The sequence below is a fragment of the Micromonospora sp. NPDC005324 genome (assembly GCF_040607155.1).
Taxonomy (GTDB): Bacteria; Actinomycetota; Actinomycetes; order Mycobacteriales; family Micromonosporaceae; genus Micromonospora; species Micromonospora trifolii.
Map to the genome: position 1 here is coordinate 109,254 of NZ_JBEXGE010000006.1, position 56,465 is coordinate 165,718.

Here is a 56,465-nt window from a genome sequence, read left to right on the forward strand (position 1 = left end):
CGCAGCGCCTGAGCGCGCTGGTGCTGCGGCGACTCTTCCCGGATGCCCCGCCCGGGGCGGCGCCCGAGGTGCTGCTCTGGATGACCGGCCGCGGTGAGCTGCCCGGCCGGGCGAGGCGCACCTCCTGGAGCTGGCAGGCCGCAGTCGACTGACTCGCACCAGCGCCGAGGGGCCGGGTGGTCGCCTGCCCCCGGGCGACCACCCGATTGGAGCGTCAGGGTCAGGTCCAGCTGATGCCGCGGTTGCGAACGCTGCGCATGCCCTTCTCCTCTCCCCTCGGTGGACGGCCCCCGTGCCCGCCAGTTGACCTCAGCGTCGGCCACGGACTGCTTCGGCGGTAGGGATGTCGGCGTTCGGAGTCGTTCGGGCTTGTTCGACAGCAGTCTCGAACGTCGCAGGTGCGGAGTCGGGTCGCCGTGGCCACAGCGGCACGAAGGCGAGAACCGCCACCGCGCCCGACAATCCACTGACCCCGATCACCGTGGTGGCCGGCCACCGGTCGGCGGCCAGACCCGCGAGGACCATCGCCGTCCCCTGTAGCCCACTGAGACCGGTGATGGCCACCCCGAACGCGCGCCCCCGGTACCGCGTCGGCACCGCCCGGCCGAACAACGCGTTCAGGGGGATGGCGAAGGCACTCGCCGCGCCGGCCAGCACCAACAGCACGAGCATCATCCACAACGGAGGGACGAGCCACGCCGCCGTCAGCACCCCGGCCGACATCGCGGCCAGCGGCAGGATGAGCCGTGGCCGGGCCGCCGGTGGACAGAAGCGGGTGAGCGCGACCCCGCCGATGGACATCCCCAACGGCGCCGCCGCCAGCAACAGTCCGACGGTGCCGGCGCCGCCGCCGTACTGCCGGGCCAGCGGCGCCATCAGCCCCTCGGCTGCGTAGGTGAAGGCGCTGGCCATCCACAGGACCAGAACGTAGGACCGCAGCCGGGAATCGGCGAAGATCACCCGTAGACCGACGGCCCGGCCCTGGCCGGTAGGGCTCGACCGCGGTCGAGGCGCGGGCGGGAACGCACGCCGATTCCGATCAGAAGAGCCGACACCAGAAACGTGCCGGCATCCACCAGCAGGGCACCGCGCAGCGACAGCAGCGCCACCAGACTCCCCCCGACCGCGAAGCCGACCACCTGCACGACCTGGGCGCAGATGTTGTCCACGCCGTTGGCCACGGCGTAGCGGTCGCCGTCGAGCACTTCCGGCATCAACGCCGCCCGCGCCGCCACGAACGGTGGTCGCATCAGGTTGACCACGAAGAGGAGCACCACCAGGGCTGGTGCGGGAAGGTCCGGCAGCGCCGCCAGCGGGATGAGCGCCGCGCGGCCAAGGTCGCAGACGATCATCACGCTTCGCCGGGGGAACCGGTCGGCCAGACCGGACAGCAGCGGTCCGCCGGTGAGCCAGGCCAGGTAGGAACTGGCGTAGGCGGCCGCCGCCAGCGCAGCCGAGCCGGTTTCGCTGAAGACGAGGTACGCCACGGTCACGGCCGTGAGCTGGTCGCCGGCCAGGGACAGCAGGTACGCCCCGAACAGGTGGCGGTACTCGCGCACCGCGAACACCTCGGCGTACGTCGCGGCGCGCTCGGTCACCTCGCCCGTCCCTCCCGCGCCGGCGGTCATCTGGGCGCTCGGCCCAGACCGTATCCGCGTTCGCGCCGTCGGGGCCGGGAGTAGGCGTTCGGACCTGTTCGGATCCGTTCGCACCAGGTTCGGGACGGCCGGCGGGAGGTGTCGAGCGTGCTGCCCGGCTAGCCGGCGTCGAGCGTGTGGCGGTGACCGTCGAGCGGGAAGGGCGGCCGGGCCGGCAGGGTCTCCTGGAACACGAAGCCGCACTTCTGCGCCACCCGGCAGGACGCCGCGTTGTCCACCTGGTGCAGCAGGTCGAGACGCGATACCTCGGGGAACCGGTCGAACGCCCAGCGGCTCAGCGCGGTGACCGCGCGCGGGGCGACGCCGCGGCCGCGTGCCCACGACGCTGTCCAGTAGCCCACCTCCGGAGCTGGGCGCTCCGGTGTGACCCCCTTGAGCACCACGTTGCCCACCAGCCGAGCGCCGTCGGCCTGCTCTTCGAGGACGGCGAAGGTGTACCGCCGGCCGTCGGCCCAGTCGCGCAGTGCGCCCTCCAACCACCGCCGGGCCTCGGCGGCGGTGGTCACGGGAGCTCTGGTCCAGCGGCGCAGGACCGGATCCCGGTAGGCATCCATCAGCTCATCCAGGTCGTCGGCGCACCACTGACGCAGGGCCACACCCGGCGTCGAGGGCGTGCCGGGCGTCCGCGATTCGATCAGCATCGGCACAGTCTGCCGTGGCCGTGCCCCGGTGGTCAGCCCCGACGGCGGCGCCACAGCGGCCACCAGCCGCGGCGGCGACGGCGCGACGGCGTCACGACGGTCGCCGGTTCGGTGACGGTCGAGGTGACCTTGGGGCGGGCATGCTCGGCGCGCCAGCGGCGGACCACGTCCTCGGTGTTCACCGGGCGCACCGCGACCCGGGGGCCGTCGTCGGGGAAGCGCAGCCACGCCACGATCTGTGCGTTCAACTGCCCCACGACGTCGCGGACGGACTGTTCGGTGGGCAGGTCGCGGACCTCGTCGGGGACCTGCTCGATGCGTCGGCGCAGTTGCAGCGACGTGGGCAGGAGCAGGTCACTGGGGAGCGCCTCGCGCTCCAGGAAGCTCTTGATCCACCACGCCTCGTCATACGGCGCCCCCCGACCGGGGATCGGCTTGCCCATGCCGGGCAGGTCGTCGAACTCGCCGCGCTGAACGGCATCCTGGATCTTCGCCTCCACTGACGCTTCCCACGCCTCGGTCACCGTGCGGCACCTCCCTGGCCACCGTAACGCGCCGCCTCCGGCCGGCGACACGCACTTGCCAGGGGTCAGCGCGCCCGCCACGGTGAGCATTCCCGCCACGGCGCTGCCGTTGCGTCGAACGCGAATGGATCACTGCGGGATCGCAGGCCACGGCTCGTCAGGTGGCCCTGGGTCGGGATGTTCATCCTGATTACGGTCGGTGTGGGGACTACGAACGGGGGAAGCGTCGTGGTGAGTACGGGCGCACTGCTGGGTATCGGGCTGGTGGCGTTGGGGCTGGTGCTCACGCCCGGCCCGAACATGGTCTATCTGGTGTCCCGCTCGGTGGCACAGGGCCGCCGAGCCGGGCTGGTCTCACTGCTCGGGGTGGCCGCCGGCTTCGGCGTCTACCTGGCGGCGGCGGTCGCCGGCCTGGCCACCGTCTTCGTCCTGGTGCCGACGCTGTACGCGGTGGTGAAGCTGGCCGGTGCCGGCTACCTGCTCTGGCTGGCCTGGCGGACGCTGCGTCCGGGTGGGCACTCGCCGTTCCGGCCCGCGCCGCTGCCGCCGGACCCGCCCCGGCGGCTGTTCACCATGGGCCTGGTCACCAACCTGCTGAACCCGAAGATCGCGATCCTCTACGTGTCGCTGCTACCGCAGTTCATCGACCCGACGCGGGGGCACCTGGCCACGCAGAGCCTGCTGCTCGGTCTGACCCAGATCGCCGTGGCGCTGAGCGTGAACGCGCTGATCGTGCTCAGCGCCGGCGCCCTCGCGGGGTTCTTCGCCCGCCGGCCGGTGTGGCTGCGGGTGCAGCGGTGGGTGACCGGCACCGCGCTCGCGGCGCTGGCCGTGCGCATCGCCGCCGACCGCTCGCGCGCGGCCGTCGCCACGCCCTGACCCGGGCGTTCAGCGTCCCCGGTGGCGGTCGAGCATCCCGGCGGCCAGCGGCGCGGCGTCCAGGTCACCGGCGGCGAGCCGGGCGGCGAGGGTACGGCGCACCAGTCGGTCGGCCAGCGCGGGCGCGTGCCGGCCGACGGCCATCTCCAACCGGCCGCGTGCCGTGGTGGCCACGTCGCGGGGCGCCCGCCGGGCGGTGGCGGTCCGCAGGATCGCCGCGACCACCCCCTCGACGGGCTCGGGGCGGGACACCCCCCGCAGGGACAGCCCCGCCTCGGCGGTGCTGTCGTGGATCGGTGAGGCGACCATGCTCGGGTAGACGACGCTCACTCCGACGTGCGTGCCCACCTCGTGGCGCAGCGCGTCGGCGTAGGCGACCAGGGCCCGTTTGCTCACCCCGTACGCGGCGGCGAGCGGAAGGGGCAGCACCGCCATCCGACTGGCCACGAAGATCACCCGTCCGCGTGCGGTGAGCAGCGGAGGCAGCGCGGCGGCGGTGGTACGCCAGGCCGCGAGCAGGTTGACCTCCAGTTGCCGGCGGACCACCTCGTCGGGCGGCAGCTCGGCCGGCGCGGGACCACCGACTCCGGCGTTGTTGATCAGCAGGTCGAGCCCGCCGAGCCGGTCGACGGCGGCCCGCACCGCCGCCGGCACGGCGTCGGGGTCGGTCAGGTCGCAGCCCAGCACCGGCACGTCGTCGTCGGGACTGGCGTGCAGGTCGAGCCCCACCACCCGGGCGCCGGCCCCGCTCAGCGCGGCGCCGAGGTGGCGGCCGAAGGTCCCGCTCGCCCCGGTGACCAGCACCCGCCGAGCGACCAGGGAGCGACCGCTCACCGGGGTGCCCCCACCGAGGACGCCGTGCCGGAGCCGGCGCGGCGCGTCCCCGCGGTCAACTCCCGGGCCAGCTCGGCCAGGTAGACGTCGAAGTCCACCCGCATCGCCGGGCGGCGCTGACCCCAGCGGGCGGTCGCGGCCCGCAGTTCGGCCCGGCAGACGGCGCGCTGCCGCTCCGGGTCCGGCAGCGCGTACCGGCCGGCGAGGTGCGCCGCGATCAGCTTGGCCTGTGCCTCGACCAGCGGAAACGCGGAACCGGTGGACTGCATCAACCCGACGAAGCTCAGCCCGGGGGCGTCGGGGTGGAAGACGTGCCGGTACAACGGCAGGGTGTCGGCGCCTCCGGCGAGCAACGCCGGGTCGAGGAACGGGACGTCCACCCGGTAGCCGGTGCACCAGATGATCAGATCGACGCTGTCGCTGCGGCCGTCGGTGAACTCCACCCGGTCGCCGTCGAGGGCGGCGACGCCGGGTCGGGCCTCGACGTCACCGTGGGTCAGCCGCGACAGCAACCCGTCGGAGAGCGTCGGGTGGTCCTGGAGGAAGCCGTGCGTCGGTGCGGGCAGCCCGTAGCGGGCGGGGTTGCCCACGGTTGCGCTGAGCATCGTCTGGCTGATGCGTTGGCGCAGACGCCACGGCAGCCGGCGGGCCAGCGCCCCGTTGAGGGTGTCCGAGGGGCGTCCCAGGAGGTACTTCGGCACCACCCAGACGCCCCGGCGCAGCGACAGCAGGGTGCGGGTGGCGGCGTACGACGCGTCGACGGCGATGTCCATCGCGGAGTTGCCGCCGCCGACGACCAGGACCCGCCGGCCGGCCAACTGCTCCGGGCCCCGGTAGTCGTGGCTGTGGATCTGCTCGGCCGTGCAGGTGCCGGGGTAGCCGGGGTCGGGCAGCCGGGGCACCCGGTTGTGCCCGTTGGCGACGACCACGGCGTCGACGGTGACCTCGACCGGGCCGCTCGGGCCGCTGGCGGCCACCGTCCAGGTGCCGTTGGGATGCTGGGTGACCCGCTCGACGGTGTGGCCCAGCCGGATGGTGTCGGCCAGCCCGAAGCGCTCGGCGTAGTCGGCGAGGTAACCGGCGACGCGACGGTGGTCGGGGTAGTCGGGCCAGTCGCTCGGCATCGGGTGGTCGGCGAACTGGGTGCGAACACGGCTGGTGTTGAGGTGCAGCGTGCGGTACGCGGGCGAGTCGGGCGCCCCGTACACCCACAGACCGCCGACCTGCTCGGCGGCTTCGAAGCCCACAGTGGGCACGTCGGCGTCGCGTAGTGCCTTGACCGCGGCGAGCCCGGCGGCGCCGGCCCCGATCACCGCCACCCGCTGTGGTACGCCCATTGCCGCCCCCATCAATCCAACGTCCGATGGATAATCATCGTGCGGCGGCGGCCCGTCAAGGGGTCGGTGATCCGTACAGCCCGTCGAGCAGGCGATGCACGAACGCCCGGAACTCGCGCCGCTCCCGAGCGCCGGGCGCGCCCGCGGCCAACGCCACCACGTGCCCGTGCGTCGCCCACACCAGACTCCGCACGGTGATGTGTGGGGTCGGCTCGGCGAGGGCGCCGGTCGCCGCGGCGGCGGTGAGCAACTCCGCGACCAGCCGGTACAACGGGTCGGCGTAGCGCTGGTCCAGCTCGGCGTGCCGCTGCGGCTCCAGCCAGCGGCGCAGCCACAGCGCTGTGGTCTCGGGGCGGTCCTCCAGGAAGTCGACGAAGACGTCGACAAGCTCGTGCAGGGCCCGTCGCGCCGCGTCCGGACCCGCGTCGAGAGCGGCGCGGGCCTGCTCGGCGGCGTCGGTCAGCACGTCCCGTTCGGCGGCGAACACCCGGGCGAAGCACGCGTCGTAGAGCGCTGCCTTCGTACCCGTGTGGTGCGCGACAGTGGCGACGTCGACCCCGGCGGCGGCGGCGACCTCCCGCAGCCCGACGGCGTCGAAGCCCCGCTCGGCGAAGAGCGCGGTCGCCGCGGTGAGCACCACCTCGCGGGTCGGCCGGGTCTCCTCGCGGCGGGGCCGACCCGGGCGGCGGCGGGGCATGGTCATGGCCGCCATTCTGCCCCTAGAATCCAGCAACCGTTGGATTGCGGAGAGGATGCGGCGATGACCGGGCTGGACCGGCGGCCCGCGGCCGCCACCGACGCGACCCTGCCGCGCGGCCCCCTGGCGGGCTTCGCGGCCGGCTCGCTCGGCATGGGTGTCTGGGTGACAGTGCCCGGCCTGCTGCTGCTCTACTTCCTCACCGACGTGCTGGCCGTCGGGCCGTGGCTGGCCGGCCTGGCGCTGCTGCTGCCGAAGATCGCCGACGTGCTGCTGCACCCCTGGATCGGGCACCGCGCCGACGTCGAGCAGACCCGACGCGGCGACCGTCGTCGCCTGCTGCTGCTCGGCTGCGCCCTGCCCGTCGCGTTCGCCGCGCTCTTCGCCGTGCCCGGCGGCCTGACCGGCCCGGCGGCGGCCGCGTGGGTGGCGGTGTTCTTCATCGCCGGCAACCTGCTCTTCGCCGCCTACCAGGTCCCCTACCTGTCCACACCGGCCGACCTGCGCATCGGCTACCACGAACGCACCCGGCTGATGGCGTTCCGGATGGTGGTGCTGACCCTGGGCATCCTGGTCTCCGGGCTGCTGGCCCCGCTGCTCACCGGCGGCGACGCCGCGACGCCGGGCGGCTACCAGCGGATGGGCGTGGTCCTGGCCGTGGGGATGCTGGTGGCCATGCTGGTCGGTGTCGCCGGCATCGCCCGGCTGCGCGGGTCCGCGCCGCCCAGCACCGCGTCCGGGCACGGCGGGTGGCGGGCGTTGCGCACCGCGCTGCGCGACAGGCAGTTCCGCTGGCTGGTCGCCGCGTACCTGGCGATGTCCACCACCACCCACCTGGTGCTCGCCGGGGTGCCCTACTACGCCGAGTACGAGCTGCGCGCCCCCGGCCTGACCACGGTGCTGGTGGCCGCGTTCGTGGCGCCGGCGCTGCTGGTCACCCCGGCCTGGCTGGTGGTGGCGCGACGCGTCGGCAAGCAGCGGGCGCTGCTCGGCGCGCAGGGCGCGTTCGCGATCGGCTCCCTGGTGCTGGCGGTGGGCAGGCCGGCCGGCCTGCCGGTGCTGGTCGCCGCGGTGGCGGTGCTCGGGGTCGCGTTCGCCGGCATGCAACTGCTGCCGTTCTCGATGCTGCCCGACGTGATCCGCGCCGCCAGCAACGCCGGCGCCACGGGGGCCGGCACCTACACCGGGGTGTGGACGGCCACCGAGGCCACCGGCGCGGCCCTGGGCCCGTACGCGTACGCGCTGTGCCTGACCGTGGGTGGTTTCGTGGCCTCGACGGCCGGTGAGTCGCCGGTGCAGCCGGACGCCGCGCTCGCGGCGGTCCGCTACGGCTTCGGGCTGCTGCCGGCGGTGGCGATGCTCGCGGCGCTGCTGCTGCAACGCCGCTACACCCTGGACGCGACGGCCCGGGCGACGAGCTGACCGGCCGGCACTAGACTTCGCCCTCGATGGACGCGCAGCCCGACACCACCGAGACCCGCCCCTGCGCCCACTGTGCAGCGCCGGTGCCGCAACGGGTCGGCGCGGGCCGACCGTTTCGCTACTGCCGCGACAACGACGGCGCCTGCCAGCGCGCCTCCCGCAACAGCCGGATGCGGCACCGCAACGCCCCCGGTCTGCCCGGGCAGGTGGCCCGCACCTGGGAGGCGGTGGACCGCCTCGACCAGATCGTCGAGACGTTGACCGAGTCGCTGCACGCCGAGTTGTCCCCGGTGGGTGTGCAGCGGCAGGTCGCGCAGGTCCGCGCGGAGGCCGCCACCGAGATCGCGGCGGCGCAGACCGAACGCGACGAGGCCCGCGACGACGCCGAGACCGCGGCGGCCGACGCGGCGCGCGCCCGCGAGCAGGCCCGCGACGCCCGCGCCGAGGCCGACGACGCCCGCCAGCGCGCCGAGCTGGCGCAGCGGCAGGCCACCGCCGCCGACGAGCGGGCGCAGCATGCCGAGGCCGCCCGCGACAAGGCGCGTCACGACGCCAGCGCCGCCGAGGCGCTGCGCACCCAGGCCGAGCGCGACCGCGACCAGGCCCGCACCGAGGCGCGGGACCTGCGCACGGAGCGCGACGCCGAACGGCAGCGGGTGGCCGACCTGAGCGTGGAACGTGACGCGCTGCGCGCCGAGTCCGAACGGACCAGCCGGGCCGCCGCCGAGGCGACCGAGCGGGCCGGGCGGTGGCAGGCCGAGGTTCAGGACGTTCGGCGCCAGATCGAGCAGTCCCGCGCCGACGCGGCGCGGACCCGCGCCGAGGCCGCCGACGCCGCCCGGGCCCGCGAGCAGGCCGACCGGGCCCGCGACCGCGCCGAGGTCGCTGCCCGGCAGGCCGACGACGCCCGGCAGGAGGCCGCGGAGCTGGCCGCGCGGCTACGCGCGGAGGTGGCGGCCCTGGCGACCCAGCGCGACACGCTCACCGCCGAGCTGAGCGTGGCCCGGCAGGCCGCGGCGACCGCCGAGGGTCACCGCACCGCAGTGACGGTACGACTCGACGCCGCCGAGACCGACCGGGACCTGGCCCAGCGGCGGGTGGCGCAGCTCGGCGACCAGGTCAGTGACCTGGCGTTGGCGCTGGCCCGCCTCGGCGCCGCCACTCCCGGCGACGTCACCTGATGATCGTGGCGCAACCTTCGGTAGGCTCGGGCGGTTAACCACCCCGGTGGCGGCGGACACACACCGTTGTCCCGACCGCCTGGGGATCACCTCACCGGGTGACCGTTCCGGCCGGTTACCCTTGGTCCCGGCCCACCCGTGGACGCCTCACGCCCTCGGGCGGGAATGGCTCGACGGGGACGCACCGTTACACCCAGAAGACCAGCACCACGAACGAGGGGAAGTCGATCATGGGCGAGCGTATGCTGCGCGGAAGCCGCCTTGGCGCGGTGAGCTATGAATCCGACCGCAACACGGAGCTCGCGCCGCGTCAGACCCGCGAGTACCTCTGCGCCAAGGGCCACCAGTTCGAGGTGCCGTTCGCCGTCGACGCCGAGGTCCCGATGACCTGGGAATGCAAGTTCGACGGCAGCGTCGCCCGACTCGTCGACGGCAACGAGCCGGAGCAGAAGAAGGCCAAGCCGCCGCGTACCCACTGGGACATGCTTCTGGAGCGGCGTTCCATCGCCGAGCTGGAGGACATCCTGGAGGAGCGCCTGCAGGAGGTTCGGACCCGCCGCGGCCGCGCCTGAGCCGCACGACGCGCACGACGACGGCGCCCCCGAGGATCTTCCTCGGGGGCGCCGTCGTCGTCTGTCTGGTGGCCTGGTCTCAGTGCCGGCCGGGTTCGACGATCTCGCCCTCGATGGCCCGACCGCCGTCGACCACCACCGGCTGTTCCGGTTGCGGGGTCGGTTGCGGGGTCGGTTGCGGCGCACCTTGGCGCACCCGCACCGTGCGGGGCCCGAACAGGTCACCGGCGACCATCGACGACACCCGCCGCTCGGTGGCGCGGCGCACCCCGGCGCGGGCCAGTCGACGCACCGGCGGCACCAGCAGCAGCAACCCGACCAGCCCGCTGACCAGGCCGGGCACCGCCAGCAACAGCGCGCCGGCCAACCCGACGAGCCCGTCGGTCACCTGCCCACCCGGGGGCTGCCCGGCCGCAGCGGCGGCGCGGAAACCACGCCAGGCGCGCATCCCCTCGCGGCGTAGCAGCACCAACCCCAGCAGGGACGCGGCGAACGCCAGCAACACCGCCGCGCCGAACCCCAGCGCCCGTCCCACACCGACGAACACCGCCAGCTCCAGCACCACCGCCAGCAACAGGGCCAACGGTACGAACCTCAGTCCTCGGCGCATCTCACCTCATCGCCATTCCTGCGGACACCACGGACGTGTTCCGCTCATCCAGCATGACACGGCCGCGCTCACGGCCACCGTGCCTGACCGGTGGCGGTGCCGTGCAGGCCCCGGCGTACCGCCTGGCGCCGGTCACGCACCCCCCAGGCGGTGATCCGCCACAGCGCCTCGGCCACGATCTTCGGGCTCATCTTGCTGTCGCCGCGTTCCCGCTCGGCGAAGGTGATCGGCACCTCCACGATCCGCACACCGGCCCGGTGCGCCAGCCGCGACAGCTCCACCTGGAACGAGTAGCCCTGCGAGGTCACCGAATCCAGGTCGATGGCGTCCAACGCGCTGATCCGGTACACCCGGTACCCGCCGGTGGCGTCCGAGACGGGCATGCCCAGCGCCAGGCGCGCGTACAGGTTGCCGCCGCGCGACAGCAACAGCCGCCGCAGCGGCCAGTTGAGCACCCGCGCGCCGCTGGTCCACCGCGACCCGATCACCACGTCGGCGTCGCGGGCGGCGTCCAGCAGCGCCGGCAGGTCCTCCGGGGCGTGTGACCCGTCCGCGTCCATCTCCACGACCGCCTGGTAGCCACGCTCGCGCGCCCACCCGAACCCGGCCAGGTACGCCGCACCGAGGCCCTGCTTGCCCTGGCGGTGCAGCACCTGCACGTGCGCGTCGCCGTCGGCGAGGGCGTCGGCGATCGCGCCGGTGCCGTCGGGGCTGTTGTCGTCGGCGATGAGGATCTGCACCGCCGGGGCGGCGCGCCGAACCCGGCCCACGATCACGGCGATGTTGTCGGCCTCGTTGTAGGTGGGGATCACCACCAGCACCCGGCCCACCCCGGGCACCTCGTCCGCGCGTCGGATCGTATCGGTCGCCTGGATCACGGTTCCTCCGCTCCCGCCGGCGTACCGGCTGTTGCTATCCGGGCCTGACCCGCTGCCGCCGGCGCAGCACCGCCGCGCCGAGCAGGGCCGCCGCGGCCAGCGCGGCGAGCGCCACCTCGGGCCACCAGCCGAGGCGGGTGGCGAGGGTGCGTCCGTCGTCGAGCCGCAACTGCCGCACCACGACCTCCCGGGTGTTGAACCCGGTGGCATCGCTTACCCGCCCGTCGGGTGCGACGAACCCGGACACCCCGACCGTGGAGGCCATCAACGCCGGCCGCCCGTGCTCCACCGCCCGCAGCCGCACCATGGCCATCTGCTGGCGGGCCTCCGCCACGTTGAAGGTGGCGTTGTTGGTCTGCACCACCAGCAGTTGCGCGCCGCCGGTGACGGTGTCGCGGACCACCTCGTCGTAGGCGACCTCGAAGCAGATCACGTCACCGAGCACGGCGGGGCCGGCGCGTACCACGCCCGGGGTGCTTCCGGGCACGAAGTCGTTGCGGATCAGGTCGACCTGCTTGCTGACCATCCGGGCCACGTCGCGCAGCGGCACGTACTCGGCGAACGGCACCGGGTGGCGTTTCGTGTACAGCTGGTCGAGGTCCGGGCCGGTGCCGGGGCGCCACAGGATGCCCGCGTTGCGGACCTGCCCGGCGCCGGGGCCCAGCAGCACCGCGCCGACCAGGATCGGCGCGCCGATGGTGTCGGCGGCCTGGGAGATTCGCGCCCCGGCGGTGGGGTTGCGCAGCGGGTCGATGTCGCTGGAGTTCTCCGGCCACACCACCAGGTCGGGTCGCGGCTGTTGCCCGGCGGCGACCCGCCCGGCCAGCTCGATGGTGGCGTCGACGTGGTTGTTGAGCACCGCCTGCCGTTGGGCGTTGAAGTCCAGGCCCAGCCGCGGCACGTTGCCCTGCACGATCGCCACGGTGACGCCTGCGCCGGACCCGGCGGTGGCGACCGGCACCAGCAGACCCCCGGCGGTCAGCGCGACGGCCACGACGGCCGGTACGGCCACCGGTGTCCACCGTCGTGCCGCCGTCGCCCCGGCGGGTGACGAGCCGTCCAGCGGGCTCTCAGCGCCCGGCACGGCGTCACTGGGCGGGGCTGCGGGGCGCTGGGCGGTGACCCAGCCCCGCCAGGCGGCGGTGACCAGCAACCCACCGATGAGGGCCACGGCGAAGGTGACCAGCGGGGCGCCGCCCAGCGCGGCCAGGCGCAGCAGCGGCGAGGTGTCCTGGCTGAACGCCAACCGCCCCCACGGGAACCCGCCGAACGGGGTGCGGTCGCGCAGCGCCTCCTGCCCGACCCAGAGCAGCCCGGTCAGCGCCGGCCACGCCCAGCGGGCGCGGTCGGCCAGCGGCGACACCCAGGCGGTGGCCGCGCCCAGCAGCGCCAGGTAGCCGGCCTGCAGCAGCGACAGCAGCACCCACGGCAGGTAGCCGGTGTGCAGGTTCGTCCAGGCCAGCAGCGGGGCGAAGAACGCCACCCCGGTCAGGAAGCCCAGGCCGGCGCCGGCGCGCAACCGCCGCCGGTGCGCGGCGGCGGCCAGCAACGCCACCCCGACCGGCGCGAGCGGCCACACCCCGTACGGGGGGAACGCCACCAGCAGGGCCAACCCGGCGGCCACGGCCAGGGGTACGGCGACCCGCAGCGGCAGCGGCCGGCCGGGAACGACCGGTCGGGGCAGCGCCGCCGGGGTGTGCGTCTCATCCCGGTCCAGGGTCGTCACCGCTTCACCTCGATCACGGGGCGAAGGTTACCTGGCTGGCGGGTGCACCGGCCGCGTCGGGCCGTCGGGGCACGAACCGCCCGTTGGACATGAAATCGGGGCGCGGCTCGCGCCGCGCCCCGATGCTCCCAGGCCCTTCCCGGCCGGTGTGGCGAGGATGGGGCACGACGACCTTCGGACCGACCGGACGTGGACTGGCTGCCCCCGCCGGGCCGTTGTCTACTGGCCGTGCACCTCACCCTGCCCGTACACCGGTAACCGCGGCCGGTTCGCGCCGCCCCGCCGACCCCCGCCCGCTGGACCTGGCCGCCGCGACGATGACGCTCGAACATGTCGCTCGGCCAGCGGACGGAGGGACGAAGCGAACAACAGCCGCTTCCCGTGGTAGGACTCAAAGACGGTACGTGCCGACCCCCGTCGGTTGTCAACCCACGGCCGGCCTGTCGTGTGTTGCGACACGGCGTGTCGGGTCGGCGAGTCTCAATGCGTACGCAGATGGTGACGCAGCAGCGCCTGCGCGGTGCCCCGGTGCTCCTCGGCGAGCAGCCCTCCGGCGGCCAACACGTAGTCGGCGTCGACCACCGCGGCGGCGGCCCGCGGCAGCGCCCACCCGCCGGCGTGGTCGGCCAGGACCGCCGTCAGCACCTGCCCGGCCATGTCGCTCGGCGCGTGCCGCAGCACCCCACCGGAGCCCACCAGCAGCCGCACGTCGCGCAGGTCCCGCCCGGAGCGCTCACCGGTGGCGGCGCCCCGGGCGTGCCGGCGCAGCGCCACCGTCGCGGCGAGGGTGGCGATGCGCCGGTCCACGGCCCGCTCGACGTCGTCGACGGCCAGGAACGCCGGGTCGGCCGCCCGTCGCGCCGCGGCGGCGGTCAGGTCGTCGGCCTCGCCGGCGGCGAGCAGCCGCTCCTCGGCGGCGGCCCGCACGACCCCCGGGGCGCTCCACCGCATGCCCAGATCGCCCTCCACGGTGCGGGCCCGCCACAGACTGCCGGCGACCTCCCGGCCCGGCCCGGTGGCCCGCTCGTCGGGGGTGAGCACCGAGTACACGTCGGTGGTGGCCCCGCCCACGTCGACCACGGCGAGGTCGCCACCGAGGGTGTCGGCGAGCACCTCCACACCGGTGAGCACCGCGTCGGGGGTGGCCGCCCGCACCAGCCGCGCGAACCGGGCGCCCCTCGACAGTCGTTTACCACCGATGACGTGGCGCAGGAACACCGCGCGGATCGCCGCCCGCGCCGACGCCGGGGCGAGCACCCCGATGCGCGGCAGGACGTTGTCGGCGTCGGTGACCGGCACCCCGGCGTCGCGCAGCAGCCCGGTCAGCGGCGCGCGCACGTCGGCGTTGCCCGCGTACACCACGGGTCGGCGCCACCGGGCCCGAGCCAGGCGGGTGGCGTTGTGGGTGATCGTGTCGGCGTCGCCGCCGTCGGTGCCGCCCACGAGCAACACCACGTCCGGGCGGGCCGCCCGCAACGCCGTCAGGTCGGCGGCGCCGAGCCGGCCGGCCGCGACGTGCACCACGTGCGCGCCGGCGGACAACCCGACCCGCCGGCCGGCCTGCGCGGTGACCAGCGCCTCGTAGCCGATCACGGCCAACCGCAGCCCACCACCGGCCGACGAGCACACGTACCAGGGCACGTCGCGGACCCCGAGCCCGGCGGTGGCCGCCGCGACCGCGGCGTCCAGGCCGTGCAGCACGTCGGTGCCCACAGTGGTGGGCGCGGCCGCCGCGCCGGCGAGGACACCGGCGGCCAGGTCCACCACCGCCACCTTCGTGTACGTGGAACCGACGTCGGCGCAGACCGCCAGGGTCACGACGCGGCGGGGACGACCACGGTGCCGGTCGCGGTGACCGCCACGATCGGCGGGTCGAGGACCTCCGCGGCGGACGCGGAGCGGTCCGGGCGGCCCCGGCACACCACAGCGCAGCTCAGCTCCAGGGTGCGGCTGCGGGTGCCCACCCGTGACACCCGCGCGGTGACCTCGATGACGTCCCCGGCGTGGACGGGCGCGTGGAACCGCACGTCGGCGTACCCGGCGAACAGGCCCTCGTCGCCGTCGGTGCGGATGCACACCTCCGTGGCGACGTCGCCGAACAACCCGAGCGCGTACGCCCCGTCGACGAGGTTGCCGGCGTAGTGGGCGTGCGAGTACGGCACATACCGCCGGTGCGTCACCGTCAACCCGAGCCGTGCGTCGGTCATGCCATCGCCTTCCGTTGCGTGATCAGCGCGTGCACGAGGTAGCTGGCCACCTCGCCGGGCGTGGTGCCCCGACCGAAGATCCGGTCCACGCCCAACTCGTCGGTCATCGTCTCGTCGAAGCGGGGACCACCGACGATCAGCAGCGGACGCCGCCCCGCCGGCATCGCCTCCCGGAACGCCGCGGACATCTCCCGGGTGTTGTGCAGGTGCGCGTCGCGTTGGGTGACCACCTGCGACACGAGCACCGCGTCGGCCTTCTCCGCCCGGGCAGTCTCCACCAACTCCGGCACGCTGACCTGCGCGCCCATGTTGGTGACCTTCAACTCCCGGTAGTACTCCAGGCCCTTCTCCCCCGCGATGCCCTTGACGTTGAGGATCGCGTCGATGCCCACCGTGTGCGCGTCGGTGCCGATGCACGCCCCGACCACTGACAGCTTGCGCCGCAACCGCTGCTTGATCACCGTGTTGACGTCCTTCGCCGACAGCAGCGCGAAGTCACGTTCCACCACCTGCACCGCGTTGAGGTCGACCAGGTGGTTGACCCGCCCGTAGACGACGAAGAACGTGAACCCGTCACCCATCGGCTTGGCGTGCACCACCATCGCCGGGTCGATGCCCATCTTGTTGGCCAACTGCACCGCGGCGCCCTCGGCGCGCTTGTCGTGGGTCACCGGCAGGGTGAACGACACCTGCACCATCCCGTCACCGGTGGTGTCCCCGTACGGCCGAACGATCTGCTTGCCGGTCTGCGCGCTGTGCTGGCTGGTTCGCTCGCTACGCTCGCTCACGCGGCGGCCTCCAGGATGTCGGTGGCCGGGTTGCAGTAGTCGGCCTCGTGCGCGGCGACCCCGGACAGGCCCTTGCCGCGGTCCGCGGGCCGCTTCATGATCCCGAAGGTGCCCTCGGCGATCGCCGTGAGCAGCGTCTGCTCCCCGATGCGTTCCAGCAGGTCCAGTGCCTCACCGAGGACCTGGTTGGCGCGGCGGCGGATGAACCCGCCCGGTGCGGGCACGAAGTCCTCGTGCAGCCCACCGGCCGCGCCGAGGACGTAACGCACGTTCTGCAGGGCGACGTCCCGGTCGGACAACCACGGCGTCACCACCGCCTCGGTCATCATCCCCACCAGCAGGATGCCCTGACCGGTCAGCGCGCCCGCCAGGTTGAAGAACCCGTCGAGCAGGTTGCCCCGGAACACGTCACCGGTCATGTGCTTCGTCGGCGGCATCCACTTCAACGGCGCGTCGGGGAACAGCTCCCGGGCCAGCAACGCGTGCGCCAACTCCAACCGGAACGACTCCGGCACCTCCGGGTTGATCTCGAACGCGTGCCCCAACCCCAACTGCCAGTCCGCCAACCCCGCCTCGTGCGCGAAGAACTCGTTGAGCAGCTGCGACACCGTCACCGTGTGCGCCTCGTCGACCGCGTCGGCGGTGGTCAGGTAGTTGTCCTCACCGGTGTTGATGATGATCCCGGCGCGGGCGTGCACCTGCCGGGAGAACCGCTGGTCGACGAACGTGCGCACCGGGTTGATGTCGCGGAACAGGATCCCGTACATCGAGTCGTTCAACATCATGTCGAGGCGTTCCAACCCGGCCAGGGTCGCCATCTCCGGCATGCACAGCCCGGACGCGTAGTTGGTCAACCGCACGTAGCGGCCCACCTCCTTCGACGACTCGTCCAACGCCGCACGCATCAGCCGGAAGTTCTCCTGCGTGGCGTACGTGCCGGCGAAGCCCTCCCGGGTCGCGCCCTCGGGAACGTAGTCCAGCAACGACTGCCCGGTGGAGCGGATCACGGCGATCACGTCCGCGCCGGCGCGCGCCGCCGCCTGCGCCTGCGGAATGTCCTCGTAGATGTCACCGGTGGCGACGATCAGGTAGATCCACGGCCGCTGCGCCGGATCGCCGTGGCGCTTCACCAGCCGGTCCCGCTCGGCGCGCCGCCGGTCGATGCGGCGGATGCCCGCGCCGACGGCCCTGCGCGCCGCCGACCGGGCGGCCGTGGCCACCCGCCCGGTGGGCTGGGTGAACCGCACCGACCCGGCCGCGGCCTTCTGCGCCAGCAACGTCACGTCGGTGCTGCCCTCACGGACCAGGGCGTCGAACACCGGCACCGCCACCCCGTGACCCAACCCCACGTCCGCGGCGACCGCGTCGACGAGCCGGTTCACCCACGGAATGCCGTCCGGGTCCGCGCCGGTCACCCCGGCCAACCGCAGAACCGCCCGCTCCACCGACACGGTGGTGTGGCTGCGTGCCAGGTCCACCACCGGCTGCCCGGCCCGACGCGCCAACTCCCGCGCCCGCGCCACCAGCACCGGATCAAGATCAAGCTTCCCGCTCATGATGACCCCTCCTCATAGATGACCTCACCGCGCAGCACCAGGCGCCGGCACACCGGCAGCGGCGTCGGGTCCTCCGGACCCCGCGCCTCCGGGTCCTCGGCCTGCAACACCGGCAGGCCCCGCTCCACGCCCGCCGGCGTCGACCACACCGCGAACGTCGCCGGCGCACCCAACGCCAGGACCCCCTCGACGTCCAGGTGCACCGCCCGCCACCCGCCCCGGGTGTGCGCCGCGAACGCCGATCGCACACCCATCCGCTGCGCCGGGTTGTGGTGCGCCACCGCCGCCCGCACCGACCCCCACGGGTCCAGCGGCGTCACCGGCGAATCCGACCCGAACGCCAACGCCACCCCCACCGAGTGCATCGCACCCATCGGGTTCGACTCCAACGACCGGTCCAACCCCAACCGCGTCTCGTACATCCGGCCCGCGCCACCCCACAACCGGTCGAACGCCGGCTGCATGCTCGCCACCACCCCGTACTCCACGAACCGCGCGATCAACGCCTTGCTCATGATCTCCGCGTGTTCGATACGGTGCCGGGCCGCCCGCAACCGCTCCACCCCCACCGTCCGCGCCGCCGCCGCGAACCCGTCGAGGACGGTGCCGATCGCCGCGTCACCGATGGCGTGGAACCCGCCCTGCATGCCGTGCGCCGCGCAGTCCAACAGGTGATCGCGCACCTGCTCCACCGACAGGTACCCGTGCCCGCAGCCGTCACCGTCGCCGTACGGCTGCGACACGTGCGCCGTGCGTGACCCCAACGCCCCGTCGGCGAACAGGTCCCCACCGGCGCCGACAGCGCCCAACTCCCGGGCCCGCGCCGCGCCACCCAACTCACCCCAGTACCCGTACACCTCCGGCAACCCCGCGCCGGAGATGCCCAGCAGACCGGTGAAGTCCTCCTCGTCGGAGATCTGCGGACCACCGCACTCGTGCACCGCCGCGATCCCCAACGACGCCGCGTGGGCGAGGGCCACCCGCTGCGCCGCGACGCGCTGCGCCCGACTCACCGACGCCTGCGCGGCCGCCCGCACCACGTGGTGCGCGTCACGCCGCAACCAGCCCGACGCGTCGTACCCGGCGGCCTGCACCGCCTGCGGGCAGGCCGTCAGCAACGCCGACGACACCAACGCCGAGTGGATCGACGCCTGCGACAGGTACACCCGCCGACCACCGGCCGCCCGGTCCAGCGCCGCCGCGTCCGGCAACGTCGGATCCGACCAACCCGACTCGTCCCAACCGTGCCCCAGCACCACCGCGTCCGCCGGCAGACCCGCCGCGAACCCCGCCACCGCGTCGAGTAGCTGCCCCGCCGAGCGCACCCCGGACAGCTCCAGCCCGGACAACGCCAACCCGGTGTCGGTGGCGTGCACGTGCGCGTCGACGAACGCCGGCGTCACCAACGCCCCGCCCAGGTCCACCACCCGGTCGGCCGGCGGCGCGTCACCGTCGGTCCCCAACCAGGCAATCCGCCCACCGGACACCAGCAGCGCGGTGGCGCTCGGGTCGGCGGGGCAGTGCAGCACGCCGCCGCGGTACAACGTCGAGGGGTTCGTCATGGCCTCAGTCTGCCGCGACCCGCGCCGCGAACAGCTGACGCACCCCCGGCTCGGCCCGCAGCAGCCCCAGCGCCAACTCCGCGTGCCCCGGCACGTACCCGTTGCCCACCAGCATCGTCACGTCCGCCGCCAACCCCTCGGCGCCCAACGCCGCCGCGGAGAAGCTCGTCGCCATCGAGAAGAAGATCACCGTGCCGCCGTCAGCGGTGGCCAGAACCGCACCGTGCTCACACCCCGGCACGTCCACGCAGACCACCGTCACGTCCGCCGGCACCCCCAGCGCGGTGGTCACCGCCGTGGACAACGCCACCGGGTCGCGCGCGTCGGCCAACGCCACCACCGACGCCAGACCGGCGGCCGTCAGCTTGTCGCGCTCCGCCGCCACCGGCACCACCCCGACGGTACGCGCGGCGCCCGCCCGTCGCGCCGCCGCGAGAGACAGCGACCCGCTCTTACCGGCCCCACCGATCACCGCGACGCGCACCGGCGTCGGATCACCGGTACGCCGACGCTCCTCGACGTAGCGCGACACCACCCGGGCGGTCAGCGCGGGCGCCCCGCACACGTCGAGCACGGCGAGGGACAACTGCGGGTCCTCGTCGTCGGGCAGCACCGCGGCGATGGAGCGCGCGAACAGGATCGCCCACCCGTCGCAGGGCACCTGCTCGCTGCGCCCGTCCCAACGGGCCAACCCATCGGTGATCACCAAGGGCGTCAACGTCAACGACACCAGGGTGGCGACCCGCTCCCCCGCCCGTAGCCCCAGCGGCGACCGCCGACCGGCCTCCTCGACAGTGCCGATCAGCATCCCGCCGGAACCGGTCACCGGGTTCTGCATCTTCCCCCGGGTCGCAATGATCTCCAGCACCTCGGCGCGGACGGCGTCACCGTCGCCGCCGTGCTTCTCCGACAACTGCCGGAAGCTCGCCGCGTCCAGGTTGAGCCGCTGCACGCGGATCCGCACCTCGTTCGGCGCGATCGCCGCCGACGTGTCCAGGCGCCAGGCCGCCTGCGGCAGCACCCCCGCCGGTTGCACGACGCGGTGCAGTCCCACCGGTGACGTCACGCCAACCTCCCCCTGCCAGCCGTCCGAAGCCCCGGTCAAGGCTCGCGTAACGGGAAAACTTACGGCAGACTAGTTTCTGTACCGAATATTTTCCAGTAGCCTTCGGGCTTCGATGATCAGCCGTAACACCGAGGAGGGGCCGTGACCCAGACCATCCCGCACCCCCGTCACGCCCCGGTCGCCGTACCGACCGCCGGGCAGCCCTACGAGTACCACCGCCGCCCCCTGGTCGAACCCGACTGGACCCGCTTCCCCGGCTGGCGCCACGTCACCCGCGACCAGTGGGAATCCGCCCAGTGGCAGCGCGTCAACTGCGTCAAGAACATCAAGCAGCTCCGCGCCGTCTTCGGTGACCTGATCGACGAGACCTTCTACGCCGACCTCGAGGCCGACCAGTTGGCCATGGCCACCATGTCGATGCTGGTGCCACCACAAATGATCAACACGATGGTGCCGTTCGCGACCCTCACCACCGAGGCGCTGCTCGCCGACCCCATCCGCCGCTACATGATCCCGGTCGCCTCCGACCGGCGCACCGACTGGCCCTCACACCCCTACGCCAGCCGCGACAGCCTCCACGAGCACGACATGTGGGTCGCCGAAGGGCTCACCCACCGCTACCCCACCAAGGTCCTCGCCGAGCTGCTCTCCACCTGCCCCCAGTACTGCGGGCACTGCACCCGCATGGACCTCGTCGGCAACTCCACCCCCGCCGTCGACAAACTCAAACTCACCCTCAAGCCCGTCGACCGCTACGACGCCCACATCGCCTACCTCAAGACCCACCCCGGCGTCCGCGACGTGGTCGTCTCCGGCGGCGACGTGGCCAACGTCCCCTGGCGCAACCTCGAGTCGTACCTCATGCGCCTGCTGGAACTGGAGACGGTCCGCGACATCCGGCTCGCCACCAAGGCCCTCATGGGCCTACCCCAACACTGGCTGCAACCCGACGTCGTCGAGGGCCTGGAACGCGTGGCCCGCACCGCCGCCCGCCGCGGCGTCAACCTCGCCATCCACACCCACGTCAACCACGCCCAGTCGCTCACCCCGCTGGTCGCCAAGGCCGCCCAGACCGCCCTCGACGTCGGCGTCCGCGACGTCCGCAACCAGGGCGTCCTCATGCGCGGCGTCAACGCCACCACCCCGGAACTGCTCGACCTCTGCTTCGCCCTCCAGGGCGAAAGCGGAATCCTGCCGTACTACTTCTACATGTGCGACATGATCCCCAACGCCGAACACTGGCGGGTCCCGGTCTGGCACGCCCAGCAACTCCAGCACGACATCATGGGCTACCTCCCCGGCTACGCCACACCCCGCATCGTCTGCGACGTCCCCTTCGTCGGTAAGCGCTGGGTGCACATGCTCACCGACTACGACCGCGAGCGCGGCATCTCCTACTGGACGAAGAACTACCGCACCTCCATCGAATCCGCCGACCTGGAGGCGCTCAACAAGCGCTACGCCTACTACGACCCGATCGACACCCTCCCCGCCGACGGCCAGCAGTGGTGGGCCGACCACCGCGACGACTGACCCACCGACGGCGGCACCCCCGGGCAATCTCCCCGGGGGTGCCGCCGTCCCCCGTCACCGGCAGCCCAGAGCCGGCACGTACCCGGCCCGCACGGTGCCCGCCGCGACCTCGTCGGCGTACTCCCAGAACACCTCCGACCAGTCACCGACCCGGTCCAGGTCCCGCAGCACCCGCCACCCGTGACTGCCGCGCAGCGCGTCTGCGGCCCGCCGCACCGCCGCCTCGTCCCCACCCGCCCGCGCCCGCTGCCACTCCGCGATCCACCCGCAACCGACCCGGGACGTCACACCCACGCCGAACTGGTACGAGTCACTCACGCCGATGTCCTCCAGCGCGGCGACATCGAACCCGGGCGGCAGCGGCACGTCAGCGAGCACCCGCACCGCCCGCTCCCGCACCGGCACCACCATCTCCGCCGGCAGCGCGGCCAGCCACGTCCGCGCGTCCACCCGGACGAAGTCCGCCAGCACCCGGTCCAGATCCTTGACCGACCAGTTGCCGGAAGTGATCATCTCCACGAACATCCCGTCGCGCGGACGCAGTAGCACCGAGAAGTCGCCGCTGAAATATTCGAACCGGTCACCCGGCCAGCCGTCGACCTGCACCGACTTCGCAGGACTGACGTTGAGCCGGTCGGCATGGCGGTCCTCGTAACCGGCAGCCGAATACCAGGTCATCTCCAGCTCGCGCCCACCTCTGCGGAACGCGATGGTGCCGTACTCGTCGTCGAACGTGGACAGGCTGATCACCTTCCAACCGGAGCGGTTGATCAGCAGCCGCGGATTTCCCTCCGCCGCCGCCATCACCTGCGGCGAATACACCAGTTGAGCGTCAGGGGTGGCGATGGGAGCCAACCCGCCGTCCTCGGCCTGCCCCCGCAACACGATCGACACCGGCACGACGCTGACGAGAACGGCTGCCGCCGCCACGGCGCTGGCGAAGCGACGCACCCGCAACCGCCGCCGCGGAACCTCGACGACACGATCGAACATCGACTCGGACATAATTCCCTCCAGCAGGTCCTGCTTCACCTCGCCGAGGTCCCCGATCACACCGAGCCGACCCGGGTCGGCATCCCGAACCAGCCGGTCGACACGCTCCTCCGTGGTCATCAGTCCTCCTTGCCGGTGGATGCGGTCAGCACGTCGAGTACATGTCCGGGCGGCCCCGGGTCGTCACCGACCAACCCCCGCAACCTCGCCCGCGCCCGCGACAACCGGGTTCGGACCACAGCAGGACCCACCCCCAGGACCGCGGCCACCTCATGCGGCCGAAGCCCTTCCCAGACGGTGAGCATCAGCACCTCCCGGTCCACCTCAGCAAGACCCGCCAAGGCCGCCCTGACGGCAAGCCGCTCCGGCACCTCACTGCCCGGATCGGCGACCGAAACGACAATCTGCTGACGCAACCGCTCACCGAGGCGCTGCCGGCGAACACCACCACGGTGCTGGTTGGCCAGCACACGCCGGGCCACCCCGTACAGCCACAGCCGGGCCTCCCCGGCGACCGGAATGTCCTGCCGGCGACGCCACGCCACCAGGAAGGTCTCGGCGACGACATCAGCCGCGTCCTCCGGGTGGGCGACACGACGCAACGCGTACGCCAACAGCGACTCGAAATCCTCGGCGTACACCCGCCGGAAGCGATCCTCGTCATGCTCTGTCCCGGAGCTCACACCCACTCCATGTCCGGTGCGACCCCGACCGTGACAGGCCAGGACGGCTGAGCCTCAGCCCTCAGCCGTCGGCCAGCACCTCGGACAACGACGCCGGCACCAGCCCTCGCTCACGCAACCCCGCCAGGATGTGCGGCAACGCCTCGTCTGTCATCGCCGCGTTCGCCTCGGTGACATGCATGATCACCACCGACCCGGGGCGAACGTGGTCCAACACCGCCCGCACCAACGGCTTCCACGCCGTCGCAAACGGATCGCCGCTGACCACGTCCCCGTCGACCACCGTCACACCCAACGGCGCCAACGCGTCCAGCGCCGCCGCGTCGTGGCACAACCCGGGAAACCGGAAGTACCGGGTCTGCCGACCCCCGTACGGCGCGATCACCTCGAACGTCTTCGCCACATCGCCGGCCAGCTCGTCGACCGGCAACCGCGGCAGGTCGTAACAGTCGGCGGTGAACGCCGCGTGCCCGTAGGTGTGGTTGGCCAACTCGAAGCGCGGGTTGCCGGCGATCCGCCGGGTCACGTCCGGATACCGCTGCACCCACTTGCCGGTCAGGAAGAACGTCGCCGGCACCTGCTCGCGCTCCAGCAGGTCGAGGATGCGCAGGTTCGCGTACGACTTCACCTTGCCGGCCCGGAGGCTGGCCAGCATCCCGTCGGTCATGTCCGCGTCGAAGGTCAGCGCGACCTTGGCACCGGTGCGCGGGCCGTGATCCACCACCGGCGCCCTGGTCCCGGTCTGCGTCGCGCCCGGCACCGGGGGCGACGAGACGCTGGCCGACGGCACCGCCGGAGAAACACCCGTCGACGGCAGCGCCGACGAGGCGCCGTCCCAGGCCGGACCGGCCGGGGGCGACGAGGCCGACGACCCGACGAAGACCGGCCGGTCCGACGTCGGCACCCGAGACGCCGTACACGCGGCACCGCCGACAACGGCCACCGCCGCGAGTACGCCACACCACAACGGACGAAGCCGAGAGCGAATCACGCCGCCGATCATCCCAAACGCGAGCCATCTTCACCGCCCCGCACCCCCGCGCCGATCTTGCACTTCCGGTCGTCGGATTGAGCGGGATGCCAAATATGCCGCGACAGAAAGTGCAAGATCGGCGCGGGAGTGGCCCGGGACGACCCTGGGTGCGTCGATCATGGGGTTGTGGTGCCTGTTCTGGAGGCGTTAAGGATGCTTCGTCCACCACCACAACTCCATGATCGACGGGGCAGGGCAGGGCAAGGCAGAGCGCCCCGCCGGCAACGTCACGGTCACCGCGCGACAGTCACCAGGGAACGCAACACGGGTCCCCGGGCGACGGTGCGCCCGGGGACCCGTGGACCGCTCAGGTCACTTCGTGAAGGAGTCCTTCACGTTGCGGCCAGCGTCCTTGACGTTCTGACCGGCCTGCTTGGCGCGCGCGTCGCTCTGCTGGCTGGCGCCCTCGCCACGCATCCGCTCGTTGTCGGTCATGTCGCCGACGCGCTCCCTCGCGGCGCCGGTCATCTGCTCAACCTTGTTCTTTGCCTTCTCGGTGAAGCTCATCGCGCCTCCTCGGTCTGGCGGTTGTCCTCGTTCGCTTGCCCGGTTCCCGGGTGCTGAAACCGGCAGTGCCGGTTGGCACACCCGCTAAAGCGTCCTAGGAAGATAGGTAGTGGGAGGGTCGCCTGTCGGCCCCGCCCCGCGATGGTTAACTGACCGCATGGGAGAGCTCCTGCTGATCCGGCACGGCGAGACCACCTGGAGCGCCAGCCTGCGGCACACCTCGTACACCGACCTGGAGCTGACCCCCGACGGCGAGCGACAGGCCCGCACCCTGGCCGCGTTCCTGGCCGGCCGGCGCTTCGTCACGGTGCTGACGAGCCCTCGCTCCCGGGCGCTGCGCACCGCGCAGCTGGCCGGGCTCACCGTCGACGCCGTCGACGAGAACCTCAGCGAGTGGAACTACGGCGAGTACGAGGGCCGCACCACCGTCGACATCCACGACGACGATCCGCACTGGAACATCTGGACCGACGGCTGCCCCGGCGGGGAGTCCCCCGAGCAGGTGGGCGAACGGCTCGACCGGGTGCTGGCCCGCGTCACACCGCTGCTCGACCGTGGCACCGTCGCGCTGGTCGGGCACGCGCACAGTCTGCGGGTGCTCGGTGCCCGCTGGATCGGCCTGCCCCCGTCCGCCGGTGGGCGGCTACGCCTGGACACCGCCACGGTCAGCGCGCTCGGTCACGAACACGGCCGGCAGGTCATCCTGCGGTGGAACCAGCCGGCTCCTCCGGCGCCCGGGTCCGCGACCGACTCGGTGCCGTAGCGCTGATCTTCGGTGGCCGGTTCTCGTACGGCGTGGACAACACCACCGTCGTCCGGGTCGTGACGTTCGCCGACGTGCGGATCTCCTGGAGCACCCGCTCCAGGTCGGTGGGGCTGGCCACCCGCACCAGCAGCAGGTAGAAGTCCTCCCCCGCCACGGAGTAGCAGGAGTCGATCTCCGGCAGGTGGGCCAGCCGCTCCGGGGCGTCGTCCGGCTGCGACGGATCGAACGGCCGGATCGCCACGAACGCGGTCAGCGGCAGCTCCAACGCCTCGAACGACACCCGGGCGGCGTACCCCTTGATCACCCCGCGCTGCTCCAGCCGGCGGACCCGCTGGTGCACGGCGGACACCGACAGCCCCACCCGCTCGGCCAGGTCGGTGTACGACAGACGGCCGTCGGCGGTCAGCGCAGCGACGATAGCGCGGTCGATCTCCTCCACGGCGTGCAACCTACCGGTAAAACCGTCGCACGGCGACGAGGTACCCGAGTGGCGGGCCGCGGTGGGCCGTGGCGCGCCCACCGCAGCCCCACCACCTGCCCCTCGTCAGTCCCTGGCCAGCGCCCGGGAGATCACCATCCGCTGGATCTGGTTGGTGCCCTCCACGATCTGCAACACCTTCGCCTCACGCATGTACCGCTCCACCGGGTGGTCGGCCACGTAACCCGCGCCGCCGAGCACCTGCACCGCGTCGGTGGTCACCCGCATCGCCATGTCGGTGGCGAAGAGCTTCGCCTTGGCCGCCTCGATCGCGTACGGGCGGCCGGCGTCGCGCAGCCGGGCCGCCGCCAGGGTCAGCGCGCGGGCGGCGGAGATCTGGGTGGCCGCGTCGGCGAGGAGGAACCCCAGCCCCTGGAAGTCGATGATGGAGCGCCCGAACTGCTGGCGCTCCCGGGCGTAGGAGACCGCGTAGTCCAGGGCAGCCTGGGCCAGCCCGACCGCGCAGGCCGCGATGCCCAGCCGGCCGGAGTCCAGCGCGGACATGGCGATGGTGAAGCCCATCCCCTCGCCGCCGATCAACCGGTCGGCCGGCACCCGCGCGTCGTCGAAGGTGATCTGCGCGACCGGGGAGGCGCGCAGCCCCATCGTCCGCTCGGCCGCCTGCGGGGTGATGCCGGCCGTTCCCGCGTCGGCGAGCAGGCAGGAGATCCCCTTCGGACCGGGCCCGCCGGTGCGGCAGAAGACGTTGTAGAAGTCGGCCGTGCGGGCGTGGGTGATCCACGCCTTCGTGCCGGAGACCAGGTACGCGTCGCCGTCGCGATCCGCCCGGGTGGTCAGCGCCGCCGCGTCCGAGCCACCCTGCGGCTCGGAGAGGCAGTACGCGCCCAACAACTCGCCACCGAGCATGTCCGGCAACAGCTTGCGCTGCTCGTCGCTGCCGAACGCCGCCACCGGGTAGCAGGACAGGGTGTGCACGCTGACCGCCTCGGCGACCGCGAGCCAGCGGCTGGCCAGGATCTCCAGCACCTGGAGGTACACCTCGTACGGCTGCGCCGCGCCGCCGTACTCCTCGGGGTAGGGCAGGCCGAGCAGGCCGGCGCGGCCCAGCGTGCGCAGCACCTCGCGGGGGAACTCGGCGCGTTCCTCGAAGGCCGCGGCCTTCGGCGCGAGCTCGCCGTCGGCGAGCTCGGTGGCGAGACCCAGCAGGTCGTGGGCCTCGTCGGTGGGGAGGATCCGGTCGACAGTCATAGCGCGATGAGCTCCGTGGGGGTGGTGTTGAGCTGTTGCACGCCGTCCGTTGTGCAGACGACGATGTCCTCGATGCGGGCGCCGTGCCGGCCCGCCAGGTAGATGCCCGGTTCGATGGAGAACGCCATGCCGGCCTCCAGGGGTCGGTCGTTGCCGGCCACCAGGTACGGCTCCTCGTGCCCGTCCAGGCCGATACCGTGGCCGGTGCGGTGCAGGAACACGGGACCGTAGCCGGCGGCGGCGATCGGCGCGCGGGCCGCGGCGTCGGCCGCCGCGGCGGTGATTCCGGGCCGCACCGCCTCGACGGCGGCGCGCTGGGCGTCGCGCAGCACCGCGTAGTAGTCCAGGAAGTCGGCCGGCGCCGACCCGCCCGCCAGGTAGGTGCGGGTGCAGTCCGAGCGGTAGCCCGACGCCATGGTGCCGCCGATGTCGACCACCACCGGCTCGCCGACGCCGATCGGCCGGTCGGAGGTGCCGTGGTGCGGGCTGGCGCCGTTGGGCCCGGCCGCCACGATGACGAAGTCGACCGTGACGTGCCCGGCGGCGCGGATCGCCGCGGCGATGTCGGTGGCGACCTCGGCCTCGGTGCGACCGGGGCGCAGCCACTCGCCCATCCGCAGGTGCACCTCGTCGATCGCCGCGCCGGCCTCGGCGAGTGCCGCGACCTCCGCCGGGGACTTGCGGATCCGCAGCTCGCGCAGCACCTCCCCGGCGAGCCGTTGCGCGGCGTCGGGCAGCGCCGCGCGCAGGCCGAGGACCTGCTCGGCCCACATCCGGTCAGCGAGCCCGACCGCCGCGACCGGGCCGTCGAGGGCGGCGACGACCAGGGGGTACGGGTCGCTGCCGTCGACGTGGTCGACGATGCGCACCCCGGTGTTCGGGGCCGCCTCCGCCGCGGGGCGTTCCAGCCTCGGCACGATCAGTGTGGGCTCGCCCTCGGCGGGCAGCACCAGGCAGGTCAGCCGCTCCCCCGCGTGGGCGTCGTACCCGGTCAGGTAGCGCAGGTCCGAGCCGGGGGTGAGCAGCAGGGCGTCCAGGCCGGCGGCGGCCGTCGCGCGCTGCGCGGCGATCAGCCGATCCGGCGGATACAGCTCGTCGATTCCCACAGCGTCAGCTTAACGGTCGTTTGGGCAAACCCCATATTCACACCGACTGGTCGGAAATCCATCGACGTTGATTGACTCGGACAGTTAACACTCTTTAAGATTTGGCTGCCTCGAGGCCCACCCGTCCCTGCGTCCCCGCACCCCCCGCCCGCGACAACCCTGCGCGGGCGGGTGTCGTCCCCCGCCCACGGGAAGGCCCCCGATGTCCTCACCACTGCGCCGCGCCCTCGCCGCCGGCCTGCTCGCGCTCGCCACGGCCGGCGCCACCCTCACCGTCACCAGCGCCCCCGCGCAGGCCGTCGTGCTGCCGAACAACTTCAAGAGCGTCGGCTACATGCCCTCCTGGGCCGGAAACATCAACACCATCCAGTACAACAAGCTCACCCACATCAACTACGCCTTCGTCCTGCCCAACAGCAACGGCACACTGCAAGGGGTGGACGGGGCCCGGCTCTCCTCGCTGGTCTCGCAGGGGCACGCCAACAACGTCAAGGTCTCCATCGCCGTCGGCGGCTGGAACGACGGCAACGACTCGGCCTTCGAAACGCTCGCCGCCAACGCCACGAGCCGCACCAACTTCGTCAACAACCTGATCAACTTCGTCAACCAGTACAACCTCGACGGCGTCGACATGGACTGGGAGTACCCCGACCCGGGCGCCTCGGCCAACAACTACACGGCGCTCATGACGCAGCTCGGCAGCGCCCTGCACAGTCGCGGCAAACTGCTCACCGCCGCCGTGGTCTCCGAGGGCGGCAGCGTCCAGGGCGTCCAGACGGCCGTGTTCAACCAGGTCGACTGGCTCAACATCATGGCGTACGACGGCGGCAGCCCACACGCCAACTACGACTGGTCGATCAACAGCATCAACCTGTGGAAGGCCCGCGGCCTGCCCGCCAGCAAGGCCGTCCTCGGCATCCCGTTCTACAGCCGCCCCGTCTACTACAACTACTCGTACCTGGTCGGACTGGACCCGGCGAACGCCAACCGGGACTGCGCCACCATCGGCGGCAGCCAGCAGTGCTGGAACGGCATCCCGACGGTCAAGCGCAAGACGCAGTGGGCCCTCGCAAACGCCGGCGGCGTGATGAACTGGGAGCTGTCGCAGGACACCAGCGGCTCGACCTCACTGCTCAGCGCCATGTACGACACCATCATGGGCGGCACCACCCCGCCGCCGACCGGTCGTACCGGCCAGATCACCGGGATCGCCGGCAAGTGCGTCGACGTGGCCTCGGCGAGCACCGCCAACGGCGCCGCCGTCCAGCTCTGGGGCTGCAACGGCACCAACGCGCAGACCTGGACCGTGGCCAGCGACAGCACGCTGCGCGCCCTCGGCAAGTGCGCCGACATCACCAGCGGCTCCACCGCCAACGGCGCGAAGGTCCAACTCTGGGACTGCAACGGCAGCGGCGCCCAGGTCTGGCAGGGGCAGTCCAACGGCACACTGCGCAACCCGCAGTCGAACAAGTGCCTCGACGCCAGCGACAACAGCTCCGCCGACGGCACCCGGTTGCAGATCTGGGACTGCTTCGCCGGCGCCAACCAGCGCTGGACGCTCCCGGCCTGACGCCACGCCCGCAGAGTCCTCGGACCAGCCGGCTCGTAGGGCCCCCGGTCGACGCGAAGGCGTCAGCCGGGGGTCTGAGCGTGCTCACCGACCACTGTGAGCATCTCCTGCACCGAGCCGGCCGGGTCGGTGACCGGGAACTGCACGGCCCGCACCACCGCCGTCGGGTCCACCAGCAGGGTCAGCCGCTTGAACCGGGTCACCCCGCCCGCGCGGAACACCGGCAGCAGCAACCCCGCCCCCAGGCGACCGTCCTCATCGGACAACAGCGGAAACGGCAGTTCGGCGTACGCGGCGAAGTCGGCGAGCTGGTCGGGTCGCTGGGTGCTGACGCCGTACACCCGGGCACCGGCGGTGACGAAGTCCGGATGACGCTTGGCGTAGGTGGTCGACTCCAGTGTGCACCCCCGGGCACCGGGAATCTCCGCCCAACCGGGCGGGTAACCGTGCGTCCCCGGCGCGTACGCCCCGGGGAACAGGTAGAGGACCGTCCACGCGTCCGTCGCTGCCACCGCCACCGGTTGCCCGTCGGCGGCCGGCAGGACGACCTCGGGCAACCGCCGACCGACCAGGTCGTGCGCGCGGCGCGCCTCGGCCGAGCCGGCGTCGGCCGTCGCGGTCACGTCGCCGTCGCCCATCAGATGCCTCGTTCCCCAGTCCTGCAGCGCGATCAGCACCGGCAACAGCCCTTCGCCCCGCGCGGTGAGCAGATAGTCGTACCGCGGTGGGTGTCGTGAGTACGGCCGGCGCTCCAGCACACCGTGCTCGACAAGGGCGGCGAGGCGCTCGGTCAGCGCCCGCCGGCTGACGCCCAGCTCGCGTTGCAGCGCGTCGAAGCGGGTCGTCCCGCCGGCGACGTCGCGGACGATGAGGAACGTCCACCAGTCCCCCAGTACGCCGAGCGCCTGCGCGATGCCGCAGTCCGCATCGGCAAGATCCTCTCGCCGCACCGGCTACCTCCACTGGTCCCGTCCGACTATAGTCCGTTCCGGATTGGAACGCTCCGCATCGGCGGCCGGCAACGGTCCGCGCGTCCGTTCTCCTGTTCGAACGCCACCGGGAGCCATACCCTGGAAGCCGGGAGCCACCCGGACTCCCCCACCGGGAGGACCGACGTGGCAGCGAACCAGGCGAGCCGGGCGGCGACCCGCCGTCGCCGCCAACTGTGGGCCGGGGTCCTCGCACTCGTCGGCCTGGTCCTGCTGATCATCGGCGTCACCGTCGCCGACGGCGTCGCGGCCTGGGTCGAGGTGGTGGTCGCCATCCTGCTGCTGGTGACCAGCTACGTCGTGCAGCACCTGGCCCGGCGGGACACCGTCTACCGGCCCGACGAGCGACGCTGACACCACCGGCGGCCGGGCGTACGCCAGAACGTCGGACGGTTGTGCCAGGCTGTCCGGCGTGGCACACCGACCCCCGATCCTGCTGATCGACGCAGCCAGCCTCTACTTCCGCGCCTACTTCGGCATCCCGGAGTCGGTCGCCAAGGCCGAGGACGGCACCCCGGTCAACGCGGTGCGCGGCTTCCTCGACATGCTCGCCACCCTGATCCGGGTGCGGGGCGCCGACCGGATGATCTGCGCACTCGACTACGACTGGCGCCCGGCGTGGCGCGTCGACCTACTGCCGTCGTACAAGGCGCACCGGGTCGCCCCACAGGGCGGCGAGATCGTCCCGGACACCCTCTCCCCCCAGGTGCCGATGATCCTGGAGGTCCTCGCGGCGGTGGGCATCACCGCGGTCGGCGCGACCGGCTACGAGGCGGACGACGTGCTCGGCACCCTCTCGGTGACCCAGCCGGGCCCGGTCGAGGTGGTCTCCGGAGACCGGGACCTGTTCCAACTCGTCGACGACGCCCGACCCGTCCGGCTGCTCTACGTCGGGCGCGGCGTCGCCAAGCTCGACGACTGCGACGACGCCGCCGTGCGGGCCCGCTACGGCGTGCCGGCCGACAGGTACGCCGACTTCGCCGCGCTGCGCGGCGACCCGAGTGACGGGTTGCCCGGGGTGGCCGGCGTCGGCGACAAGACCGCCGCCCGGCTGATCGAGCGGTACGGCAGCATCGCCGGCATCCTGGCCGCGCTCGACGACTCCGACTCGTCCTTCGCACCGGGCCTGCGCGCCAAGCTGGTCGCGGCACGCGACTACCTGGGCGTCGCGCCGACGGTCGTCCGGGTCGCCCTGGACGTGCCCCTGCCGGAGCTGCCCACCGCGCTGCCGAGCGCGCCGGTCGACCCGGACCGGCTGCTCGAGCTCGCCCAACGATGGAACCTGGCCGGCTCGGCCCGCCGCCTGGTCGACGCCCTCGCCGCCCCCCGTGGGAACGCCACGACATCCGGGTAACCGAGTCGATCAACCCGGTCGGGGGACGAGCGGGCGAACGCGGGCGCCCGCACTTCCCCGCTCGTTACCGTCGGTTGAGGTGGACCGGACAGGTCCGTCGAGTCGAGCGGTTCCGCAGGAGATCCCGTGCACCTCGCCGCGCCGGAGCCCGGATCGCCACGGGCCAGCGGTCCGCCGGTGCGCGATCCGGAGGGCCCGCGCCGGGTCACCCTCCTCGAACTCTTCTTCGACCTGGTGTACGTGGTCGCGCTGGCGCTCATCTCCCGAGGAATGGTCCAGCAGCTCGACTGGCACCGAGCCGCCGAAGCACTGATCATGCTGGCCGCCGTCTGGTGGACCTGGACGATCACCACGCTGGTCACCGACCTGTACAACCCGGAACGCACCGAGATCAAACTGCTGATCAGCGCCGTCATGTTCGGCGCGCTGCTGATGACCACGGCGATCCCGGAAGCCTTCAACGACCGAGGGCTCGTCTTCGCCGGCACCTACGTGTCGATCCACCTGGGGCGTGGACTGTTCCTGATGCCGGCGGTACGCCGCGAACCGCAGACCCAGCGTCGGGCGGCCCGCATCTTCGTCTGGTTCGCGGTGTCGGCGATCCCGTGGCTCATCGGCGCATTCGTCAGCGGAGACGCCCGGATCGCGTGCTGGGCCCTCGCGCTCGCCATCGACTACATCGGCTTCCGCCTCGCGTACCCGGTGCCCGGGCTCGGGGTGGTGCCCGAGAAGCAGCGCAACGTCACCGCGGAGCATCTCTCCGAGCGCTACCAGCAGTTCTTCATCATCGCGCTCGGCGACGCCATCCTGACGATCGGCACCATGTTCAGCCTGGAGCACAACGAGGCCGAGAACATCGGGGCCTTCGCGGTGGCGTTCCTGACCACGCTGCTGCTCTGGCGGATCTACGTGCACAAGTCCGGCGAGCTGCTGCCGACCGCCATCCAGGCCGCCCAGTCGCCCAGCAAGTTCCTGTTCAGCGCCCCGTACACCCATCTGTTGATGATCGCCGGCGTGGTCACCACAGCGGCCGGCTTCCACCTGGTGCTGCACGAGCCGACCGGGCGGACACCGCCGGCCTGGCTGGCGGTGATCCTCGGAGGCCCGGCGCTGTTCCTGGCCGGCCGGGCCTCGTTCGAGTACGAGGTGTTCAGCCGGGTGTCCTGGTCCCGACCCGGTGGGGTGCTGGCGCTGCTGACCATCGCGCCCGCCCTGCTGTACCTGCCGCCGGTCTTCGCCTCCGTCGGCGGACTGCTGGTGCTGGCCGGCGTGGCCTACGCGGACTTCCGGCGCAGCCACGGCAAGCCGCCGGAGAAGCCCTCACCGCCGCACTGAACCACCCCGCCCCCGGTCGGCCGCGCCATTCACACCCGAATCGGGCCGGCCAGCAACCGGCCGGCGTCGGGCACGTACGGTTCGACACCCAGACCCGTGAGCAGTTGGTGCACTGTCGCGGTCGCCGCGGTGAGCACCGGGCGACCGAGACGGGCCTCCACCTGCGGCACCGCCGCCAACGACGGCAGCTGCACACAGGCGGAGAGGACCACAGCGTCCACGTCGGTCACGTCCAGACGACCGGCCAGCTCGACCAGACGCTCCGCGGGGATGCGCCCGACCGCCACGTTGTCCGGCTCGCAGAGGCTCACCGCGTCGGTCACCTGCACTCCGTACGCGGCGAGGTAGGCGGCGACCGTCGCGGTCAGCGGCGGCAGGTACGGCGCGATCAGGGCGACCCGGCGGGCACCCAACGCCCGCAGCCCGGCGACCAGCGCGCCGGCACTGGTCACCACCAGCATGTCGTGCCCGGCGCGACCGGCCGCGCGGCCCAACCGCCGCTCGGCCCGCTCGTGCGCGCCGGCGCCCTCGCACATCACCGCCACCAGACAGGCGTACGCGAGCACGTCGCAGCGGGCGTCGGCCAGCTCGGCGGCACACCGCAGGGCGGAGCGGTTCATCCGGGCCAACTCGTCGGCGGTCACCTGACGCAGCCGTACCCGGCTGGCGTGGGTGGTGAAGCGGACCGTCGGGTCGACGGTCTCGCGTCGGCGCAGCATCGCCGGTATCTCGGCCTCCATTGTGGTGTTGGAACTGGGCACCACCAGGCCGATGCGGTAGCCGCTCACACCAGCGCCCCGGCGTACCCCCGGACCTGCAATCGATTTCGGGCCCCTCCGGCCAGGCGCACCTGTAGGCCGAGCGGCGCGGCGGCGCGGCGGACGTCGTCCAGGTGCAGGGACCCGTGCCGGTCCACGGTGAGCACCGGCGGTTCCTCGAGGTCACCCTCCGGCGCGTGGAACGAGAGCAGGGTGACCGAGGTGGTGAGATAGCCGGGGTACGCGGCGCGGGCCGCGGCCTCGTCCCGGTGGACCAGCACCACCAGATCGTCGAGGTGGGCGAAGTCGGCGGCGAGGGCGCCCGCCTTCCAGTGCGCCGGCTCCTCCGCCGCGCCGGTGAGATGCCGGGACCGGTTCGCCGAGGTGATGTAGAGGTGATCCGTTCCGGTCTCGGCGAGCGCCCGCTCGAAGAAGGCGTTGGACGGGCAGGTCAGCCCTGGTGCGATCACCTGGGTGGTCCGCATCCCCTGGTCGACCTGGGTGAGGTGCTCGGGGAGCCGATCCGCCGCCGGCCCACGGAAGCCGAACGGCCCGGCCCCGTAGAGGGCGTCCATCAGCGCCCGCACCCGACCGACCGGCAACCGCGGCGAGATCCGCGTCCAGTCGAACATCCCGGGAATCCGGCCGATCGCTGTGGTGATGCTGCCGACCTGGTGCACCGGCCGGCCCTTGGCCAGGTTGACCCGGCGTACGGTGGCCGCGTCGGGACGCGTCACGATGACGTAGAAGTTGGCGAACGCCGCCGCGACGATCGCGCCGCCAGCAAGCGCGCGGGCCGCGACCGCGACGTCCTCGGGGCGGTCGATGTACAAGGGCGGTGTCGGGGCGTCCATGAGTCCTCCTCGGCGGGGCCGTGAGGCAGTTCTACGTCCACTCACCCTGATGACGGCGAGGTCGGTCGTCGATCCGATAGCCGACAGGCGCTACCCGGTGCGGGCGGCGGATGCCCCGGCGGTACACAACGGCGGACGGCATCGGCCGGATGGGGGATCCGGCGGGGGTCGTAGCACGCGACCGTTAGCCGCGCGACCCGATTGGGTACAACGGCTGCACCTCAGATCCACCACATACCTCAGGAGGCAGCGATGCGCGGCACCTCGATTCTCGGAGTCATCGTCGTGATCTGGTTGGTGATCGGCGCCATCGCCGGTGGCCAGCGCGGTTACTACAGCGGCGACGACACCAACTGCGCCGAGGCAGGCACCATCCTGGTCACCATCGTGGCCGGGCCGTTGAACTACATCGGCGCCAACCCGAAGGTCGACTGCAAGCTGCCGGAGCCTTCCAAGTAGGCGACACACGTATCCCGGCCCGTGCCCCGCAGTGGGGCACGGGCCGTCGCGTTTTCGAGACGCTGGGCGTCCCGCCGGCACCACCTACGTCGGCGAGGACGCGGGCTTCGCCCTTTCTGCGTACCGCCGAGACGATTTTCGGTCGCTGGAGGCGGTCGTTCGTGTCTGTCGTCGCGCACCACACACCGGCTAGGGCATCCTAGGAGGCTGGTTTGCAGCTCGACGGCGTTTGTCAGCGCCAGGGCCGGGAACGGCCGATGCCTCCAGTCAGCGAACGGGATCGGGAGCGTGGGCATGCAGATCGGCTACAAGTTGGCCGCGGAGGGGTACGGCCCGCAGGAGATCATCCGACAGGCCGTCCAGGCCGAGCGGGCGGGCTTCGACTTCGTCGAGATGAGCGACCACTTCCACCCGTGGCTGGACGCACAGGGGCACTCCTCCTTCACCTGGAGCGTGCTCGGCGCCATCGCGGCCAAGACCAGCACCCTGCGCCTGGCCACCGGGGTCACCTGCCCGACCGTCCGCTACCACCCGGCGATCATTGCGCAGGCCGCGGCGACACTGGCGTTGATCTCCGACGGCCGGTTCACCCTCGGGGTGGGCGCCGGCGAGCGGCTCAACGAGCACGTGGTCGGGCAGGGCTTCCCCAGCGTGCGGGGCCGACACGAGCGACTACGCGAGGCGCTGGAGATCATCCGGCTGCTCTGGCAGGGCGGCTACCAGTCGTACGAGGGCCGGCACCTGCAACTGGAGGACGCCAGGGTCTTCGATCTGCCGGAGACGCTGCCCGTGATCGCGGTGGCGGCCAGCGGTGAGGCGTCCGCCCGGCTCGCCGCCGAGTTGGGCGACGGTCTGTTCGCCACCGAGCCGGACGCCTCGATCGTCGAGCACTACCGCCGCGCCCAGGGTTCGGGCCCGCGCTACGCCGAGGTGCCACTGGCCTGGGCCACCGACGAGCAACAGGCGGTGCAGGCGGTGTTGCGGACGAGCCGATGGATGGTCACCGGCTGGAAGGTGATGAGCGAACTGCCGAACCCGGTCAACTTCGACGCGGCCAGCGCATACGTCGAGGAGAAGCACATCCGGCAGCTCTTCGCCATCGGCCCGGACCCGGAACCCCACGTCGCCAAGGTCCGGTCGTACGTCGAGGCCGGCTTCGACCACATCGTCCTGCAGAACGCCGGCCCCGACCCGGACGGCTTCCTCGACTTCTTCGCCAGCGACCTCTCCGACCGGCTGCGCGCGGTGGGTTGAGCCCCTTGATCAAGTGATGAGAAGTAGGTCGACAGCGGCGCCGGAACCTACTTCTCATCACTTGATCACGGCAGCGCCGGCAGCGCGTGGCGGGCGGCGGGCGGCGGGCGGCGGTGCACCGCCCGTCTGGACGATTGTCCGGACGGGCGGTGCACTCGGGATGGGCGCGGGTCTGTGTCAGCGGAAGCAGTGCGCGATCGGTACCTGGCTGCCCTCGCAGTTGGTCGGCTCGTTCTCGACCACCACGCTCTCATCGTCGATCTTGACCTGGGCGTGCATGCCGAAGATGCCGCCGGGCTTCACCGTCGACGCGTTGTGGGTGACCTTGCTGGTGTAGATCGCCACCGAGCCCGCGCTGGCGTAGATGCCGCCGCCCTGGGACGCGGCGCCGACAGCCTCGTTACGGGTCACGTCGCTGCCGCGGACCAGCAGGTTCGCCTTCTCGGCGTAGATGCCGGCCCCGAGGCCGTGGGTGGTGTTGCCGTCGATCACGCTGTCGTCGATCGGCGTCAGGCCCTTGACGGTCGAGACGCCGCCGCCGTTGACTGTGGACGTGTTGCCGCGGATGGTCATCGTGCGCATCACCAGCACCGCGTCGGAGTTGGCGGCACCGCCGCCGACCTGGGCGGTGTTGTTCAGCAGCTCGGTGTCGGAGACCTTCGTCCGGGCCGAGAAGCTGGCCAGCCCGCCACCCTGGCCGGCGCTGTTCTGGGTGAAGGAGACGCTCTCCACGTCGGCGGCACCACGGTAGTTGCCGAGCCCGCCGCCGTAGGCGTTGGCGCTGTTGCGGTGGAACTCCGAGCGCTTCAGCGTCAGCACGCCGCCGTTGAGCAGGCCCCCGCCCTTGCCCGCGGCACCGGAGGCGCTGTTGCCGACGAACGTGGAGTCGGTGACCACCATGTTGCCGTCGTTGAAGATGCCGCCGCCACCGCCCTCGGGCGACAGCGAGGTGCTCTGCGTGACGGTGACCCGTTCCACCACGGCGGTGGCGCCGTGCACCACGTGCACGCTGCCGCCCTCGATGGCCGAGCGGCCGTTGTGCAGTTCCACGTCGCGCAGGGTCAGCTCGCCGCCGTCGCGGACGGTGAAGAACCGGAACGCTGCGGCCTGGGCGTCCCGGGCGATGGTGGCGCCCGCGCCGTCGATCGTGATGGCCTGGTAGATCACCGGCAGGCCGGCGGTGTCGTCGGCCGGGTTGTGCGGCGGCGCGTCGGCGTCCCCGGGGGTCTCCGCGGCGTCGGCGGCCTCCCGTGCGTCGCGGATCCCGCCGTCGTACTGGTCGGTCTCGTGGAACGCCTCGGTGAGGGTGTAACGGCACTTGGGCGCGAGGCGGAGTTCGCCGCCGCCCTCGGCGTTGGCGGTTACCAGCGCCGCCACCAGCTTCGCGGCGTCGCACGGGACCGACACCACGCCCCGCTTGCCGGTGCCCGGGGTGGCCGGACCGGCCCGCTCGGCGTCGTCCTGGCCGGGTTGTGGAGCCCGTCGGTCGCCGTCGCGGCGGTCGTCGTCGGCCGCCGGGGTCAGCCGGGCCAGACCGGGGAGGGTGAGAGCGCGGTCGGCGGCGGCGGCCGCTCCGGCCGCTCCCACGACCAGGCTCCCCGCCAGCAAGCCACTGGCTAAGAACCATCGGGACCGCCGTCTGGGTCGGGTCGCGCCGTCTCCCTCTCGGTACGTGGACATCAACGGTGCCTACCTTCCTGCGTACGTGACGTGACCGCGCGCCGATTCGGGCGCGGGGGGCTCGACGTGTTCGCCGGCTACCAAACGCCACGATAGGTCCGCAATACGGACAGGAAGGTGTGAACGTGAATAGTGCCCTCTTTCATCTTCAAAGCTGTCAGACCGGCTTCGATGTCACCCGCCGACGTGGATACCGGGCCGACGCAGCGGGTCCCGTTCGGTCCGGCGGATGATCTCCCGCACCACCGGCGGGGTGTCCCCCCGACCCAGGATGAGGTAGCGCGCCAGGTGCGCGATCGGGCTGCCCTCCGACCACTCGAAGTGCGCGTGCGGCCGGACGCCGGTGGCGTCGCGCAGGGCCAGCAGGATCGCGGCGATCGCGTTCGGCGCGGCCGGGCTGTTGGCCCGCAGCACCCGGAAGCCGCCCACCTCGATCCCGTGCACGCGCAGCACCTGACTGAACTCCGACGGATCGACCACATCGATCTCCAGGAACAGCACGTCCGCGGCCCCGGGCACCGGATTCATCCCGCGCTGCGCCCGCTCCTTGAGCGTGTACTCCTTCACCGACCCCTTCTGTCGCTTGTTCGCGATCAGGTGCAGCTGCCCGTCGTGCGCCAGCGACTCGGTGATGAACCGACGGGCCGCCTCGTCGAACTCGATCCGCTCGGCGCGCAGCTCGGTGGTCCGGGTTACCCGGGAGACCAACGAGACCACGATGATGCCGAGGATGAACAGGGCGGAGATCGTGATCCCGTCCGGCTGTTCGATGACGTTCTCCAGCAGCGCGTACAGCAGCACCAGGGTCAGCACTGTGAAGCCGATCGCCGAGCCGCGCCGGTGGTGACGGGCCGCGGAGATCGTCACCGCCACCGCCCCGGAGACCATCATCGCCAGGATCCCGGTGGCGTACGCCCCGGCCTGGGCGTTGACGTCGGCGCGGAAGGCGATGGTGATGGCGACGCTGACGACGGTGTAGACGATCACCACGGGGCGTACCGCCCGCGCCCACTCCGGTGCCATGCCGTACGACGGTAGGTAGCGCGGCACGATGTTGATCAGCCCAGCCATCGCCGAGGCGCCGGCGAACCAGAGGATGAGCACGCTGCTCACGTCGTAGACGCTGCCGAACACCTCCCCCAGGTAGGTGTGCGCCAGGAACGCCAGCGCCCGCCCGTTCGCGCCGCCGCCCGGCCGGAACTCCTCCGCCGGAATGAGCGCCGTGGTCACGAAGGTCGTCGAGATCAGGTAGACCGACATGATCAACGCGGCGGTGCTGAGCAGCCGACGCGTGTTGCGGATCCGGGCGGCGAGCCGGGCCTGCTTGTCCGGGCCGTCGGCCGAAACCAGGGGCATCATGCTGACCCCGGTCTCGAAACCGGACAGCCCCAGCACCAGCAGCGGGAACGCCAGCACGGCGGTGAGCAGCACCTGGCCTGGCCCGCCACCGGTCGAGGTCACCGCGGCCGTCCAGTTCGACACGATGCCCGGGTCCTCGACGATCCGGGCCACCGCGACCACGACGATCACCGCGTTGAGCACCAGGAAGACCGCGACCAACGGGATGGCCACCACCACCGCCTCCCGGAATCCGAGCAGGAACACCCCGCCGAGGATGAGCAGCAGCACCACCGTCACCACGACCGGCACGAGGGACCCTGGCAGGACGTCGGGCAGGTACGGGTTCTCCAACAGGTGCACTGTGGCGTCGGCCGAGGAGAGGGTGATCGTGATGATCCAGGAGGTGGCCACGAAGCCGAGCAGCACGAGGACGAAGATCTTGCCCCGCCAGAACGGCAACAACCGTTCCAACATCGCCACCGAACCCTGACCGTGCGGGCTCTCGTGGGCCACCCGCCGGTACATCGGCAGCATGCCGAACAGGGTGAGCACGACGATCAACAGTGTCGCCAGCGGGGAGAGCGCCCCGGCCGCCACCGCCGCGATGCCCGGCAGGTACGACAGCGTGGAGAAGTAGTCCACGCCGGTCAGGCACATCACCTGCCACCAGGCGTGCCGACGGTTCTGCCCCTCGGTCGCCTCGGGGCCGGGCGGCTGCACCTGGTGCTGGAAGAGCCACCGGCGCAGCGGGCTGGCCGGCGGTGCCGAGCGGGCCGGGGTGGCCACGCGTTCGGGCACCACGACGCCCGGCCGGCCGCCCCGGTGTGGGCGGGCCGGATCGCGGGCCGCCCGCAGCGCCGGGTCCGGCCCGCTCGGCGCGTGGCGGCGCCCGCTCCAGCGTCGTGGTTTCGCCCGGTGCTCGTCACCCATCGCCAGTCCCACCCTCACAGGTCCTGATCCGACGGTAGGCGGTGCCCCGGTGCCCGATCGGCGGAACCGGGCACCTGTTCGGCCTGCTCAGGACAGGTCCGGGACGGCGAGCAGCCGGGCGAGCGCCTGTGGGTCGGCGACGGTCACCGTGGCCGCCGGGTGCCGGGGCCGCCCCCCGGGCACCAGCGCCGGCACCGGTTCACCGAAGCGCAGACAGATCCCGCCGGCCGCACTGCTGCCGAAGGTCGCACCGCCGTCGGCCAGCGACAGGTGCGGGCCGATCGCCCGCCACCAGCGGTACGGTCCGCTCACCTCGACGGCGGTGACGTTGTCCCGGTCGGTCCGCAACTGCCACGGCCCGTACCGGATGGTCAGGTCCCGTTCGGTGACGGCGACCCAGGCCGTCGCCGGGCGGACCCCCAGCAGGGCCAGCACCGGGCGGAACACCGGATCGAATCGGAACGGAAACCGCGCCGCGCCGCCGGTCATCGGGCGCCGGGCCGGGCGGTGGGTCGCGACACCGGGCCACCCGGCCGAAGGGGGCCGGGCCGCGCGGGGCGGGGGCGGGCGGCGGGCCGACGCCGGGCCAGGACGGTCATGGCGCGGGCGTACCCGATCCGAGCCCGCCGACACCCCCGGATCCGCACGCCGTCGACGTGACCCCCGTTCGGCGCTCCCCCACCGTCGGCCGACACCCCCCGGGCCGGCCGACGGTGGCAGACGGTCGACACCCCCCGGGCCGACCGGCTGTCCCCTGCGTGACCGACCCGACCTCGGGCTGCCACGCGGGGTGGAACTGGTGGGACGCGCCCCCGCGCTCCGCCGCCCCCCACGGGGCGGAGCGCGGGGGCCCCCCGTCCCGGTTACTGCAGGAACGCCCCGAGGGGCGAGAGCAGCAACCGGCCGAGCGCCGCGGCGTTGTCGTCCAACCGTGTGCGCTCACACTCGCGGGCGTCCGGGTCGTGCCGGCACCGCCAGATCTTCTGCGCGTTACGCCAGGCGACATCGCGGGTGTACTCGACCAGTTCCCCCTGGTACCAGTCGTCGATGTCGCCGTTGAGCATGTCGATGAGCAGCTGCCACCGCTCCAGGTAGCCCCGGCGCAGGCCGGGGATCTTGTCCGCGAAGATGTTGTTGATCTCGAGGTAGTCGTGGTGCTGGTCGCTGCCGTCGACCGGCTCAGACTCCAGGTGGTCGAACGTGGTCACCAGGGCGAACGGCAGGTCGAAGTTGATGTGCGCGTTCACCCCGGCCGCCGCCGACGGCAGCGGGCGGGCATCCGGCCCCTGCATCCGCTCGAAGAGGCACGACCACGCCTTCGGGGTGCCGGGGCTGGAGTCGGTCCACAACCGCATCGCGTCGAAGTACCGGGCGGCGAACTCGACGTCGAGCCGGGAAAGGAAGACCGGGTCGACGAAGCGGTCGTCGTACAGCCCGTCCAGCACGCTGCTGGTGATGGTCAGATAGAGCTTGTTGAAGTCAGCGAGGGGGCAACTGGCTTCCAACGGTGGCAGCCGGACCAACATGTCCTGGAGCTTGGTCAGGTGATCGACCACGGCCGGCACGTCCGCGGGATGATCGGCGAGCAGGTCGACGATGTCCCGGTGCACGGGCCCCCAGACCGGTTCGATCATTTCTCCTCCATCGTGGTCGGCGGCATCCCCCGTGCCGTCGTCGACGCGGCCCAGCCTCTCAGCCGACACCGGCCCGCCGGATCAGTAGAACGACGTATCCCGGCGCGCACACGCGCCGGGATACGTACGTCAGTGATCGGGTCGGTCAGCCCCGGTGGTTGCGCAACTGGATCGCGCTGGCCTGCACGCGGGTACGGACCTGGAGCTTGTCGAAGATGTGCGACACGTGCACCCCGATGGTCCGCTCGCTGATGAACAGCCGCTGCCCGATCTCCCTGTTGGTCAACCCCTCGGCGACCAGGGCGAGCACTTCCCGCTCCCGGACGGTGAGCGCCGCCAACTCGTCGTCGGACGCCTCGACGGGGACGCTGCGCGTGCCGGTGGCGCTGTCGCGCTCGTCCAGCGACACCCGGGCCCGCCCGGCGAGCTCGCGGATCTCCGAGGTCAACGGCACCGCGCCCAACCCCTGCGCCACCCGGTACGCCTCCCGCAGGAGCTTGCCGGCGGTGGCCACCCGGCTGCGCCGAGCCAGCAGCGCCTCGGCCTGCCGCAGCCGCGAGTAGGCCGCCGGGTAGGGGTGATTGCGTCGGTCCCACTCGGCGGCCGACGCGGCCCACAGCTCCGGGTCGCTGCCGTCGAGGCGGCTCACCTCTGCGGCGCACAGCGCCAGGAAGCCCTCCACCACCGAGCGCACCGGTCGGGCGGCACCGGCGCTCTTGCGCGCCACCCGCTCGGCCACGTCGCGCAGCCGGCGTACCGCCGTCGGGTCCACCTCCACCGTGCGGCTGGCGTGCGCCTCCGCCTCGGCGCGCAGACCGTGCCAGACCAGCGCGGAGAGAATCATCACGTCGTCGGAACGGCTCTCGGTGAGGCCGCGCTGCACGGCCTGGCGGGCCACGTCGTGCCGGCCCTCCCACATGGCCAGCCCGGAGCGCAGGGTGAGCAGCGGAATGACGTGTCGCGCCCCGCCGCCGGCGAGCAGTGTCGCCACCGCGTCGAGGTCCCGACCGGCGGCCTCGATGTCGCCGTAGCCCACCGACAGCCGGCACCGGGCCAACAGCAGCTCCACGGCGTCCGCACCGGACGGTCGGTGCCGCAGGGCCGCGGCCACCACCTTCTCCGCCTCGGCCCACTGGCCCACCCGGAACAGCCCGTTGATGGCGATGGCCAGCAGCCGGGTGCCCCAGGTGCGGCCCAGCCCCAGCTCGGCCACCCGTTCGGCGCCCCGCCGGGCCACCACCACGCCCTCTTCGAGGACGTTCAGCGGCCCGGTCAGCAGCTCCGCCAGGTGCAGGTACGCGCAGGCCACGTCCTCGGGCTGACCGGCACGCTCGGCGGTGTCGAGGGCGTCGCGCATGACCGCCAGACCGGCGTCCGGGTCTTCCAGGCAGGCGTCGCTGAAGCCCAACGCCGAACTGGCCAGCACCACCTCGGTGGCGGAGCCTTCCACGTTCTCGGCCAACGCCAGCGCCTCGCGGGCCCGCTCGCCGGCGTCGGCGTAGCGGCCCAGGTGCAGCAGCAGCTCGGCCAGGCGGGCGGCGGCGCTCGCCCGGTCCCGAGGGGAGCAGTCCGCGGCCTTCAACGCCCGCTGGTACTCCTCCTCGGCCAGCGCGGAGCGACCTGCGGCGGCCAGGTAACGGGCCCGGCGGATGTGCAGCGCACAGGTCGGCTCGCCACCCCGCAGCGTGGCCAACTCTTCCAGCAGGGCCAACGCGCGGGCGTGTTCACCACAGTGGTGGGCCGCCTCGGCGGCGTTCTCGAGCAACTCGACAGGGTCCACCGTCAGCGGGCCCGGCTCGGCGGCCAACTGCAACGCCGCCGACCAGTGCCGGTGCGCCTCGGCGTAACCGTGCAGCCGCTCGGCCTCCTGGGCGGCGGCCACCGCCGCCGGCAGGGCGCGCGCCGGCTCGCCGGCCAGCCGCCAGTGGTGCGCCAGCCGGGCCTGGTGCAGCTCACCCGGCGCCGTGGTCAGCGCCTCGGCGTAGCGGCGGTGCAGCCCGGAGCGCTCGGCCGGCAGCAGCTCGTGCGCCAGCACCTCGGCCACGAGGCGGTGCCGCAGCCGGTAGCCCTCGTCGGCGCCGACCAGCAGCCGGTGCGCCACCGCGGCCCGGGCCGCGGCGATCAATTCGTCCTCCGGCATCCGCAGCACCTCGGCCAGCAGCCAGTGCTGCACCGGCTCGACCCCGGCGGCCACCGCGTGCACCACGGCGTGCGCGTGCTGGGGCAGCGCGTCGACCCGGTCGAGGAAGATCTCCCGCAGCGTCTCGGACAGGCCGTCGCGGCCGTCGCGCAGATCCCGGGCCAGCTCCTCGATGACGAACGGGTTGCCGCCGCTGCGCTGCCACACCTGCTCGTCCGCGGCCAGCGGCCGGCCGACCACCGCGGCGGCGAGCGTCTCGGTGTCGGCCCGACCCAGCGGCGCCAGGTCGAGCACCCGCACCGTGCGGAGCCGACGCAGCTCGGTGAGCACCCGGCGCAGCGGGTGCGCGCCCTGCAACGACTCGGCACGGACCGCCGCCAGCACCGACAGCTGAAGATCACCAAGACCGGCGAGCAGGTAGAGCAGGAGCTGCCGGGTGCTGCGGTCGACCCACTGGAGGTCGTCGAGGATCAGCACCAGCGGGCGACCCTCGGCGATCAGGTGCAGGCCACGGGAGACCCGCTCCAGCAACGCGCCAGCGCCGTCCGGCCCGGCGGTCTCGTCGGCGAACATCTGCAACAGCCCCCGTACCGCCGAGGAGGTGCGGGCGGGCGAGGCGGACACCTCGGCGTCGAACCGCCGCAGCGCCTGCAACAGCGGGTGCAGCGGGGAGGCGTCGCCGATGTCCAGGCAGCTGCCGGTGAGCACCACGGCGCCTCGCTCCCGCAGGCGGTTGCCGATCTCGCCCAACAGCCGGGTCTTTCCCACCCCGCTCTCGCCGGTCAGGAAGACCGCTGCGGTCTGCCCGTGCGCGGCCTCACCGAGCAACGCGGACCGAACCGTCTGCACCAGCTCGGCCCGGCCCACGAGCGGTGCGGTGTCCACATCGCTGACCATGCCACGCAGCCTAATCACAGGGCCCCATACCGTTCTACGGCCGCCTACCGCTTGTGGTACTCCTCGCGTCGACTTTGCGACTAAAGGTTGCAGGTGGCCGACATACGTCGTTCGGCAGATCCCCTGTCGGCCCAGGAATGCCAATCTCCGGAGGTGATCAGGCAACAGCGGGGGAGAAAGGCCGGTGCCATACCCATGACCACCAGCATCATCGTCGACGCACAACGGACCGTCACCCCGCTCTGGCCGGTACCCCAGGAGCGGCGCATCGTCACCGTCCTCTTCGCCGACATCGTCGGCTCCACGGCCCTGGTGAACCGGCTCGACCCGGAGGACGTCCGCGCGTTGCAGCGGGCCTACTTCGACACCGTCGCCGGTGTGCTGCACCGCTGGCAGGGGGTGGTGGAGAAGTACATCGGCGACGCCGTGATGGCGCTCTTCGGCGCTCGGCACTCCGACGGCTTCGACGCGTACCGGGCGGTGCGCGCCGGGCTCGAGATCCAGGCCGCGCTGGACCGACGGCCCATGGTCGACGGCATCAGGCTGCACGTCCGGGTCGGTGTCGCCACCGGCGAGGTCGTGGTCGACCTGGGCGACGTCGTCACCGGCGGGCACGGCGTGGCCAGCGGCGCGGTGATCACCGCCGCGGCGCGCCTGCAGGAGTACGCCGCGCCCGGTGCCGTCGCACTCTGCGCGGCCACCGCCCGCGCCACCGCCGGCCTGATCACCCAGCGTCAGCTGACGCCGGTGCCGGTCGCCGGCCGGGTGCCGCCGGTGCCGGTCTGGCACGCCGTCGGTCCGGTGCGCCCCGGCGCCGACCGGCACGACGGCCCGTTGATCGGTCGACGCCGCGAACTGGCCACCATCCGCGACCAGGTGGGCGCGGCCATCCGGGACCGGACGCCACGCTGGATCTCCCTGGTCGGCCCCACCGGCAGTGGCCGCAGCCGGCTGCTGCACGAGCTGACGCGCGGGCTGACCACGGTGGACGGCCTGTCGGTCCGCTGGTGTGTGGCGACCTGCCAGCCGTACCCCGATCAGGTGTTGGCGCCGGTCGCGCACCTGCTCCGCGGCCTCGCCGGGATCCGGCACAGCGACGGCCCGGCGGCGGTCCACGACCGGCTCGTCGCCGCCCTGACGCCGCTGTTCCCGCCGACCAGGGTGGCCACCGCGGTTCCGGCGCTCCAGCGGATGCTGACCACTCCGGACGGCTCGGCCGCCGCCCTCGCCGGTGCGGCGATCTTCCGGGAGGTCCTGCTGCGGCTGGCCGCCCACCGGCCGCTGATCGTGGCCGTCGACGACCTGGACCGGGCCGCGCCCGCGGTGAGCCGGTTCCTGCACGCGCTGTTCGGCGCGGCGACGGAGCGCGGGCTGCCGCTGGCCCTGCTCACCGTGCACCAGCCGCAGTGGGCCGACACCCGGCCCGGCCCGGCCCGACAGATGACGATCGGACCACTGGCCACCGTGCAGTCCGGACGGCTGCTGCGCCACCTGCTCACCCGGGCCGGGCAGCCGGTGGCACTGGTCGACCGGCTGCTGCCGCTGGTGGGAGGCCGGCCCGGGCACGCGGCGGCGTACGTCACGTCGCTGGTGGACGGCGCCGACCCGGCGGCGCTCGCGCTGCCCGAGGCGGTGCGCCGGGCCGTCGGCGCGGAGCTGGACCACCTCGACGGTGAGCGGCGGGCGGTGCTGATGGCCGCCGGCACCCTCGGTGGTCTGATCTCCGGCGCGGCCGTGGACCGGGCACTCGGCTGGACGCCCGGCCGCTCCGCATCCGCGCTCCGCAAGCTGGTCGCCGCCGGGCTGCTGCTCCCCCACCACGCCGCCGGGTACGCGTTCGCCGCGCCCGCGCTGCGCCAGGTCGCCGCCGAACGGTTGCCCCGCGCCCTGCGGGCCGTCTTCCAACGTCGGGTCGCCAGCACGCCGCACCTCGACGCTGTGCACCGGGACGCCAACCAGCCCGACCACGCTGGCGTGGTCAACGGCTCGGCGGCGAGGAGCGTCGAGATCGTGCGCCTCGACACCGTTGGCGCTCGGACCGGCCGCCTCGACGCCGTCTTCGCGGCGCTGGCCTCGGCGGGGCCGGGCGGTGCCACCGGCCCGACCGGGCTGAGGCGAGGTGGTCCCACCCCGACGATGGCCACCCGCCCCGCCGCGTCGGGTCCCGACGCCAACCGTACGGCAGGCCCACGCCAGCTCCGAGCCGTCGCCTCGCCGGGCGACGTACCGCCGACGCCGGCCACAGCGGCGTCCCGACCCCGGCGCCGTGCTGGCGGCGACCGATTCCGGGACGTCGGACGGCCCGCAGCGCCGATCCGCCGCACGCCGACGAGTTCGGCCGGACAGTGGACACTCGCGGACGCCGGCAATCCGCCAGGCGTGGTGCGCGCAGTACCCCGCCCACCGTTGATCCGCCCACTAGACGGCCTACCCGCCTCCGCCTAACACCCACCCACCCCCGCCCGCACCTCGCCCAGCCCTACCCAGCCCCGCCCCGCCCCGCCCCCGCCCGCAGCCCGCCCCGCCCCGCCCCGCCCCGCCCCGCCCCGTCGATCATGGAGTTGTGGTGGGTGACAAATGCCTTGGCAACCAACAAGTCGGGCACCACAACTCCATGATCGACGGGGTTGGCCGGCGATGTTGCACATGCTGTCCTGGCATAAGCGGCATCCCACTGATATCGACAACCGAAAGTGCAAGATCGGCGCGGTGGCGGGCGGCGGGGTGGGGGTGCCTAGGGTACGGACGCTGAGGCCAGTAGTGCCGCGGTGGGCAGCGCGAGCAGGCCGTCGGGGCCACGGTAGCGGGCGGTCAGCTCGTCGTACGCGGCACGAATGCGGGTGATCATGGCAGCCGGCTGGGCCTCCATCACCAGACCTGGCTTGCTGATGCCGTTGGCAGGGCCGCTCCACCAGGCCTCCGGGTCGGTGCGGTGCGCCCAGGTGATCGTGTCGCAGCGCACGTCGCTGAGCCCGGCCTGATCCATCAGGCCCGCCAACCCATCGGGGGTACGCGGGAAGTCCCGGTCGGCGTCCACGGTCGGGGCGGCGGCGCGACCTTCGACGCCAGCCGCGTCGAAGACCTCGCCCCAGAGGCTCTGCGCCTCGGGCGGGGGGTGCGGCCACACGGTGACAGCGACCCGACCGGCGGACCGGACGACCCGTCGCAGCTCGGTGATCGCGGCCAGCGGATCGCCCACGTGATTGATCACGAAGTTCGCCACGGCCGCGTCGAACGACCGGGAGGCGAACGGGAGGTGCGGCAGCGCCGCGAGGCGGACCTCGTCGGCGGACGGCACGCGGTCACGCGCCAACTCGACCATGCTGGGCTCGGCGTCGACGGCGACGACGGTGGCGCCGCGAGCGCACGCCACAGTGGCCACGGTCCCGGAGCCGGTGCCCGCGTCGAGCACCCGAGTGCCCGCCCCGACGTCGGCGGCGTCCAGCAACACTGGTGCGGGGTATGCGCAGAGCGCGGCGAGACTGCTGTCGTACGCTCCCGCGCGCCCGGCCCAGCGCGACCGCTCATATTCGTCGAAGGTCGTCGTCGTCACCGCCAGGCCCCCTTCGAAGATCTTGATGGTGGCGCCACGATATCGAACGAGGCGCATCCGGCGGTGCCCCACGCGGTGGTGAGCCGGTGGTCAGTGGGAGCGGCTGATCCGCTCACCAGCGGCGACCAGGATTGGTCCGTCATGCTGCTACGGGTCCTCGGCACCGCCACGCCCCCGCGCATCGGCGCCAGCGCCCGCTGAGCAAGGTCGGCACGTCCCCGACCCGGTCTGGCCGTCGCCGAACGGGCGCTCAGCCGGCGGCCAGGAAGGCCAGCACGCGCGGCCAGGCCGATGCGGTGGCGTCCGGGGAGTGCTCGGTCAGGTCCGGGTCGCTGAACAGATGGCCCACGCCCGGATAGCGGAAGACCGTCAGGTCGGCGCCGGCCTCGGTGATGGCCTGCTGCCACTCGTCGACCTCGTCCGGCGCGTCGTACGGGTCCGGGTCGGCGAGGTGCAGCTGCACCGGCAACCCCGGTCGGACCGCGTCCGGGGCGCCACCGGTGCCGTGCAGCAGGAGCAGCCCGGCGGCGTCGGGGCGCTCGGCCAACAGCGCCCCGGCCACACCGGCCCCCATCGAGAAGCCGGCGAGGACCGTCTCCGGTGGCAGGTCACGCAGCGCGGCCCGGGCCCGGTCCAGCACCACCTCGTGGCCGACCTTGTCGAGCAGCGCGAAGCCCTCCTCGACAGTGTCGGTGGCCGGGACGCCGTACAGGTCGGGCGTGCTGACCTGGTGCCCGGCGGCGCGCAACCGGTCGGCGGCGGCGCGCACGGCGGGCCGCAGCCCGTACACGGAGTGGAACAGCACGACGTGTCGCATCCGGTCATCCTGCCGCAGCCGACCGTGCACCCGGGGTGGCCACGCGGGGTGGGTGTCAGACCAGTGCCGCCAGCCGCGCGACCAGGTCCGTCGGTGGCGGCATCGCGGCGATCTCGCGGCTGACCTGCGCTGCGGCGGCACGCAGTCGCTCGTCGGTGAGCAGCTGGCTCAGCGCCCGCGCGGTGATGTCCCGGGGGCGCAGCGCCAGGCCGGCGCCCCGGCGGGCCACCAGCTCGGCGTTGTGCCGCCGGTCCCCCGGACCCGTGGTGGCCAGCTGGGGCAGACCGGCGGCGAGGGCGCCGAAGGCGCTGCCCGCACCACCGTGGTGCACCAGCGCCGCGCTCGCCGGCAACGCCTCGTCGAGCGGGATCCAGTCGACCACCCGCACGTTGGCGGGCAACGAGCGGGCCGACCGCTCGTCGGGGCGGACCAGCACGATCTCGGCGTCCACCTCGGCGGCGGCGGCCACCACGGCGGGCATCGGCCCCCGGTCGCCGGGGCCGGTCAGGGTGCTGCGAGTGACCAGGATCCGGGGGCGCTCACCCGGCTCGCGCAGCCAGGCCGGCAGCTCACCGCCGCCGACGTAGGACGTGTAGCGCATCGGCCAACCGCCCTGGGTGGCAAGGCTGGGTGGGGCCACGGCGAGGGCGGCGGCCGGCGCGGGCAGCTCGGTGAGGCCGTGCCGGCGCAGCGCGGCGCCGAGTCGGGCGACGGTGGCGCGGACCAGGTCCCGGCCGTCGAAGAGGGCGTTCTCCTGGCGTACGGCCGGCACGTCGAGCCGCGCGGCGGCCACCGCACCGGCGACAGCGAACGGCTCGTACAGCACCAGATCCGGCCGCCACTGGGTGGCCAGCGCGACCACCGGGTCGGTGAGCTGGTCGTTGAGCGCGCCGAACAGCAGGCCGGCGCCCCGGGTGCCGGCGGTGCCGGCCATCTCCGCCCGCGCGATCAGCGGATGACGGGGAAAGACCCGCAGCGCGATCCGGCCGAAGTCGAAGCCCGGGGCGATGTCGTGCACCGGCAGACCGGCGTCGGCGGCGGCGAGAGCTCCGCCGCCGGTGGCCACCAGCACGTCGTGGCCGGCGTCGCGGAGCGCGACCGCGAGCGGCACCAGCGGGAAGACGTGACCGACGAGCGGGGCGGAGACCACCAGCACGCGCATGGGCGCGATCCTATGTCGACGACGACATCGAGGCAGGCCGCTGGTCGACGATCCGGCGCATCTTCCCCATCGACCGTTCCACAGTGTCGGGGGCGAGGACGTCGACCACCACGCTCACGCCGATGGTGTTCTTCACCAGCTGAACCAGCAGGTCGCCGGACCGCTCGGCGGCGTCCACGTCGACGTCGGCCCGCCGCTCCACCCGCACCGTCAGGGTGTCCAGCCGGCCGTGCCGATCCAGGACACACTGGAAGTGCGGCGAGAGCTGCGGGGTGCGCAGGATCAGCTCCTCGATCTGGGTGGGGAAGATGTTCACCCCACGCAGGATCATCATGTCGTCGGTCCGGCCGGTGATCTTCTCGATCCGGCGCATCGGCCGGGCGGTGCCGGGCAGCAGCCGGGTCAGGTCGCGGGTGCGGTAGCGCACGACCGGCATCGCCTCCTTGGTCAGGGAGGTCAACACCAGCTCACCCCGCTCGCCGTCGGGCAGCACGGCCCCGGTGACCGGGTCGATGATCTCCGGGTAGAAGTGGTCCTCCCAGAGGTGCAGCCCGTCCTTGGTCTCGACGCACTCGGTCGCCACGCCGGGGCCCATCACCTCGGAGAGCCCGTAGATGTCGACGGCGTGGATGTCCAGCTGCTGCTCGATCTCGCGGCGCATGTCCTCGGTCCACGGCTCGGCGCCGAAGATGCCCACCTGTAGCGAGGTGGCACGCGGGTCGATGCCCTGACGGCGCATCTCGTCGACGATGGCCAGCAGGTAGCTGGGCGTGACCATGATGACCTCGGGCTCGAAGTCGCGGATCAGCATGACCTGACGCTCGGTCATGCCCCCGGAGACCGGGATGACCGTGCAGCCCAGCTCCTCGGCCCCGTAGTGCGCGCCCAGGCCGCCGGTGAAGAGCCCGTAGCCGTACGCGACGTGCACCCGGTCGCCGGGACGGCCGCCGGAGGCGCGGATCGACCGGGCCATCAGCCGCGCCCAGGTGCGCAGGTCGTCGCGGGTGTAGCCGACCACCGTCGGCCGCCCGGTGGTGCCGGAGGAGGCGTGCAGACGGGCGACCCGCTCCCGGGGTACGGCGAACATGCCGAACGGGTAGTTCTCCCGCAGCTCAGCCTTCCCGGTGAACGGTAGGCGCGCCAGGTCGTCGAGATCCCGGCAGTCGTCGGGGTGCACGCCGGCCGCGTCGAACGCCCGGCGGTAGTGCGGCACGTTGTCGTACGCGTGCCGCAACGACCAGCGCAGTCGGTCACGTTGCAGGGCGCGCAGCTCGTCGATGCCGGCGCGCTCGATCGGCTCCAGCTCCTCCGGACGAGGGGTGCGGTCCTGCATCGGCTGCCTCCTTGGCGCGGCGGTCCCGGTGGGGCTGCGGGTACCGTACGCCCGCTGTCGCCCGGACCGGCGGGTCGGTCAGCGGGTGGCCGGCAGCCGGTGCAGGGCGTCGACCAGCGGCGCCAGCTCGGGGGTGGCCTCCGCCTGGGCGAGCGCGTCGGTGAGCACCCGGTCGTGGGTGGGTCGGGTCTGGGCGAGCAGCTCGAAGCCGGCCGGGGTCAGCTCGGTGTAGATGCCGCGCCGGTCGTCGGCGCAGAGGATGCGGGTGAGCAGCCCCCGCTGTTCGAGGCGGGTGACGAGCCGGGTGGTGGCGCTGCCGGAGAGCGCGGCGGCGCGGGCGAGCTGGCTCATCCGCATGTGCCAGCCGTCCTGCCGGGAGAGCGCGTCGAGCACCGTGTATTCGACGACGGAGAGGTCGTGACCGGCCTGCAGGGCCCGCTCCAGGGATGTCTCGATCAGCCCGTGCAGGGCGGCGAGGGTGCGCCAGCCCTGCGCGCGGATCTCGACCGCGTCGTCGGCGATGCCCATGCCGGCCTCCTGCGTGTGATCTGAACGGACCCCAGGCTACCACGCTTGCGCCGATATAAAGCGCGTGCAAGTATTTCGTTGCTGGCGCGCGTAGTTGCACGCGCCGCATATCTGACCTCTCCCGATGGGAAGACCATGTCCGTACGCCACAAGTCCCTGCCGCCCGGCCTGATCGCGCTGGCCATCGGCGCCTTCGGCATCGGACTCACCGAGTTCGTGATCATGGGGCTGCTGCCCGAGGTGGCCGCCGACTTCGCGGTCACCGAGCCGGTGGCCGGCTGGCTGATCTCCGGCTACGCGCTCAGCGTGGCCGTCGGCGGGGTCGCCCTCACCGCGGCGGTCACCCGCCTGCCGCGCAAACCCGTACTGCTCGGCCTGATGGTGCTCTTCATCATCGGCAACCTGCTCTCCGCCGTCGCCGGCGACTACGCCGTGATGATGGCCGGCCGGATCGTCGCCGCGCTCTGCCACGGCGCGTTCTTCGGCATCGGCGCCGTGGTCGCCGCCGGGCTGGTCGCACCGGCCCGCCGGGCGGGCGCCATCGCCATGATGTTCGCGGGCCTGACCATCGCCAACGTGCTGGGCGTGCCGTTCGGCACCTTCCTCGGGCAGCACTTCGGCTGGCGGTCGACGTTCTGGGCGATCACCGCCATCGGGGTGGTCGCGCTGATCGGGCTGGCCCTGCTCATTCCGGCGGGCGACACGGCCAACGCCGACCGCCCGGCCGGTGGGCTGCGCGGCGAGTTGCGTGCCTTCACCCACCCGCAGGTCTGGCTCTCCCTGGTGATCACCATTCTGGGCTTCGGTGGGATGTTCGGCGCGTTCACCTACATCGCCTACACGCTGACCGAGGTCAGCGGTTTCGCCACCAGCACGGTGCCGTGGCTGCTCGTCCTCTTCGGCGTGGGACTCTTCGCGGGCAACCTGCTCGGCGGCCGGGCGGCGGACAGGTCACTGTCGCGCACCCTGGTGACCGTCCTGGCGGTGCTCACAGTGGTGCTCGTCGGCTTCGCGCTGACGGCCACGAACCCGGTGCTGACCATCGTCGCGCTGGTGCTGATGGGTGGGTTCGGCTTCGCCACAGTGCCGCCCCTGCAAATGCGGATCATGCGGTACGCCCACCAGGCGCCGACCCTGGCGTCCGGGGCGAACATCGCGGCGTTCAACCTCGGCAACGCGTTGGGCGCGTGGATCGGCGGGGTGACCATCGCCGCCGGACTCGGCTACACCTCGCCGATCTGGGCCGGCGCCGCACTCACAGTCATCGGTCTGGGCGTGCTCCTCGGCGCGCTGCGGCTGGCCCGCCGCGACGAGCCGGCGCGGGCCGACGCGAGCCTGGTGGACGCCCCGGTCTGACCTCGCCGGGAGGAGGACGCCGGGCCGGGCGGATGCCCGCCCCGGCGTCGCTCTGATCATCGCCCTGCCATCCTCTCGCAATTGCAAAAGATGTGCAACAAGGTCTGGACAACGCGCTCGTGCGGTAACTAGCCTGATCGCTATGACTCCTTACATCATGGATCCCTGGGCCTGGCAGGAGAGCTGGGACCGTCAGCAGGAGGCCTACCTCCCGGACCGGGAGCAACGGTTCACCGCCATGCTCGACACCGTCGACGCGGTCCTCGACGGCCGACCGCCACGCGTGCTCGACCTGGCCGGCGGCACCGGCACCATCTCGCTGCGGACCCTGGCACGCTTCCCCGCCGCCGAGACCACACTGGTCGACCTCGACCCGGCGCTGCTCGCCATCGCCGGCGCCTCGCTGGCCGACCGGGCCACCATCATCACGGCCGACCTCGGCACCCCCGAGTGGCGCTCCACGCTGCCGCACCAGGAGTACGACGCCGTCCTCACCGCCACCGCCCTGCACTGGCTGCCGGCCGAGCGGCTCGGGCAGCTCTACGCCGAACTGCGCGAGGTGCTGCGACCGGGCGGCGTCCTCGTCAACGCCGACCACATGCCCGACGACACAGTGCCGGAGCTGACCAAGCGGCTGATGGACCGGGCCCGGGACCGGCGCAACGCCCGGTACGCCGCCGGGTCGATGCTGTCCTGGTCGGACTGGTGGGAGCGGGCCGGCGCCGACCCGACGCTCGCTCCGCTGGTCGCCCGGCGACGCGCCATCTACCCGACCGGGCACAGCCCCGAGTGGAACCCCCCGGTCTCCTGGCACCTGGCCGCGCTCACCGCGGCCGGCTTCAGCGAGGTCGGCACGGTCTGGCGAGGAGGCCCGGACGCCGCCGTCGCGGCAGTGCGCTGACGCCGCTGTCGCCGGCACTACGCTCAGGAGTCGTGCCAGAGCCGTTCGAGCCGCGTACCGACCCCGACGTCGACCTGCGCGTCCCCGCCGACCGCGGCGAGCTGACCGCCCGCCCCGCGACGGTCCTCGCCGCGATCGCGGCCGGCGGGGTGCTCGGCGCGTTGGCCCGAGCCGGCCTGCAACACGCCTTTCCGCACCCACCGAGCGGCTTCGGTTGGGCCACGTTCACCATCAACACGTTCGGCTGCCTGCTGATCGGCGTGCTGATGGCAGTGCTCGGGCACCTCGACGGTGGACCCCCGCTGGCTCGCCCGTTCCTCGGGGTCGGGGTGCTCGGCGGCTTCACCACCTTCTCCACCTACGCGGTCGACGTCCAGCAGGCGATCGTCGCGGGCGCACCGGGCACCGCGCTGGCGTACCTCGCCGCGACGCTGCTCGGGGCGCTCGTCGCGGTCGCCCTGGGCGACGCCGTCACCGCCGGGCTGCTGCGTCGGGCGATCCGATGACCGTGCTGCTCATCGCCCTGGGCGCGGTCGTCGGCGCGCCGCTGCGCTACCTCACCGACCGGGCCGTGCAGTCCCGGCACGGCTCGGCGTTCCCCTGGGGCACGTTGCTCGTCAACGTGGTCGGGTCGCTGCTGCTCGGCGTCCTGGTCGGGTGGCCGGCCGGCCCGGCGGTCAGCGCGGTGCTCGGCACCGGGTTCTGCGGTGCGCTGACCACCTACTCCACCTTCAGCTACGAGACGCTGCGGCTGACCAGGGGCGGCCATCGGCTCCTCGCGCTGGCCAACGTGCTCGGCAGCGTGGCCGCCGGGCTCGCCGCTGCCACCGCCGGCTACGCAGTGGCCCGCGCCCTGAGCGGCTGACCGCACACCAGCCGCGCCACGTCCGATTCCATCCCCACCAACGCCTGGACCAGGGCCGACCCACCACACACCGGGGGTATATACGCGGGGTATACCCTGGGTGTAGTCTGCTGGCATGAGCGTGCCACTGACCCTTCTCGGTCTCCTCGAACGCGAGCCCAGCCACGGTTACGACCTGAAGCGCGACTACGACGCCTTCTTCGGCCGGGGCAAGCCACTGCCGTTCGGCCAGGTCTACTCCACCCTCAGCCGACTGGCCCGCGACGGCAAGGTGGTGATCAGCGACGTCGCCCCCGGCTCCGGCCCCGA

Annotated in this window: 55 protein-coding genes (2 of these 55 cut by a window edge); 19 read left to right on the forward strand and 36 right to left on the reverse strand. The window is 72.8% G+C overall.

What is annotated here, in order from left to right:
- A protein-coding gene (locus tag ABZS40_RS08565; protein ID WP_354942832.1) for a maleylpyruvate isomerase N-terminal domain-containing protein crosses the window boundary here: on the forward strand, positions 1-152 show its 3' end. The gene continues 415 nt to the left of window position 1, outside the view; 152 of the gene's 567 nt are visible here — the last part of the coding sequence; its start codon lies beyond the left edge, outside the window; it ends in the stop codon at positions 150-152.
- Positions 153-309: 157 nt separating this feature from the next.
- On the opposite strand, the gene ABZS40_RS08570 is transcribed toward ABZS40_RS08565, so the two are convergent.
- The 4 genes from ABZS40_RS08570 to ABZS40_RS08585 form a co-directional block, all read right to left on the reverse strand.
- Complete coding sequence (locus tag ABZS40_RS08570; RefSeq protein ID WP_354942694.1) at positions 310-960, reverse strand: MFS transporter; 651 nt, start codon at positions 958-960, stop codon at positions 310-312.
- Complete coding sequence (locus ABZS40_RS08575; protein ID WP_354942695.1) at positions 957-1,598, reverse strand: MFS transporter; 642 nt, start codon at positions 1,596-1,598, stop codon at positions 957-959. The genes ABZS40_RS08570 and ABZS40_RS08575 overlap by 4 nt, the downstream gene beginning before the upstream one ends.
- A 158-nt stretch (positions 1,599-1,756) precedes the next feature.
- Entirely contained in the window at positions 1,757-2,299 is a 543-nt protein-coding gene (locus tag ABZS40_RS08580; protein WP_354942696.1) for a GNAT family N-acetyltransferase, read from the reverse strand.
- A 32-nt stretch (positions 2,300-2,331) separates the two neighbouring features.
- Positions 2,332-2,823 carry a DUF1992 domain-containing protein gene (locus ABZS40_RS08585; protein WP_354942697.1) on the reverse strand — a complete coding sequence of 164 codons (492 nt, stop codon included), beginning with the start codon at positions 2,821-2,823 and terminating at the stop codon, positions 2,332-2,334.
- A gap of 228 nt (positions 2,824-3,051) precedes the next feature.
- Between ABZS40_RS08585 and ABZS40_RS08590 the strand changes: the two genes are divergently transcribed.
- Positions 3,052-3,702 (forward strand): LysE family translocator, encoded by a 651-nt coding sequence (locus tag ABZS40_RS08590; RefSeq protein ID WP_354942698.1) that lies wholly within the window; start codon positions 3,052-3,054, stop codon positions 3,700-3,702.
- Between the two features lie 9 nt (positions 3,703-3,711).
- On the opposite strand, the gene ABZS40_RS08595 is transcribed toward ABZS40_RS08590, so the two are convergent.
- Genes ABZS40_RS08595 through ABZS40_RS08605 form a run of 3 tightly spaced genes read right to left on the reverse strand, consistent with a single transcriptional unit; the run spans position 3,712 to position 6,576 of the window.
- Positions 3,712-4,536, reverse strand: a complete 825-nt coding sequence (locus tag ABZS40_RS08595; RefSeq protein WP_354942699.1) for an SDR family NAD(P)-dependent oxidoreductase — start codon at positions 4,534-4,536, stop codon at positions 3,712-3,714.
- Positions 4,533-5,873 carry an NAD(P)-binding domain-containing protein gene (locus ABZS40_RS08600; RefSeq protein ID WP_354942700.1) on the reverse strand — a complete coding sequence of 447 codons (1,341 nt, stop codon included), beginning with the start codon at positions 5,871-5,873 and terminating at the stop codon, positions 4,533-4,535. The genes ABZS40_RS08595 and ABZS40_RS08600 overlap by 4 nt, the downstream gene beginning before the upstream one ends.
- Positions 5,874-5,928: 55 nt before the next feature.
- Positions 5,929-6,576: a TetR/AcrR family transcriptional regulator gene (locus ABZS40_RS08605; RefSeq protein WP_354942701.1), complete on the reverse strand. Its 648-nt coding sequence runs from the start codon at positions 6,574-6,576 to the stop codon at positions 5,929-5,931.
- Positions 6,577-6,633: 57 nt separating this feature from the next.
- Between ABZS40_RS08605 and ABZS40_RS08610 the strand changes: the two genes are divergently transcribed.
- The 3 genes from ABZS40_RS08610 (at position 6,634) to ABZS40_RS08620 (ending at position 9,745) form a co-directional block, all read left to right on the forward strand.
- Positions 6,634-7,992 (forward strand): MFS transporter, encoded by a 1,359-nt coding sequence (locus ABZS40_RS08610; protein ID WP_354942702.1) that lies wholly within the window; start codon positions 6,634-6,636, stop codon positions 7,990-7,992.
- Between the two features lie 26 nt (positions 7,993-8,018).
- Positions 8,019-9,173: a hypothetical protein gene (locus ABZS40_RS08615; RefSeq protein ID WP_354942703.1), complete on the forward strand. Its 1,155-nt coding sequence runs from the start codon at positions 8,019-8,021 to the stop codon at positions 9,171-9,173.
- A gap of 230 nt (positions 9,174-9,403) precedes the next feature.
- Positions 9,404-9,745: an RNA polymerase-binding protein RbpA gene (locus ABZS40_RS08620; RefSeq protein ID WP_030489777.1), complete on the forward strand. Its 342-nt coding sequence runs from the start codon at positions 9,404-9,406 to the stop codon at positions 9,743-9,745.
- A 79-nt stretch (positions 9,746-9,824) separates the two neighbouring features.
- On the opposite strand, the gene ABZS40_RS08625 is transcribed toward ABZS40_RS08620, so the two are convergent.
- The 9 genes from ABZS40_RS08625 to ABZS40_RS08665 all read right to left on the reverse strand — a co-directional run bounded on the left by ABZS40_RS08625 (position 9,825) and on the right by ABZS40_RS08665 (position 20,126).
- Complete coding sequence (locus ABZS40_RS08625; protein ID WP_354942704.1) at positions 9,825-10,355, reverse strand: FxsA family protein; 531 nt, start codon at positions 10,353-10,355, stop codon at positions 9,825-9,827.
- A gap of 68 nt (positions 10,356-10,423) precedes the next feature.
- Positions 10,424-11,233, reverse strand: a complete 810-nt coding sequence (locus ABZS40_RS08630; protein WP_354942705.1) for a polyprenol monophosphomannose synthase — start codon at positions 11,231-11,233, stop codon at positions 10,424-10,426.
- Positions 11,234-11,267: 34 nt separating this feature from the next.
- On the reverse strand, positions 11,268-12,917 hold the full coding sequence (gene lnt / locus ABZS40_RS08635; RefSeq protein ID WP_354942833.1) for an apolipoprotein N-acyltransferase: 1,650 nt from the start codon (positions 12,915-12,917) through the stop codon (positions 11,268-11,270).
- A 522-nt stretch (positions 12,918-13,439) separates the two neighbouring features.
- Positions 13,440-14,777: a glutamate mutase L gene (locus ABZS40_RS08640; RefSeq protein WP_354942706.1), complete on the reverse strand. Its 1,338-nt coding sequence runs from the start codon at positions 14,775-14,777 to the stop codon at positions 13,440-13,442.
- Entirely contained in the window at positions 14,774-15,166 is a 393-nt protein-coding gene (locus tag ABZS40_RS08645; protein WP_354942707.1) for a hotdog domain-containing protein, read from the reverse strand. The genes ABZS40_RS08640 and ABZS40_RS08645 overlap by 4 nt, the downstream gene beginning before the upstream one ends.
- On the reverse strand, positions 15,163-15,954 hold the full coding sequence (locus ABZS40_RS08650; protein WP_354942708.1) for an OAM dimerization domain-containing protein: 792 nt from the start codon (positions 15,952-15,954) through the stop codon (positions 15,163-15,165). Before ABZS40_RS08650 ends, ABZS40_RS08645 begins: the two co-directional genes overlap by 4 nt.
- Positions 15,951-17,510 (reverse strand): lysine 5,6-aminomutase subunit alpha, encoded by a 1,560-nt coding sequence (locus ABZS40_RS08655; protein WP_354942709.1) that lies wholly within the window; start codon positions 17,508-17,510, stop codon positions 15,951-15,953. Before ABZS40_RS08655 ends, ABZS40_RS08650 begins: the two co-directional genes overlap by 4 nt.
- Positions 17,507-19,072, reverse strand: coding sequence for an amidohydrolase (locus ABZS40_RS08660; protein ID WP_354942710.1), 1,566 nt, complete (start codon positions 19,070-19,072; stop codon positions 17,507-17,509). Before ABZS40_RS08660 ends, ABZS40_RS08655 begins: the two co-directional genes overlap by 4 nt.
- A 4-nt stretch (positions 19,073-19,076) precedes the next feature.
- Entirely contained in the window at positions 19,077-20,126 is a 1,050-nt protein-coding gene (locus tag ABZS40_RS08665) for a zinc-binding alcohol dehydrogenase (protein ID WP_354942834.1), read from the reverse strand.
- A gap of 153 nt (positions 20,127-20,279) precedes the next feature.
- Between ABZS40_RS08665 and ABZS40_RS08670 the strand changes: the two genes are divergently transcribed.
- Positions 20,280-21,671, forward strand: a complete 1,392-nt coding sequence (locus ABZS40_RS08670; protein ID WP_354942711.1) for a lysine 2,3-aminomutase — start codon at positions 20,280-20,282, stop codon at positions 21,669-21,671.
- Between the two features lie 54 nt (positions 21,672-21,725).
- Here ABZS40_RS08670 and ABZS40_RS08675 read toward each other — a convergent pair whose 3' ends face one another.
- The 4 genes from ABZS40_RS08675 to ABZS40_RS08690 form a co-directional block, all read right to left on the reverse strand.
- Positions 21,726-22,784 (reverse strand): hypothetical protein, encoded by a 1,059-nt coding sequence (locus ABZS40_RS08675; protein ID WP_354942712.1) that lies wholly within the window; start codon positions 22,782-22,784, stop codon positions 21,726-21,728.
- Positions 22,784-23,347, reverse strand: a complete 564-nt coding sequence (locus ABZS40_RS08680) for an RNA polymerase sigma factor (protein WP_354942713.1) — start codon at positions 23,345-23,347, stop codon at positions 22,784-22,786. Before ABZS40_RS08680 ends, ABZS40_RS08675 begins: the two co-directional genes overlap by 1 nt.
- A 61-nt stretch (positions 23,348-23,408) precedes the next feature.
- Positions 23,409-24,251 (reverse strand): polysaccharide deacetylase family protein, encoded by an 843-nt coding sequence (locus tag ABZS40_RS08685; RefSeq protein WP_354942714.1) that lies wholly within the window; start codon positions 24,249-24,251, stop codon positions 23,409-23,411.
- Between the two features lie 441 nt (positions 24,252-24,692).
- Entirely contained in the window at positions 24,693-24,887 is a 195-nt protein-coding gene (locus tag ABZS40_RS08690; RefSeq protein ID WP_354942715.1) for a CsbD family protein, read from the reverse strand.
- Between the two features lie 157 nt (positions 24,888-25,044).
- Between ABZS40_RS08690 and ABZS40_RS08695 the strand changes: the two genes are divergently transcribed.
- Complete coding sequence (locus tag ABZS40_RS08695; RefSeq protein ID WP_354942716.1) at positions 25,045-25,650, forward strand: histidine phosphatase family protein; 606 nt, start codon at positions 25,045-25,047, stop codon at positions 25,648-25,650.
- Here the strand turns inward: ABZS40_RS08695 and ABZS40_RS08700 are convergent.
- The 3 genes from ABZS40_RS08700 to ABZS40_RS08710 all read right to left on the reverse strand — a co-directional run bounded on the left by ABZS40_RS08700 (position 25,586) and on the right by ABZS40_RS08710 (position 28,446).
- A complete protein-coding gene (locus ABZS40_RS08700; protein ID WP_354942717.1) occupies positions 25,586-26,092 on the reverse strand; it encodes an Lrp/AsnC family transcriptional regulator in 507 nt (168 codons plus the stop codon). The genes ABZS40_RS08695 and ABZS40_RS08700 overlap by 65 nt on opposite strands.
- A gap of 105 nt (positions 26,093-26,197) precedes the next feature.
- The gene (locus ABZS40_RS08705) at positions 26,198-27,340 is read right to left on the reverse strand and encodes an acyl-CoA dehydrogenase family protein (RefSeq protein WP_354942718.1); all 1,143 of its coding nucleotides are present in this window, start codon (positions 27,338-27,340) and stop codon (positions 26,198-26,200) included.
- Complete coding sequence (locus tag ABZS40_RS08710) at positions 27,337-28,446, reverse strand: Xaa-Pro peptidase family protein (protein ID WP_354942719.1); 1,110 nt, start codon at positions 28,444-28,446, stop codon at positions 27,337-27,339. Before ABZS40_RS08710 ends, ABZS40_RS08705 begins: the two co-directional genes overlap by 4 nt.
- A 202-nt stretch (positions 28,447-28,648) precedes the next feature.
- Here ABZS40_RS08710 and ABZS40_RS08715 point away from each other — a divergent pair, with 202 nt between their 5' ends.
- Positions 28,649-30,016: a glycosyl hydrolase family 18 protein gene (locus tag ABZS40_RS08715; RefSeq protein WP_354942720.1), complete on the forward strand. Its 1,368-nt coding sequence runs from the start codon at positions 28,649-28,651 to the stop codon at positions 30,014-30,016.
- Between the two features lie 62 nt (positions 30,017-30,078).
- Here the strand turns inward: ABZS40_RS08715 and ABZS40_RS08720 are convergent, their stop codons facing one another.
- Entirely contained in the window at positions 30,079-30,966 is an 888-nt protein-coding gene (locus tag ABZS40_RS08720) for a winged helix-turn-helix transcriptional regulator (protein WP_354942721.1), read from the reverse strand.
- A gap of 165 nt (positions 30,967-31,131) precedes the next feature.
- Here ABZS40_RS08720 and ABZS40_RS08725 point away from each other — a divergent pair, with 165 nt between their 5' ends.
- The 3 genes from ABZS40_RS08725 to ABZS40_RS08735 all read left to right on the forward strand — a co-directional run bounded on the left by ABZS40_RS08725 (position 31,132) and on the right by ABZS40_RS08735 (position 33,694).
- Positions 31,132-31,359 carry a hypothetical protein gene (locus tag ABZS40_RS08725; protein ID WP_354942722.1) on the forward strand — a complete coding sequence of 76 codons (228 nt, stop codon included), beginning with the start codon at positions 31,132-31,134 and terminating at the stop codon, positions 31,357-31,359.
- 58 nt (positions 31,360-31,417) lie between these two features.
- The gene (locus ABZS40_RS08730; RefSeq protein WP_354942723.1) at positions 31,418-32,359 is read left to right on the forward strand and encodes a 5'-3' exonuclease; all 942 of its coding nucleotides are present in this window, start codon (positions 31,418-31,420) and stop codon (positions 32,357-32,359) included.
- 126 nt (positions 32,360-32,485) lie between these two features.
- On the forward strand, positions 32,486-33,694 hold the full coding sequence (locus tag ABZS40_RS08735) for a low temperature requirement protein A (RefSeq protein ID WP_354942724.1): 1,209 nt from the start codon (positions 32,486-32,488) through the stop codon (positions 33,692-33,694).
- Positions 33,695-33,723: 29 nt separating this feature from the next.
- Here the strand turns inward: ABZS40_RS08735 and ABZS40_RS08740 are convergent, their stop codons facing one another.
- Both ABZS40_RS08740 and ABZS40_RS08745 read right to left on the reverse strand, forming a co-directional pair.
- Entirely contained in the window at positions 33,724-34,482 is a 759-nt protein-coding gene (locus ABZS40_RS08740; protein ID WP_354942725.1) for an Asp/Glu racemase, read from the reverse strand.
- Positions 34,479-35,306, reverse strand: coding sequence for a hypothetical protein (locus ABZS40_RS08745; RefSeq protein WP_354942726.1), 828 nt, complete (start codon positions 35,304-35,306; stop codon positions 34,479-34,481). The genes ABZS40_RS08740 and ABZS40_RS08745 overlap by 4 nt, the downstream gene beginning before the upstream one ends.
- Positions 35,307-35,558: 252 nt before the next feature.
- Between ABZS40_RS08745 and ABZS40_RS08750 the strand changes: the two genes are divergently transcribed.
- On the forward strand, positions 35,559-35,765 hold the full coding sequence (locus ABZS40_RS08750; protein ID WP_007460667.1) for a hypothetical protein: 207 nt from the start codon (positions 35,559-35,561) through the stop codon (positions 35,763-35,765).
- Between the two features lie 294 nt (positions 35,766-36,059).
- Entirely contained in the window at positions 36,060-37,019 is a 960-nt protein-coding gene (locus ABZS40_RS08755) for a TIGR03557 family F420-dependent LLM class oxidoreductase (protein WP_354942835.1), read from the forward strand.
- A 177-nt stretch (positions 37,020-37,196) separates the two neighbouring features.
- Here the strand turns inward: ABZS40_RS08755 and ABZS40_RS08760 are convergent, their stop codons facing one another.
- From ABZS40_RS08760 to ABZS40_RS08780, 5 genes are all read right to left on the reverse strand, one after another.
- Positions 37,197-38,699 carry a hypothetical protein gene (locus tag ABZS40_RS08760; protein ID WP_354942727.1) on the reverse strand — a complete coding sequence of 501 codons (1,503 nt, stop codon included), beginning with the start codon at positions 38,697-38,699 and terminating at the stop codon, positions 37,197-37,199.
- A gap of 174 nt (positions 38,700-38,873) precedes the next feature.
- The gene (locus tag ABZS40_RS08765; protein ID WP_354942836.1) at positions 38,874-40,970 is read right to left on the reverse strand and encodes an amino acid transporter; all 2,097 of its coding nucleotides are present in this window, start codon (positions 40,968-40,970) and stop codon (positions 38,874-38,876) included.
- Positions 40,971-41,057: 87 nt separating this feature from the next.
- Complete coding sequence (locus ABZS40_RS08770) at positions 41,058-41,417, reverse strand: hypothetical protein (protein ID WP_354942728.1); 360 nt, start codon at positions 41,415-41,417, stop codon at positions 41,058-41,060.
- A 416-nt stretch (positions 41,418-41,833) separates the two neighbouring features.
- Complete coding sequence (locus tag ABZS40_RS08775; RefSeq protein ID WP_354942729.1) at positions 41,834-42,604, reverse strand: DUF5995 family protein; 771 nt, start codon at positions 42,602-42,604, stop codon at positions 41,834-41,836.
- Positions 42,605-42,749: 145 nt separating this feature from the next.
- Positions 42,750-45,641, reverse strand: a complete 2,892-nt coding sequence (locus ABZS40_RS08780; protein WP_354942730.1) for an AAA family ATPase — start codon at positions 45,639-45,641, stop codon at positions 42,750-42,752.
- Between the two features lie 195 nt (positions 45,642-45,836).
- Between ABZS40_RS08780 and ABZS40_RS08785 the strand changes: the two genes are divergently transcribed.
- Positions 45,837-48,086: an adenylate/guanylate cyclase domain-containing protein gene (locus ABZS40_RS08785; protein WP_354942731.1), complete on the forward strand. Its 2,250-nt coding sequence runs from the start codon at positions 45,837-45,839 to the stop codon at positions 48,084-48,086.
- 289 nt (positions 48,087-48,375) lie between these two features.
- On the opposite strand, the gene ABZS40_RS08790 is transcribed toward ABZS40_RS08785, so the two are convergent.
- From ABZS40_RS08790 to ABZS40_RS08810, 5 genes are all read right to left on the reverse strand, one after another.
- Positions 48,376-49,194, reverse strand: coding sequence for a class I SAM-dependent methyltransferase (locus tag ABZS40_RS08790; RefSeq protein WP_354942732.1), 819 nt, complete (start codon positions 49,192-49,194; stop codon positions 48,376-48,378).
- 250 nt (positions 49,195-49,444) lie between these two features.
- A complete protein-coding gene (locus tag ABZS40_RS08795; protein WP_354942733.1) occupies positions 49,445-50,011 on the reverse strand; it encodes a dienelactone hydrolase family protein in 567 nt (188 codons plus the stop codon).
- 55 nt (positions 50,012-50,066) lie between these two features.
- Entirely contained in the window at positions 50,067-51,173 is a 1,107-nt protein-coding gene (locus tag ABZS40_RS08800) for a nucleotide disphospho-sugar-binding domain-containing protein (protein ID WP_354942734.1), read from the reverse strand.
- Between the two features lie 10 nt (positions 51,174-51,183).
- Positions 51,184-52,506 carry a phenylacetate--CoA ligase PaaK gene (gene paaK / locus ABZS40_RS08805; protein ID WP_354942735.1) on the reverse strand — a complete coding sequence of 441 codons (1,323 nt, stop codon included), beginning with the start codon at positions 52,504-52,506 and terminating at the stop codon, positions 51,184-51,186.
- 78 nt (positions 52,507-52,584) lie between these two features.
- Positions 52,585-53,034 carry a MarR family transcriptional regulator gene (locus ABZS40_RS08810; RefSeq protein ID WP_354942736.1) on the reverse strand — a complete coding sequence of 150 codons (450 nt, stop codon included), beginning with the start codon at positions 53,032-53,034 and terminating at the stop codon, positions 52,585-52,587.
- A 135-nt stretch (positions 53,035-53,169) separates the two neighbouring features.
- Between ABZS40_RS08810 and ABZS40_RS08815 the strand changes: the two genes are divergently transcribed.
- The 5 genes from ABZS40_RS08815 to ABZS40_RS08835 form a co-directional block, all read left to right on the forward strand.
- Positions 53,170-54,390 carry an MFS transporter gene (locus ABZS40_RS08815; RefSeq protein WP_354942737.1) on the forward strand — a complete coding sequence of 407 codons (1,221 nt, stop codon included), beginning with the start codon at positions 53,170-53,172 and terminating at the stop codon, positions 54,388-54,390.
- A gap of 142 nt (positions 54,391-54,532) precedes the next feature.
- A complete protein-coding gene (locus ABZS40_RS08820; protein WP_354942738.1) occupies positions 54,533-55,291 on the forward strand; it encodes a class I SAM-dependent methyltransferase in 759 nt (252 codons plus the stop codon).
- A 32-nt stretch (positions 55,292-55,323) separates the two neighbouring features.
- Entirely contained in the window at positions 55,324-55,797 is a 474-nt protein-coding gene (locus ABZS40_RS08825) for a CrcB family protein (protein ID WP_354942739.1), read from the forward strand.
- The gene (crcB, locus tag ABZS40_RS08830; protein ID WP_354942740.1) at positions 55,794-56,156 is read left to right on the forward strand and encodes a fluoride efflux transporter CrcB; all 363 of its coding nucleotides are present in this window, start codon (positions 55,794-55,796) and stop codon (positions 56,154-56,156) included. The genes ABZS40_RS08825 and crcB overlap by 4 nt, the downstream gene beginning before the upstream one ends.
- Positions 56,157-56,271: 115 nt before the next feature.
- Positions 56,272-56,465, forward strand: partial view of a PadR family transcriptional regulator gene (locus ABZS40_RS08835; RefSeq protein ID WP_091398392.1) — the 5' end (the start) only. The gene runs 331 nt beyond the window's last position; 194 of the gene's 525 nt are visible here — the first part of the coding sequence; its start codon is at positions 56,272-56,274; the stop codon falls past the right edge of the window.

Bases quoted from the DNA above. Each gene is read 5' to 3' on its own strand.
- ABZS40_RS08695 (WP_354942716.1), top strand. From the start codon at position 25,045: ATGGGAGAGCTCCTGCTGATCCGGCACGGCGAGACCACCTGGAGCGCC.
- ABZS40_RS08755 (WP_354942835.1), top strand. From the start codon at position 36,060: ATGCAGATCGGCTACAAGTTGGCCGCGGAGGGGTACGGCCCGCAGGAG.
- ABZS40_RS08780 (WP_354942730.1), bottom strand. From the start codon at position 45,641: ATGGTCAGCGATGTGGACACCGCACCGCTCGTGGGCCGGGCCGAGCTG.
- crcB (WP_354942740.1), top strand. From the start codon at position 55,794: ATGACCGTGCTGCTCATCGCCCTGGGCGCGGTCGTCGGCGCGCCGCTG.
- ABZS40_RS08820 (WP_354942738.1), top strand. From the start codon at position 54,533: ATGACTCCTTACATCATGGATCCCTGGGCCTGGCAGGAGAGCTGGGAC.
- ABZS40_RS08795 (WP_354942733.1), bottom strand. From the start codon at position 50,011: ATGCGACACGTCGTGCTGTTCCACTCCGTGTACGGGCTGCGGCCCGCC.
- ABZS40_RS08580 (WP_354942696.1), bottom strand. From the start codon at position 2,299: ATGCTGATCGAATCGCGGACGCCCGGCACGCCCTCGACGCCGGGTGTG.
- ABZS40_RS08690 (WP_354942715.1), bottom strand. From the start codon at position 24,887: ATGAGCTTCACCGAGAAGGCAAAGAACAAGGTTGAGCAGATGACCGGC.
- ABZS40_RS08625 (WP_354942704.1), bottom strand. From the start codon at position 10,355: ATGCGCCGAGGACTGAGGTTCGTACCGTTGGCCCTGTTGCTGGCGGTG.
- ABZS40_RS08620 (WP_030489777.1), top strand. From the start codon at position 9,404: ATGGGCGAGCGTATGCTGCGCGGAAGCCGCCTTGGCGCGGTGAGCTAT.
- ABZS40_RS08645 (WP_354942707.1), bottom strand. From the start codon at position 15,166: ATGACCGACGCACGGCTCGGGTTGACGGTGACGCACCGGCGGTATGTG.
- ABZS40_RS08610 (WP_354942702.1), top strand. From the start codon at position 6,634: ATGACCGGGCTGGACCGGCGGCCCGCGGCCGCCACCGACGCGACCCTG.
- ABZS40_RS08765 (WP_354942836.1), bottom strand. From the start codon at position 40,970: ATGGGTGACGAGCACCGGGCGAAACCACGACGCTGGAGCGGGCGCCGC.
- ABZS40_RS08615 (WP_354942703.1), top strand. From the start codon at position 8,019: ATGGACGCGCAGCCCGACACCACCGAGACCCGCCCCTGCGCCCACTGT.
- ABZS40_RS08605 (WP_354942701.1), bottom strand. From the start codon at position 6,576: ATGACCATGCCCCGCCGCCGCCCGGGTCGGCCCCGCCGCGAGGAGACC.
- ABZS40_RS08660 (WP_354942710.1), bottom strand. From the start codon at position 19,072: ATGACGAACCCCTCGACGTTGTACCGCGGCGGCGTGCTGCACTGCCCC.
- ABZS40_RS08655 (WP_354942709.1), bottom strand. From the start codon at position 17,510: ATGAGCGGGAAGCTTGATCTTGATCCGGTGCTGGTGGCGCGGGCGCGG.
- ABZS40_RS08715 (WP_354942720.1), top strand. From the start codon at position 28,649: ATGTCCTCACCACTGCGCCGCGCCCTCGCCGCCGGCCTGCTCGCGCTC.
- ABZS40_RS08760 (WP_354942727.1), bottom strand. From the start codon at position 38,699: ATGTCCACGTACCGAGAGGGAGACGGCGCGACCCGACCCAGACGGCGG.
- ABZS40_RS08815 (WP_354942737.1), top strand. From the start codon at position 53,170: ATGTCCGTACGCCACAAGTCCCTGCCGCCCGGCCTGATCGCGCTGGCC.
- ABZS40_RS08800 (WP_354942734.1), bottom strand. From the start codon at position 51,173: ATGCGCGTGCTGGTGGTCTCCGCCCCGCTCGTCGGTCACGTCTTCCCG.
- ABZS40_RS08600 (WP_354942700.1), bottom strand. From the start codon at position 5,873: ATGGGCGTACCACAGCGGGTGGCGGTGATCGGGGCCGGCGCCGCCGGG.
- ABZS40_RS08675 (WP_354942712.1), bottom strand. From the start codon at position 22,784: ATGACCACGGAGGAGCGTGTCGACCGGCTGGTTCGGGATGCCGACCCG.
- ABZS40_RS08705 (WP_354942718.1), bottom strand. From the start codon at position 27,340: ATGACTGTCGACCGGATCCTCCCCACCGACGAGGCCCACGACCTGCTG.
- ABZS40_RS08745 (WP_354942726.1), bottom strand. From the start codon at position 35,306: ATGGACGCCCCGACACCGCCCTTGTACATCGACCGCCCCGAGGACGTC.
- ABZS40_RS08785 (WP_354942731.1), top strand. From the start codon at position 45,837: ATGACCACCAGCATCATCGTCGACGCACAACGGACCGTCACCCCGCTC.
- paaK (WP_354942735.1), bottom strand. From the start codon at position 52,506: ATGCAGGACCGCACCCCTCGTCCGGAGGAGCTGGAGCCGATCGAGCGC.
- ABZS40_RS08750 (WP_007460667.1), top strand. From the start codon at position 35,559: ATGCGCGGCACCTCGATTCTCGGAGTCATCGTCGTGATCTGGTTGGTG.
- ABZS40_RS08810 (WP_354942736.1), bottom strand. From the start codon at position 53,034: ATGGGCATCGCCGACGACGCGGTCGAGATCCGCGCGCAGGGCTGGCGC.
- ABZS40_RS08775 (WP_354942729.1), bottom strand. From the start codon at position 42,604: ATGATCGAACCGGTCTGGGGGCCCGTGCACCGGGACATCGTCGACCTG.